Annotated in this window: 43 protein-coding genes; 16 read left to right on the top strand and 27 right to left on the bottom strand. The window is 69.9% G+C overall.

Going from position 1 to position 49,176, the window contains the following annotated elements; all coding sequences use genetic code 11:
- Window positions 1-79 precede the first annotated feature (79 nt).
- A complete protein-coding gene (locus tag AB0J91_RS28255) occupies window positions 80-1,315 on the bottom strand; it encodes a styrene monooxygenase/indole monooxygenase family protein (protein WP_363874723.1) in 1,236 nt (411 codons plus the stop codon).
- A 279-nt stretch (window positions 1,316-1,594) separates the two neighbouring features.
- On the bottom strand, window positions 1,595-2,833 hold the full coding sequence (gene mshC / locus AB0J91_RS28250) for a cysteine--1-D-myo-inosityl 2-amino-2-deoxy-alpha-D-glucopyranoside ligase (protein WP_363874721.1): 1,239 nt from the start codon (window positions 2,831-2,833) through the stop codon (window positions 1,595-1,597).
- Window positions 2,834-3,175: 342 nt separating this feature from the next.
- Between mshC and AB0J91_RS28245 the strand changes: the two genes are divergently transcribed.
- Genes AB0J91_RS28245 through AB0J91_RS28235 form a run of 3 tightly spaced genes read left to right on the top strand, consistent with a single transcriptional unit; the run spans window position 3,176 to window position 6,014 of the window.
- On the top strand, window positions 3,176-4,201 hold the full coding sequence (locus AB0J91_RS28245) for a betaine/proline/choline family ABC transporter ATP-binding protein (protein WP_363874719.1): 1,026 nt from the start codon (window positions 3,176-3,178) through the stop codon (window positions 4,199-4,201).
- 1 nt (window position 4,202) lies between these two features.
- Window positions 4,203-5,093, top strand: a complete 891-nt coding sequence (locus AB0J91_RS28240) for an ABC transporter permease subunit (protein ID WP_363874717.1) — start codon at window positions 4,203-4,205, stop codon at window positions 5,091-5,093.
- A 57-nt stretch (window positions 5,094-5,150) separates the two neighbouring features.
- Window positions 5,151-6,014: a glycine betaine ABC transporter substrate-binding protein gene (locus AB0J91_RS28235; RefSeq protein ID WP_363874715.1), complete on the top strand. Its 864-nt coding sequence runs from the start codon at window positions 5,151-5,153 to the stop codon at window positions 6,012-6,014.
- A gap of 445 nt (window positions 6,015-6,459) precedes the next feature.
- Here the strand turns inward: AB0J91_RS28235 and AB0J91_RS28230 are convergent, their stop codons facing one another.
- Window positions 6,460-8,412 carry a VWA domain-containing protein gene (locus tag AB0J91_RS28230; protein ID WP_363874713.1) on the bottom strand — a complete coding sequence of 651 codons (1,953 nt, stop codon included), beginning with the start codon at window positions 8,410-8,412 and terminating at the stop codon, window positions 6,460-6,462.
- Window positions 8,412-9,812, bottom strand: coding sequence for an ATP-binding protein (locus AB0J91_RS28225; protein ID WP_363874710.1), 1,401 nt, complete (start codon window positions 9,810-9,812; stop codon window positions 8,412-8,414). The genes AB0J91_RS28230 and AB0J91_RS28225 overlap by 1 nt, the downstream gene beginning before the upstream one ends.
- 120 nt (window positions 9,813-9,932) lie before the next feature.
- Here AB0J91_RS28225 and AB0J91_RS28220 point away from each other — a divergent pair, with 120 nt between their 5' ends.
- Complete coding sequence (locus AB0J91_RS28220; RefSeq protein ID WP_363874733.1) at window positions 9,933-11,174, top strand: serine hydrolase domain-containing protein; 1,242 nt, start codon at window positions 9,933-9,935, stop codon at window positions 11,172-11,174.
- 209 nt (window positions 11,175-11,383) lie between these two features.
- Here the strand turns inward: AB0J91_RS28220 and AB0J91_RS28215 are convergent, their stop codons facing one another.
- On the bottom strand, window positions 11,384-12,184 hold the full coding sequence (locus AB0J91_RS28215) for an SCO1664 family protein (protein ID WP_363874707.1): 801 nt from the start codon (window positions 12,182-12,184) through the stop codon (window positions 11,384-11,386).
- 5 nt (window positions 12,185-12,189) lie between these two features.
- Window positions 12,190-12,756 (bottom strand): DUF3090 domain-containing protein, encoded by a 567-nt coding sequence (locus tag AB0J91_RS28210; RefSeq protein WP_363786623.1) that lies wholly within the window; start codon window positions 12,754-12,756, stop codon window positions 12,190-12,192.
- 220 nt (window positions 12,757-12,976) lie between these two features.
- Between AB0J91_RS28210 and AB0J91_RS28205 the strand changes: the two genes are divergently transcribed.
- Together AB0J91_RS28205 and AB0J91_RS28200 are read left to right on the top strand one after the other, a co-directional pair.
- Window positions 12,977-13,909 carry an LD-carboxypeptidase gene (locus AB0J91_RS28205; protein ID WP_363874704.1) on the top strand — a complete coding sequence of 311 codons (933 nt, stop codon included), beginning with the start codon at window positions 12,977-12,979 and terminating at the stop codon, window positions 13,907-13,909.
- A 36-nt stretch (window positions 13,910-13,945) separates the two neighbouring features.
- Window positions 13,946-14,587 (top strand): uridine kinase, encoded by a 642-nt coding sequence (locus tag AB0J91_RS28200; RefSeq protein ID WP_363874701.1) that lies wholly within the window; start codon window positions 13,946-13,948, stop codon window positions 14,585-14,587.
- A 60-nt stretch (window positions 14,588-14,647) separates the two neighbouring features.
- Here the strand turns inward: AB0J91_RS28200 and AB0J91_RS28195 are convergent, their stop codons facing one another.
- The 11 genes from AB0J91_RS28195 to dgt form a co-directional block, all read right to left on the bottom strand.
- Window positions 14,648-16,228, bottom strand: coding sequence for an ABC transporter ATP-binding protein (locus AB0J91_RS28195; RefSeq protein ID WP_363874698.1), 1,581 nt, complete (start codon window positions 16,226-16,228; stop codon window positions 14,648-14,650).
- Complete coding sequence (locus tag AB0J91_RS28190; RefSeq protein ID WP_363874695.1) at window positions 16,225-17,124, bottom strand: ABC transporter permease; 900 nt, start codon at window positions 17,122-17,124, stop codon at window positions 16,225-16,227. Before AB0J91_RS28190 ends, AB0J91_RS28195 begins: the two co-directional genes overlap by 4 nt.
- Window positions 17,121-18,149 carry an ABC transporter permease gene (locus AB0J91_RS28185; RefSeq protein WP_363874730.1) on the bottom strand — a complete coding sequence of 343 codons (1,029 nt, stop codon included), beginning with the start codon at window positions 18,147-18,149 and terminating at the stop codon, window positions 17,121-17,123. Before AB0J91_RS28185 ends, AB0J91_RS28190 begins: the two co-directional genes overlap by 4 nt.
- A gap of 13 nt (window positions 18,150-18,162) precedes the next feature.
- Window positions 18,163-19,956 (bottom strand): ABC transporter substrate-binding protein, encoded by a 1,794-nt coding sequence (locus AB0J91_RS28180; protein WP_363874692.1) that lies wholly within the window; start codon window positions 19,954-19,956, stop codon window positions 18,163-18,165.
- Between the two features lie 234 nt (window positions 19,957-20,190).
- Window positions 20,191-20,913 carry an Imm1 family immunity protein gene (locus tag AB0J91_RS28175; RefSeq protein ID WP_363874689.1) on the bottom strand — a complete coding sequence of 241 codons (723 nt, stop codon included), beginning with the start codon at window positions 20,911-20,913 and terminating at the stop codon, window positions 20,191-20,193.
- Between the two features lie 125 nt (window positions 20,914-21,038).
- Window positions 21,039-21,665, bottom strand: a complete 627-nt coding sequence (locus tag AB0J91_RS28170) for a TetR/AcrR family transcriptional regulator (protein WP_363786609.1) — start codon at window positions 21,663-21,665, stop codon at window positions 21,039-21,041.
- A 125-nt stretch (window positions 21,666-21,790) separates the two neighbouring features.
- On the bottom strand, window positions 21,791-22,603 hold the full coding sequence (locus tag AB0J91_RS28165; protein WP_363874686.1) for an enoyl-CoA hydratase/isomerase family protein: 813 nt from the start codon (window positions 22,601-22,603) through the stop codon (window positions 21,791-21,793).
- A gap of 49 nt (window positions 22,604-22,652) precedes the next feature.
- Window positions 22,653-22,862, bottom strand: a complete 210-nt coding sequence (locus tag AB0J91_RS28160; RefSeq protein WP_093260265.1) for a helix-turn-helix domain-containing protein — start codon at window positions 22,860-22,862, stop codon at window positions 22,653-22,655.
- Between the two features lie 188 nt (window positions 22,863-23,050).
- Window positions 23,051-24,679, bottom strand: a complete 1,629-nt coding sequence (locus AB0J91_RS28155; RefSeq protein ID WP_363786605.1) for an ABC-F family ATP-binding cassette domain-containing protein — start codon at window positions 24,677-24,679, stop codon at window positions 23,051-23,053.
- A gap of 185 nt (window positions 24,680-24,864) precedes the next feature.
- The gene (locus AB0J91_RS28150) at window positions 24,865-25,539 is read right to left on the bottom strand and encodes an acVLRF1 family peptidyl-tRNA hydrolase (RefSeq protein ID WP_363874683.1); all 675 of its coding nucleotides are present in this window, start codon (window positions 25,537-25,539) and stop codon (window positions 24,865-24,867) included.
- A gap of 211 nt (window positions 25,540-25,750) precedes the next feature.
- A complete protein-coding gene (dgt, locus tag AB0J91_RS28145) occupies window positions 25,751-27,262 on the bottom strand; it encodes a dGTP triphosphohydrolase (protein WP_363874681.1) in 1,512 nt (503 codons plus the stop codon).
- Between the two features lie 60 nt (window positions 27,263-27,322).
- Here dgt and AB0J91_RS28140 point away from each other — a divergent pair, with 60 nt between their 5' ends.
- Both AB0J91_RS28140 and AB0J91_RS28135 read left to right on the top strand, forming a co-directional pair.
- Window positions 27,323-28,528: a lycopene cyclase family protein gene (locus AB0J91_RS28140; RefSeq protein WP_363874678.1), complete on the top strand. Its 1,206-nt coding sequence runs from the start codon at window positions 27,323-27,325 to the stop codon at window positions 28,526-28,528.
- Window positions 28,529-28,862: 334 nt separating this feature from the next.
- On the top strand, window positions 28,863-30,695 hold the full coding sequence (locus AB0J91_RS28135; protein WP_363874676.1) for a GGDEF domain-containing protein: 1,833 nt from the start codon (window positions 28,863-28,865) through the stop codon (window positions 30,693-30,695).
- Between the two features lie 255 nt (window positions 30,696-30,950).
- Here the strand turns inward: AB0J91_RS28135 and AB0J91_RS28130 are convergent, their stop codons facing one another.
- From AB0J91_RS28130 to AB0J91_RS28100, 7 genes are read right to left on the bottom strand one after another with little or no spacing between them, the layout of a single operon-like run.
- Complete coding sequence (locus tag AB0J91_RS28130; RefSeq protein ID WP_132685186.1) at window positions 30,951-31,355, bottom strand: metal-sulfur cluster assembly factor; 405 nt, start codon at window positions 31,353-31,355, stop codon at window positions 30,951-30,953.
- A 31-nt stretch (window positions 31,356-31,386) separates the two neighbouring features.
- Complete coding sequence (sufU, locus tag AB0J91_RS28125) at window positions 31,387-31,827, bottom strand: Fe-S cluster assembly sulfur transfer protein SufU (protein ID WP_363786594.1); 441 nt, start codon at window positions 31,825-31,827, stop codon at window positions 31,387-31,389.
- A gap of 21 nt (window positions 31,828-31,848) precedes the next feature.
- Window positions 31,849-33,162: a cysteine desulfurase gene (locus tag AB0J91_RS28120; protein ID WP_363786592.1), complete on the bottom strand. Its 1,314-nt coding sequence runs from the start codon at window positions 33,160-33,162 to the stop codon at window positions 31,849-31,851.
- Complete coding sequence (sufC, locus tag AB0J91_RS28115) at window positions 33,159-33,932, bottom strand: Fe-S cluster assembly ATPase SufC (protein ID WP_363874673.1); 774 nt, start codon at window positions 33,930-33,932, stop codon at window positions 33,159-33,161. Before sufC ends, AB0J91_RS28120 begins: the two co-directional genes overlap by 4 nt.
- Window positions 33,933-33,986: 54 nt before the next feature.
- The gene (sufD, locus tag AB0J91_RS28110) at window positions 33,987-35,171 is read right to left on the bottom strand and encodes a Fe-S cluster assembly protein SufD (RefSeq protein WP_363874670.1); all 1,185 of its coding nucleotides are present in this window, start codon (window positions 35,169-35,171) and stop codon (window positions 33,987-33,989) included.
- A 1-nt stretch (window position 35,172) separates the two neighbouring features.
- On the bottom strand, window positions 35,173-36,630 hold the full coding sequence (sufB, locus tag AB0J91_RS28105; protein WP_132678068.1) for a Fe-S cluster assembly protein SufB: 1,458 nt from the start codon (window positions 36,628-36,630) through the stop codon (window positions 35,173-35,175).
- Complete coding sequence (locus tag AB0J91_RS28100; protein WP_363786586.1) at window positions 36,627-37,445, bottom strand: metalloregulator ArsR/SmtB family transcription factor; 819 nt, start codon at window positions 37,443-37,445, stop codon at window positions 36,627-36,629. Before AB0J91_RS28100 ends, sufB begins: the two co-directional genes overlap by 4 nt.
- 85 nt (window positions 37,446-37,530) lie before the next feature.
- Between AB0J91_RS28100 and mptB the strand changes: the two genes are divergently transcribed.
- The 5 genes from mptB to AB0J91_RS28075 all read left to right on the top strand — a co-directional run bounded on the left by mptB (window position 37,531) and on the right by AB0J91_RS28075 (window position 42,844).
- On the top strand, window positions 37,531-39,108 hold the full coding sequence (mptB, locus tag AB0J91_RS28095; protein ID WP_363874668.1) for a polyprenol phosphomannose-dependent alpha 1,6 mannosyltransferase MptB: 1,578 nt from the start codon (window positions 37,531-37,533) through the stop codon (window positions 39,106-39,108).
- A gap of 11 nt (window positions 39,109-39,119) precedes the next feature.
- Window positions 39,120-40,052, top strand: coding sequence for an ABC transporter ATP-binding protein (locus AB0J91_RS28090; protein ID WP_363786582.1), 933 nt, complete (start codon window positions 39,120-39,122; stop codon window positions 40,050-40,052).
- 74 nt (window positions 40,053-40,126) lie between these two features.
- Window positions 40,127-40,843, top strand: a complete 717-nt coding sequence (locus tag AB0J91_RS28085) for an ABC transporter permease (protein ID WP_363874727.1) — start codon at window positions 40,127-40,129, stop codon at window positions 40,841-40,843.
- Between the two features lie 142 nt (window positions 40,844-40,985).
- Window positions 40,986-41,831 carry a hypothetical protein gene (locus tag AB0J91_RS28080; protein WP_363786580.1) on the top strand — a complete coding sequence of 282 codons (846 nt, stop codon included), beginning with the start codon at window positions 40,986-40,988 and terminating at the stop codon, window positions 41,829-41,831.
- A gap of 62 nt (window positions 41,832-41,893) precedes the next feature.
- Entirely contained in the window at window positions 41,894-42,844 is a 951-nt protein-coding gene (locus tag AB0J91_RS28075) for a COX15/CtaA family protein (RefSeq protein WP_363874666.1), read from the top strand.
- Between the two features lie 215 nt (window positions 42,845-43,059).
- Here the strand turns inward: AB0J91_RS28075 and AB0J91_RS28070 are convergent, their stop codons facing one another.
- On the bottom strand, window positions 43,060-43,563 hold the full coding sequence (locus tag AB0J91_RS28070; RefSeq protein WP_235876999.1) for a transcriptional regulator: 504 nt from the start codon (window positions 43,561-43,563) through the stop codon (window positions 43,060-43,062).
- 99 nt (window positions 43,564-43,662) lie between these two features.
- A complete protein-coding gene (locus AB0J91_RS28065) occupies window positions 43,663-43,980 on the bottom strand; it encodes a hypothetical protein (RefSeq protein ID WP_363874664.1) in 318 nt (105 codons plus the stop codon).
- A 184-nt stretch (window positions 43,981-44,164) separates the two neighbouring features.
- Here AB0J91_RS28065 and AB0J91_RS28060 point away from each other — a divergent pair, with 184 nt between their 5' ends.
- Window positions 44,165-45,133 carry a quinone oxidoreductase gene (locus tag AB0J91_RS28060; protein ID WP_363874662.1) on the top strand — a complete coding sequence of 323 codons (969 nt, stop codon included), beginning with the start codon at window positions 44,165-44,167 and terminating at the stop codon, window positions 45,131-45,133.
- A 94-nt stretch (window positions 45,134-45,227) separates the two neighbouring features.
- Here the strand turns inward: AB0J91_RS28060 and AB0J91_RS28055 are convergent, their stop codons facing one another.
- Window positions 45,228-46,160 (bottom strand): heme o synthase, encoded by a 933-nt coding sequence (locus AB0J91_RS28055; RefSeq protein ID WP_363874725.1) that lies wholly within the window; start codon window positions 46,158-46,160, stop codon window positions 45,228-45,230.
- Window positions 46,161-46,611: 451 nt separating this feature from the next.
- On the opposite strand from AB0J91_RS28055, the gene tkt reads away from it, so the two are divergent.
- Together tkt and AB0J91_RS28045 are read left to right on the top strand one after the other, a co-directional pair.
- Window positions 46,612-48,708, top strand: a complete 2,097-nt coding sequence (gene tkt, locus AB0J91_RS28050) for a transketolase (protein WP_363874660.1) — start codon at window positions 46,612-46,614, stop codon at window positions 48,706-48,708.
- Window positions 48,709-48,722: 14 nt separating this feature from the next.
- Window positions 48,723-49,176: transaldolase family protein (locus tag AB0J91_RS28045; RefSeq protein ID WP_363874658.1), on the top strand; the 454-nt coding region annotated here is incomplete at its 3' end.

The following is a 49,176-nucleotide window of genomic DNA, read 5'->3' as shown; positions in this document are numbered from 1 at the left end:
ACCGCCTTCTGCAGCTCGGAGTCGTCGGAGACGACCTCCAGGCCGCGAGCCGCGACGACCTGCGGTCGACCGTTTCATCTCAGGCGGCGGAGCACTCGGCGATGAAGGCGCCGGCGGCGTTCGGGTCCAGGAACCACGAGGCCATGTCGTCGGGGTTGGCGAAGCCGTCGGCGAAGCGCTCGCCGACCGCGGGCAGCTTCGCGGCCGCCCCGAAGATGTCGAGCACGTGCGGGGGCGGCGGCTGCAGCGCGGCGTTGGCCCAGGACGTGACGTGCTGGGCGAAGTCCCAGTAGCTGTCGAACGTGCGCTGCATCCAGCCCCGGTCGAAAGCGCCGTCACCGCGGGCGAGGATGCTCTCCAGGTAGATCTGCGCACTCTGGCAGGCGGCGTTGGAGCCCTGCCCGGTGACCGGGTCGTTGAGCACCACGCTGTCGCCGAGACCGAGCACCAGGCGGCCCGAGGGAAGCTGCCCGATCGGTTCGCTGACGGTCGGCGTCACCGCGCCGGCCAGCGTCCCGCCCTCGTCGGTGAGTTCGGCGTCGGCGAACCGCTCGTGCTCCCACGGGCAGTGCTCGCGCAGCAGGCCGAGCATCCGCTCCCACTGCCGCTGCGGCTCGGGCCGGTCGCCGAAGGCGTCCAGCGGACCACCGGGAACGCCTTCCAGCAGCAGGATTTCGCAGGCGCCGTCGAGCGTGTGCCCGGGGTAGCTGATGACCTCGCCGATGCCGGCGAGCGCGTTGAAGCGGGCGGCGGAGGAGTCGTCCGGGTCGCTGGGGTTGTGCGCGCCGCGCACGTAGGCGACCGAGAGCTCGCGCTGCGGTGCGGTGTAGGGCGAGCGCCGCGCGTCGCGCTCGAACAGCGAACCGAGCTCGCCCTTGCCGGCCGCGACCACGACGAGGTTGAAGTCGGGCGCCAGCTCGTCCAGTTCTGCCACCGAAAGCCGGCGGTGGTCGATCGTGCCACCGCGCTCGGCGAACAGTTCGAGCCAGGCGGGCATCTTCACGCGCTGGTCGATCGACAGCGCGTAGTCCTTCAGCGGCGCCATCCAGTCGATGACCCGCTCCCCTCCCGGGTTCGCGACCGACACGCGCAGACCGGTGAGCCGGGGCGCGGTGTCGTCCCACAGGCCCAGTCCGTGCCGCCTTTCGATCTCCAGCGTCCGGTAGTACATCGACTGCGTCGACATGACACGTCCGCTCCGGATCTGCTCCGGCGTCCGAGCCGAGATCAACGTGACGTCGTAGCGCTCGGCCTGCAGCGTGAGCGCCAGCTGCAGCCCCGCCTGCCCGGCTCCGACGATCAGCACTCTCCGCATGCTTCCCCGGCCACCTCTCGAGTGTCCCCATCTTCGGAAATCTGGGCCCACGGCGACATTTCGGACGAACGTCGTCGCTCCCCGTGATGACGCGACGATCAAATCAAACCCGTTCAGACCCTGTCCACGGACGGCGGAACCTCGTGTTGATCAAGCGCAGATCAGCGCTCCCGCGCTGTTCAATTTCCGTTTTTGCCAGAGCGGTGCCGGAACGCGAAGAAGGGTGACCGGGAGCCCTCGACGGACTTCCCGATCACCCTTCGCTGATGTCGCAGGAGGTTAGAGCTCGACTCCGAGCAGGGCGTCCACCGCCGTGCGGATCAGGGCCGGTGCGCCCTGGTCGTCACCGCCGGTCACCAGCGCCGACTCCACCCAGGCGTCGACCGCGCGGAGCGCGCCCGAGGTGTCCAGGTCGTCCGACAGCGCGGCGCGCAGCCCCGCGATCGCCTCGGCCGCCGCCGGACCGGAGGTCAGCGCGACCGCCTCCCGCCAGCGGGCCAACCGCGCGGCACCGGCCGTGAGCGCATCCGCGGTCCAGGAGCGGTCCTGGCGGTAGTGGCCGTCCAGCAGCGCCAGCCGGATCGCCATCGGATCCACCCGGTCCCCGCGCAGCCGCGAGACGAACACCAGGTTCCCGCGCGACTTGGACATCTTCTCGCCGTCCAGCCCGATCATGCCGGAGTGCACGTAGTGCTTGGCGAACGGGAAGTCGCCGGAGAGCGCCTCGGCGTGCGCGGCGCTGAACTCGTGGTGCGGGAAGATCAGGTCCGAGCCACCGCCCTGCACGTCGAACCCGAGCCCGAGGCGGTTCAGCGCGATCACCGAGCACTCCAGGTGCCACCCGGGACGGCCCGCGCCAAGCTCGGAGTCCCAGGACGGCTCGCCCGGCCGGGCCATCCGCCACAGCAGCGCGTCCAGCGGGTGCTCCTTGCCCGGCCGGTCCGGGTCTCCGCCGCGCTCGGCGAAGAAGGTGTTCATGGTGGCCTCGTCGTAGTTCGACTCGGAGCCGAACCTGCCGGTGGCCTGGTGCCGGAAGTAGATGTCCGGGTACTCGCCGTCATCGGCCCGGTAGGCGGCACCGGAGGCCAGCAGCTTCCCCACGGCCTCGACGATCTCCGGGATGGACTCCACGGCGCCGATGAAGTCCGCGGGAGGCAGCACCCGCAGCGCCTCCATGTCCTCCCGGAACAGCGCGGTCTCGCGCATCGCCAGGACGACCCAGTCCTCGTTGTCCCGCTCGGCCCGCTCCAGCAGCGGGTCGTCGATGTCGGTGACGTTCTGCACGTAGTGGACCTGGTGACCGTTGTCCAGCCACACCCGGTGGATCAGGTCGAACGCCAGGTAGGTCGCGGCGTGGCCGAGGTGCGTGGCGTCGTACGGGGTGATGCCGCAGACGTACATCCGCGCTTCGGGCCCGGGTTCGGTGGGCCTGACCTCACCGGCGGAGGTGTCGAACAGCTGAAGTGGACGTGGGGTGCCTTCCACCTCGGGGACGGAAACCGATGACCAGGGTTGCATGCATCCGACCTTAAACGTCCCCGTCGACCCGGTGCCGCCATGTGGACCATCGCCCGTATCACATGTTGGGATCCCGCGATGGGCAGATCTTGTCCGGAAATACCCGCATTCGGTTTCATCCTTCCCGACCCGGGCGCCTCGCGGTGCTGTACCGATTTTCGGATTCCCTTCGATAACGAGCCTCCGCAGTCCTGGCCGAAAAGTGGGATTATGCGTTCTGGAACTAGCCGTATATCCAGGTCAAGCGGGCCACACCAGCCACAGGAGAGCACGCGAGAGCAATCGCGGAACAAATGCGAGATCGACGATTTTCGCCGAGCTGAAAAACGCTGGAGGCGATCGGTGAATTCGGTACGCGTGGAACGGCTGTACAAGATTTTCGGGCCGCAACCGGCCGAGAAGGTCCGACGCCTCGAGCAGGGCGCCGATCCGGCGGACCTCGAGGCCGAGGGGACGACCGCCGCCGTCGTGGACGCCTCCTTCTCCGTCGCCGAGGGCGAGACCTTCGTCGTGATGGGCCTGTCCGGCTCGGGCAAGTCGACCCTGATCCGGATGCTCAACGGGCTGCTCACGCCCACCTCCGGGCAGGTGTTCGTCGACGACACCGACATCACCGCGATGTCGCCCCGAGAGGTGCGCACCATGCGCCAGCAGAAGATGAGCATGGTCTTCCAGCACTTCGCGCTGTTCCCGCACCGCACGGTGCTGGACAACGCCGGGTACGGGCTCAAGATCCGCGGAACCGACAAGGACGAGATCGCCGAGCGGGCCCGCGAGGCGCTGAGCATGGTCGGCCTCGAAGGCTGGGAGGAGCGCTACCCCGCGCAGCTCTCCGGCGGCATGCGCCAGCGCGTCGGACTCGCCCGCGCGCTGGCCGCGCACACCGACGTGCTGCTGATGGACGAGGCCTTCAGCGCGCTGGACCCGCTGATCAAGCGCGAGATGCAGGACCAGCTGCTGGACCTCAACGCCCAGCTCAGCAAGACGATCATCTTCATCACCCACGACCTCAACGAGGCGATGCGCCTCGGCGACAGGATCGCGGTGATGCGGGCGGGCCGGATCGTGCAGATCGGCGATTCGGAGCAGATCCTGCGCGAGCCCGCCGACGACTACGTGGCCAAGTTCGTCCAGGACGTCGACCGCAGCCGGGTGCTCACCGCCGGCTCCATCTCCGATCCCACCATCAGCGCCCCGGATGGCGTCCAGCCCGTCGAGGCGAGCACGCCGTTGAAGGACCTGTTCGCCCGGATCGGCGAGAGCGGGACGGTGCCCGTGGTGGACGCGCAGCAACAGGTGATCGGGGCGGTGACACCGCAGGCGGTGTTCGCCGCGCTGAGCCACCGGGCCGAGCTCGAGGAGGCCTGAGATGACCGCGCTGTTCCCGACCCAGTTCGAGCTTCCGCGGGTGCCCGTCGGCGACTGGTTCAGCACCGCCGTCGAGTGGCTCAACGACAACATCGGGCCGCTGTTCGACTTCATCGACCTGCTGGTCAAGTCCGCGGTCGCAGGCCTGAGCTTCGCGCTGACCTGGCTGCCGGACCTGGTGATGGTGCTGGTGTTCACCGCCCTGGCGCTGTGGCTGCGCAGCTGGCGCTTCGCCCTGTTCAGCCTCATCGGGTTCGGGCTGATGGTCAGCATCGAGGAGTTCGAACCGGCGATGGAGACGCTGAGCCTGGTGCTGGTCTCCAGCGTGCTGGCGGTGCTCATCGGCATCCCGGTCGGGATCCTGGCCGCGCGCAACCGGCACGTGAGCAACGTGGTGCGGCCGGTGCTGGACCTGATGCAGACCTTGCCCGCGTTCGTCTACCTGGTCCCGGTGATCGTGTTCTTCAACATCGGCGTGGTGCCCGGCGTGGTCGCCACGGTGATCTTCTCGCTGCCGCCCGGTGTGCGGCTCACCGAGCTGGGCATCCGGCAGGTCGACACCGAGGTGGTCGAGGCGGGCGAAGCGTTCGGCGCTCCCGCTCGGCAGATCCTCACCGGCATCCAGCTTCCGCTGGCCATGCCGTCGATCATGGCCGGCATCAACCAGGTGATCATGCTGTCGCTGTCGATGGTGGTCATCGCCGGCATGGTCGGCGCTCCTGGGCTGGGCACCAACATCTACGAGGCGGTGACCCGGGTCCAGCTCGGCCAGGGCTTCGAGGCCGGGCTGGCGGTGGTGATCCTCGCGGTCTACCTGGACCGGACCACCGCGGTGCTGTCGGACCGCTCGCCGGTCGCGCGGGCGGAACGCAAAGCGGCGAAGACCGGCTGAGGCCGGTCGCCGCGGAAAGGCAGGTTGTCAATGTTGCGCACGAGATCGAGGCGGCTGGTGGCGCTTCTGGCCGCGCTCGCCGCGCTGGTGATGGTCGTCGCCGGGTGCGGCGGCCGGGAGGCGCAGACCGGCCAGGAAGCCAAGCAGATCAACATCGGCTACATCGCGTGGGACGAGGACATCGCCGTCACCTACCTCTACAAGGAGTTGCTGGAGCGGCGCGGTTACACCGTCAACATCACCGAGCTGGAAGCCGGACCGATCTACGCCGGGCTGGCCCAGGGCAACCCGGACCTGTTCCTGGACGGGTGGCTGCCGGCCACGCACGAGGACTACTGGAAGCAGTACGGCCCGCAGCTGGAGGACCTGGGCGTGTGGTACGACCAGGCCACTCTCAACATCGCCGTGCCCAACTACATGACCGACGTCAACTCGATCGCCGATCTCAAGGGCAAGGGCGCCGAGCTCAACGGGACCGTCACCGGGATCGACCCCGGCGCCGGGCTGAGCCGCACCACCAAGGAGGCGCTGCCGGCGTACGGCCTGCAGAACGAGTTCACCCTGCAGACCTCCTCGACGACGGCGATGCTCGCCGCGCTGCAGAAGGCGACCGACGAGAGGCAGCCGATCGTCGTGACGCTGTGGCACCCGCACTGGGCCTACGCCCGCTACCCCATCAAGGACCTGCAGGATCCGATGGGAGCGATGGGCGCTGCCGAGCAGATCCACGCCATCGGGCGCAAGGGGTTCAGCCAGGACTTCCCCGAGGTCACCGACATGGTCAAGAAGTTCAAGCTGACCGATCAGCAGCTGGCCGGGCTGGAGAACGAGATCAACAGCGCGGCCAAGGGCCAGGAGCAGGCGGCGGCGAAGAAGTGGGCCGACGCGAACCCGGACGTGATCAGGTCGTTCGCGGGCTGAGGCACCGCTTTTCGGTGGCCGGTGGGAGCTTCCCGCCGGCCACTTCCGCGTTGCTGTGATCCCCTGCGGCGGGTGCGGGCCGTCGGCGGACGGGCCGGTCGCAGTCGTCAAACCGCTTCCCGACCGCGGCCCCTTGCTCCACGGCCGGTGAATGGCGCTGGATCGCAGCGGCTTTCAGCACGATCACCGGATCGTGCGATGGCGATTCGCTCGCATTTTCGAATCGCCGGGTGCACCATTGACACATGAGTTCGAACATGACGTCCCACCCCAGAAACGCCCGATCGACGATCCGCCGTCTCCTCCCACGACGAAACGACGGAGAACCAAAGCCAGCCTGACCGCTGGTGTTCGACAACCGGTGGCCGATGCCACCTCTCGCCCCGACGCGCCCCAGCAGCGCTTGTTCTTTGAGAACTCCAGAGTGGGAAAACCAGCGGACCGCTCAACGACGGCGCTTGGTTCGGAGGTAGTCACCGACGACCGCCGCACCGAGCCCGTCGGAATCCGGGGCGAGGACCCGGCCTCCGCCGCGCTTGGCGACGACGTCGACGAACGCGGTGAGGCTGGGGTCCTCCCCCAGCATGAACACGCTCAGGGTGGTGCCCAACCGCTGCAACGCGTCCACTTCGGACAACGTGACGCTGAGCGTGTGCGCACTGGGCGGGTACTGGAACACCGCTTCACCATCCGGTTCCAGGTGCGCGGTGGGTTCGCCGTCGGTGATCACCAGCACCACCGGCTGCGCGTCCGAGTTCCTGCGCAGGTGCCGGCCCGCCAGCAGCAGCGCGTGGTGCAGGTTCGTGCCCTGCTCCCACACGCCTTCCAACGCAGCGAGCTCGCCGACGTCCACAGTGGACGCGTAGCGGCCGAAGGTGACCAGCTGCAGGGCGTCCGAGCGGAACCGCGTCGCGACCAGGTGGTGCAGCGCCAGGGCGGTGCGCTTCATCGGCACCCACCGGCCGTCCTGCACCATCGACCACGAGGTGTCCACGCACAGCACCACCGCCGAGCGGGACCGCTGCTCGGTCTCGGAGACCTCCAGGTCGGAGATGTCGAGCATCGGCGAGGTCTCGCCCTCGGCCGCGCGGCGCAGCACCGCGTTGCGGACCGTGCGGACCGCGTCCCAGGGCTCCGCGTCGCCGTAGGTCCACGGCCGGGTCGTGCCGGTCAGCTCACCGGCAGCGCCCGCGCGGTCGGTGTCGCGCTCTCCCCTGCGGGTCCGCAGCTGCGAGACGACCGACCGCAGCGCGTTCTCGCCGAGCCTGCGCATCGCGCGGGGGCTCAACCGCAGGCTGCCGTCCGGTGCGCGCTGCAGCAGCCCCTGGTCGCGCAGCTGACGCTCGATGTCGGACAGGCGCTGGGCGTCGACCACGGCCTGCGGGCCGAGCTGGCGCTGGAGGGCCTCCAGGTCGATGTCCTCCAGGCTCGCGCCCGGGTAGGACTGACCCAGCTGCTCGGCCAGTCGGTCCATCTCGCCCAGTTCGGCCATCGCCGCGGTGGCCTCGGCCATGCCCATCGGCTGGTCGCCGCGGAAGCGCGCCCGGCCGTTCCAGTCCTCACCGGGCCGCAGCCCCTGCAGCTGGCGGTCGATCTGCTGCAACGCCTGCGCGACGCGGGGATCGCCGAAAGCCTGCTGGGACAACGCCATCAACTCGTTGCGCTGCTGCTCGCTCATCGAGTTGAGCATCCGCTGCGCGGCCGCCGACCGGGCCGCCAAGGCGTCGATCAGCTCGTCGACGTCGCGCGGGTTCTCCGGGAAGAACTCGCCGTGCCGGCCCATGAACTCGTCGAACTTCGACTGGATGTCCTCATCACCGCGGGCGTGCGCGGCGAGCAGGTTCGACAGGTCGTCGAGCATCTCGCGCACCCGCTCGACGTCCTCCGGTGAGACCTGCTGCATGGCCTCCTTCATGCCCGCGAAGCGCTGTTCGAGGACTTCGGTGCCCAGCATCTGCCGGATCTCCTCGAACGTCTCGCGGGCTTCGGAGGAACGCCAGTCGTACTCCGACAGCTCGTTGACCTGACCGGCCACGTCGGGCGGCAGGGCGCTCAACTGCAGTTCGCGGAACCGGGCGTCCTCGCTCGCATCTGCCGCAAGCGCCAATCGCTCCTGCTCCAGCGCGCTCTCCAGAAACCTGCGGACTTCGGAGATCGTGCCGTCCAGCCGGTGCCTGCGCTGCATCTCGCTGCGGCGCTGCCACAACCGCCGGGTCAGCTCGTCCAGGCCCGCCGAATCCCGGGTGCCGGTGCGCAGCAGCTCCTCCAGCGCCGAGCGCGGAGAGGCCCCCTCCATCACGTCCCGGCCGATCTGGTCGAGCGCCTCGCGCAGGTCGACCGGTGGCTGCAGCGGGTCCGGCCCGCCGTGCCACGCCGAGTACCGGTAGCGGGGACTCATCAGCTGTACACCGAGCGGTCGTCGTCGGAGTCCTTGCCCAGCCGCTTGGCCAGGTACAGCGACTCCAGGGCCAGCTCCACCGCGCTGGCGATGCGACCCGGCGGATCCTCCGCGCGCACCCCGGCGCGTTCGGCGACCTGGTGCAGCACCGGGAGTTCCGGGAGCGCGGTGAGCACGTCCTTGCCCGCGATCTGCTCGCCGGTGGCAACCGGGTGGCCGTCCACCACGGCATCGGCCAGCGACTGGAGGTCCAGGCCCGCGAACAGGCCCCGCGCGGTGTCGGCGACGGACCGGCGCAGCAGGTAGCCGAGCAGCTCGTCCTCGCGGCCCTCCTCACCGGCCTCGAACTCGATCTTGCCGCGCAGCACGGCGGGCACCGCCGCGAGGTCGACCGGTCGCGCCACGGCCGGTTCCTCCCCGGTCAGCGCCGACCGGTGCAGCGCAGCGGCGGCGACGGTCTCGGCGGCGGCGATGGCGAACCGGGCGGACACGCCCGAGCGCTGGTCCACGGCGCTGGATTCGCGCAGGTGGTCCACGAACCGGGCCAGCACCTCCAGCAGGTGGTCACCGACCTCGGCGGGCAAGTCCGCTTCCTGGCGCATCAACGACACCTCGTCGTCGATCTCCATCGGGTAGTGCGTGCGGATCTCGGCGCCGAAGCGGTCCTTGAGCGGGGTGATGATGCGCCCGCGGTTGGTGTAGTCCTCGGGGTTCGCCGTGGCGACCAGCAGCACGTCCAGCGGCAGCCGCAGGCTGTAGCCGCGGATCTGGATGTCGCGCTCCTCCATCACGTTCAGCAGCGCGACCTGGATCCGCTCCGCCAGGTCAGGGAGCTCGTTGATCGTCACGATGCCGCGGTGCGCGCGCGGAACGAGTCCATAGTGGATGGTCTCGGGGTCGCCCAGCGAACGTCCCTCGGCGACCTTGACCGGATCGACGTCGCCGACCAGGTCACCGACCGAGGTGTCCGGGGTGGCCAGCTTCTCGACGTAGCGATCATCGCGGTGCCGCCAGGTCACCGGCAGATCGTCGCCCAGTTCGGCGGCGCGGCGCAGCGACGCGGGCGTGATCGGCTGCAGCGGGTGCTCGCCCAGTTCGGAACCCTCGATGACCGGGGTCCATTCGTCCAGCAACGCGTGCAGACCGCGCAGCAGCCGGGTCTTGCCCTGCCCGCGCTCACCGAGCAGCACCACGTCGTGCCCTGCGATCAGGGCGCGTTCCAGCTGCGGCAGCACGGTCCGGTCGAAACCGACGATGCCGGACCAAAGCGCTTGCCCGGAGCGCAGCGAGGTCAGCAGGTTCGCGCGCATCTCCGCCTTGATGCTGCGAGGGTCGTGGCCGCTGTTCCGCAGCTCCCCCGCCGTGCGGGGCAGCCCTGGAGGTGGGGTCGGGTTCGTCACGCCTACGACGCTACTCCGCAGGAAACGTGAACGCCGCCACTGCGGCCAGGATTTCCAATGCTGGACCGGAGGAGTAGAAAACTCCAGGTAACGTCATGTCGCACAACGCGGTAGGAGGCCCTGGTGGCTCTGGAAATCGAGGTGGATCCCGGGGAGGTCGGCTTCGACGCGGCCCGGCTGCAGCGGATCGATCAGCACTTCGAGAACTACGTCACGACGGGCAAGCTGCCCGGCTGGCTGGCGCTCGTCGCGCGCCGGGGCAAGATCGCGCACCTGTCCACGCACGGCATGCGGGACGTCGAAAGCGGCAAACCGGTTGAGACGGACACGCTCTTCCGCATCTACTCGATGACCAAGCCGATCACCTCGGTCGCGGCCATGATGCTCTACGAGGAAGGCGCTTTCGAGCTCACCGACCCGGTCAGCGACTTCATCCCGTCGTTCGCCGATCTGAGCGTCTACACCGGAGGCCCGGCGCGCAATCCGCAGACCCGGCCGGCCACCGAGCCGATGCGGATCTGGCACCTGCTCACCCACACCGCAGGGCTCACCTACGCGTTCAACTACCTGCACCCGCTCGACGAGCTGCACCGCCGAGCCGGATTCGAGTTCGGCATGGCGCCGGACCTGGACCTGGCGGCGTGCTGCGACGCCTGGGCCGAGATCCCGCTGCTGTTCGACCCGGGCACCCGCTGGAACTACTCGGTGGCCACGGACGTGCTGGGCCGGGTCGTGGAGGTCGCCTCCGGGCAGCCCCTCGACGAGTTCTTCCGCACCCGCATCCTGGACCCGCTGGGCATGACCGACACCGGCTTCCAGGTCGCCGCTTCCGACGCCGACCGGCTCGCCTCGCTGTACGCGGCGGACCCGCAGGGCAAGGCGCGACTGCACCCCAAGCACGAGCAGATGTACGACACCGCGTTTCAGCCGCCCAAGGCCCCTTCCGGCGGCGGCGGACTGTTCTCCTCGGCCCGGGACTACCACCGCTTCACGCAGATGCTGCTGCGTCGCGGAGAGCTGGACGGCGTGCGACTGCTCGGCGCGCGCACGGTCGACTTCATGACCCGCAACCACCTGCCCGGCGGCGCCGACCTGGAGACCCTGGCCATGGGCGCGTTCTCCGAGGTCGCAAACGCGGGCAAGGGCTTCGGCCTGGGGTTCTCGGTGGTCGACGACCCGCTCGCGGCCAAGGTGCTCAGCTCGAAGGGCGAGTTCGCCTGGGGAGGCCTGGCCAGCACGGCCTTCTGGGTCGACCCCGCCGAAGACCTCACGGTCCTGTTCCTGACCCAGCTGATGCCCTCCAGCACTCACCCGATCAGGCCTTACCTACACCAACTCGTCTACCAGGCATTGGTGGACTGAGGATCATCATTTTCCAGTGATTGCTTTGCCCGGCGGTCCGGGTGGCGGAACCTGACACGCCTTCTGGACTCCGTGCGCCACGACTGATGTATGTCCAATACACGGCGTCGCGGCGTACTCGCCAGAAGACGTGTCAGAACCCGCGGCGGTGCCGGCTGAGTCCCACACTTGGAACAGCGGCTACCGCCACGCAAGACGATCACGGAGCTCTAAAAAGCAGGCCAAGGGATCGCGGGCCAGTCGCCGGAGGGTTCCGGGAAGACTCCGGCGTCGAGCAGCCGGTCGATGCGGGTGCTGACCGCGTGCACTTCCTTGATCGTGAGGTGCTCGGACAGCTGTTCGGCGAGGTCGCCCTCCATGAGCGCCCGGACCTCGCCGAGCCGCTCGAGCTCCGCTTCCGGAACGGCCTCGCCGATCCAGCCCCACAGCACGGTGCGCAGCTTGTCGTCGGTGTTGAGGCTGATGCCGTGGTCGACGCCCAGCACGCGGCCGTCGGGGGCGCGCAGGATGTGCCCGCCCTTGCGGTCGGCGTTGTTGATCACGATGTCGAGCACCGCCAGCCGTCGCAGCTGCTCGTGGTCGGCGTGGGCGAGCACCACCGGATCACCGTCGGGGTCCTGCGCCCGCAGCACCTGCCGCCAGCCATCGCGCACCTCGCTGGGGTGCGTGATGTCGACCAGCTGCGCGTCCTCGTCGGCGACCTCGTCGATCCACAGCTGCACCATGCCCGGCCCGAACGGCCCGTTGCGCAGCAGCGTCGGCGGGATCAGGTTCCAGCCGGTGGCCTCCGACAGCAGGTAGGCCGACACCTCGCGGCCGGCCAGCGTGCCGTCGGGGAAGTCCCACAGCGGGCGCTCGCCGCGCACCGGCTTGTAGACGCACTCACCCGAGACGCCGTCGAGTTCGACCGAGCAGAACAGCGTCGCGTTCGACGCCTCCACGAGGCGGCCCTGGATCTCCAGATGCCCGTGCCGCAGCAGCTCGCAGTTCGCGGGCTCCTCGACGGCCACGTGCCTCAGACCTCTTCCGAGCGGCGGTAGCCGTTCTGGCGGGGGCAGATGTGCCCGGCCGGGTCGAGCGGTTCGCTGCACAGCGGGCAGGGCTTGCGGCCGGCGTTGATGACCCGTTCGGCGCGTTCGGCGAAGGCCCGGGCGTGCACCGGGCTGAGGAACACGCGCAGCGCGTCGGGCCCCTCCTCGGTGTCGTCGAGCACCACGGACTCGTCGATCTCCTCTTCGGTGACCGCGAGCAGCTCGACGACGACGGCCTCGGACTCGGCGTCCCAGCCCAGCCCCATGGTGCCGACGCGGAACTCCTCGTCGACCGGCACCGTGAGCGGTTCGCTGTCGACGAGGTCCTCGGGCGTGTGGCCGGGCAGGTCAGCGTCGAACCGGCGCTGCACCTCGTCCAGGAGCGCGCCGATTCGCTCGGCGAGGACCGAGACCTGTTGCTTTTCCAATTGCACGCTCACCGTGCGGACGTCCTCGGACGCCTGCAGGTAGAAGGTGCGCTCACCGGGTTCCCCGACCGTTCCGGCGACGAATCGGTCGGGTTGGCGGAAGACGTGGATGACACGAGCCATGACCCCTCCGACATTAGGCCACCGAGTGCTCGTCCTGCGCGGCTGGCCCCCGTTTTGTACATCACCTTTCCGCACAACGCGGTGACCTGCGACGAACAGTCCCCTCGGGACGACGTTCGAGCCGTGTTCGCTGTAGGTGAACTGCGGCGCGGTGCGCTGACTGCCGATACCCTCGCGACAAGATCAGGGGTGTTCGAACGGACTCGGATGGAGCACGCCGATGAGCATGCGCGAACTGACCCGGCCGCCGAGGCTGCAGCGAGGCGACACGGTGGCGCTGGTCGCCCCGGCCGGGCCGGTGCCCGAAGAGCTGCTGGAGGCCGGGCTCGCCCAGCTGCGCGCCTGGGAGCTCGACGTCCGCGTCGGCAAGCACGTCCTGGACCGCCACCCCCGCCTGGACTACCTGGCGGGCACCGACGCGGACCGCGCGGCCGACCTGCAGGAGGCGTGGTGCGACCCGCAGGTCTCGGCGGTGTTCTGCGCCCGCGGGGGCTACGGCTGCCTGCGCATGATCGACCACCTGGACTTCGCCGAGCTGGCCGAGGCGGGCCCGAAGATCCTGGTCGGCTCCAGCGACGTCACCGCGCTGCACGAGGTCTTCGCCGCCGAGCTCGGGCTGGCCACGATCTTCGCCCCGATGGTGGCGACCAGGGCGTTCGCCCACGACGAGAAGGCGCGCGGCCACCTGCGACGCACCCTGTTCGAGCCGCAGGGCGTGACCATACTGACCGGTCGCAGCGCGCGGACCATGGTGCCCGGGCGCGCGTTGGGCGTGACCTACGGCGGCAACCTGAGCCTGCTCGCGGGTTCGCTGGGAGCGGGCGTGGCGGCGCGGCCACCGGATCGCGGCATCGCACTGCTGGAGGACGTCACCGAGGAGCCCTACCGCCTGGACCGCTTCCTGATCCAGCTGATCCGGGCCGGGTTCTTCCAAGGCGCCACCGGGATCGCGCTGGGCTCGTGGACCGACTGCGGCCCGGTGGACGAGGTGTACGCGATGCTGGAGAACCTGCTGGGCGGCCTCGGCGTACCGATCCTCTGGGACCTGGGCTTCGGCCACTGCGAAGCCCAGCGCACGGTTCCCCTCGGCGTCGCGGCGGAGCTCGACGCCGACGCCCAACGCCTCTCCATCCTCCAGCCGGCGCTGCGCTGAGCACGAGTGCGGGACCGCGCTTGATAGCTTCGGGAGGTGCGTGTCCGCCCGATCTCCCCGCAAGCCCTGGTCGACGAGGTGGTGGAGCGCGTTGACGCCATCGCGGGACGGTGGGCCCGGGTGGCCGTCGACGGTGCTCCGGCCGCAGGCACCGGGGATCTCGCCGATCGCCTGGTCTCGCCGCTGAGGGAACGCGGTCGCGAAGCGGTCCGGGTGCGTGCGACGGACTACCTGCGCCCGGCCTCGGTGCGCCTGGAGCACGGCCACCACGACCCGGATTCCTACTACCTGTCCTGGTTCGACACCACGGGGCTGGCCCGCGAGGTCCTCACCCCGCTGGCCGCGAACGGCACCGGGCAGGTGCTGCCCGCGCTGTGGGACCCGGAGGCGGACCGCTCCCCTCGCCTGGACCGCGTGGCACTGCCGGAACGAGGTGCGGCCATCGTGGACGGACCGCTGCTGCAGGGCGTCGGACTCGACTTCGACCTCGTCGTGCACCTGTGGCTCTCCGACGCCGCGCTCCACCGCCACACACCGGAGGACCAGCGCTGGACGCTGCCCGCGTTCAAGCGCTACGCCGAGGAGGTCGACCCCACCGCGCTGGCCGACCTCGTGGTCCGCGTCGATCACCCCGACCGGCCCGCGATCATCGACAGCTTCGACCAGGAGCGGCGGTAGCCGCTGCTTCAGGCGCGGACCGCCTCGGGTTCCGCCACGCACAACGAGCCCGGGGAGTTCTCAGGCCACGCGCCGGGTCGTGGTCGGCACCGCCGCCAGGAGCGTCTTGGTGTAGTCGTGCTGCGGATCGAGCAGGACCTGCTCGACGGTGCCGAGCTCGACGATCTCGCCCTGGTACATGACCGCGACGCGGTCGGCGATGTTCCAGGCGAGACCGAGGTCGTGGGTGATGACCAGCGTCGACAGGCCCTTGTCCACGCGCAGCCGGAGCAGCAGCGAGAGGATCTCGCCGCGCACCGTGGCGTCGAGCGAGGCGACCGGCTCGTCGGCGATGAGGACCTCCGGCTCCAGCACCAGGGCACCCGCGATGACGACGCGCTGGCGCTGACCGCCCGAGAGCTCCTGCGGGAAGCGGGAGAAGAACTTCTCCGCCGGTCGCAGTTCCGCGGCCTCCAGGGCGGCGGTCACCCGGCCGACCTCGTCGTCGGTGATGCCGTGGATCCGCAAGCCCTCGGCGACCGCCTCGTAGACGGTGTGCCGCGGGTTGAGGGCACCGGTGGGGTCCTGCAGGACCAGCTGGACCTTGCGGCGGTAGTCGCGCAGCGCCGCAGCTCCGGTGGGCAGCGGAACACCGTCGAACCGGACCGCACCGGAGGTGGGGCGCTGCAGGCCGAGCAGCGTGCGCGCCAGCGTGGTCTTGCCGGAGCCGGACTGCCCGACCAGCGCCACGATCTCGTTGGCGCCGACCGCGAGGTCCACCCCGCGCACCGCGCGCACGGCCTGACCGGATCGGCTGCGGAAGGTCACCGCGACGCCGTCCGCCGACAGCAGCGCCTCACCAGCGGACCCGCCCCCGGTGAGGCGGAAGCTCGGATCGCCCACCGCGGGGAAGGCATCGGCCAAAGCCCTGCTGTGCTCGTGCTGCGGTCGGCTCATGACCTGCTCGGCCGGCCCGTGCTCGACGACCTCGCCCCGGTACATCACCGCCAGCCGGGAGCAGGTCGCGGACAGCACAGACAGGTCGTGGCTGATCATGACCAGCGCGATGCCGCGCTCGGAGACCAGGCGCTTGAGCAGGTCCAGCACCTGCGCCTGCACCACCACGTCCAGCGCCGTGGTGGGTTCGTCGGCGATGACCAGGCGGGGTTCGCAGGCCAGCGCCATGGCGATCATGACGCGCTGCTTCTGCCCGCCGGAGAGCTCGTGCGGGTAGGCCCCGGCGCGGTCGGCGGGCAGCTCGACCTGGGCCAGCAGCTCGCCGACCCGCTCGCTCAGGTCGCCCTTGCCGCCGTGCAGCCGGATCGGCTCGGCGATCTGATCGCCGATGGTGCGCACCGGGTTCAGCGCGTGCATCGCCCCCTGGAACACCACCGAGGCACCGGCCCAGCGGACCGCGCGCAACCGGCCGAAGCTCATCTCGCGGACGTCCTCGCCGTCGAGCAGCACCTCGCCGTCGACGCGCGTGGTGCGCGGCAGCAACCGCAGCACCGACATCGCCAGGCTCGTCTTGCCGCAGCCCGACTCCCCGGCCAGGCCGAGGGTTTCGCCCGGTTCCAGGCTCAGGTTCACCCCGGACACGGCGGGCTCGTCGGCGCCGCCGTAGGTGATCGACACGTCGCGCAGTTGCAGAATCGGACTCAACGTCGCCCCCGCAGCCTCGGGTTGAACACCGCTTCCAGAGCCCGGCCGCACAGCGTGAAACCGAGCACCACCAACACGATTCCCAGGCCGGGCGGCAGCAGGTACCACCAAGCGCCGCCGGTGACCGCGCCGGTGTCCATCGCCGACTTCAGCATCGTGCCCCACGAGACCCGGCTGGGGTCGCCCAGACCGAGGAAGGACAGCGTGGATTCGGAGATGATCGAGCTGGCCACCGACAGGGTGGTGTTCGCGAACACCAGCGGCAGCACGGCGGGCAGCACGTGCTTGAAGATGACGTGCCCGTGCCCGGCTCCGAGCGCGCGGGAGCGCTCGATGTAGGGGCGGGCCTCGATGGTCAGCGTCTGGGCGCGCACGACCCGGGCCGTGTGCGGCCACGAGGTGACGCCGATGGCGAGCACGATCGTCCACAGCCCGCGTTCGAGCACCGTGGACAGCGCGATGGCCAGCACCAGCGAGGGCAGCACCAGGAAGAAGTCGGTGAACCGCAGCAGGATTCGCGAGGTCCAGCCACCGAAGTGCGCTGCGGCCACCCCGACCAGCGCACCGATCAGCACCGACAGGATCGCCGCCGACAACCCGACGACCAGCGAGACGCGAGCGCCCCACCAGGTCAGCAGCAGCACGGAACGGCCGGATTCGTCGGTGCCCAAGGGGTATTCGGCGCTGGGTGCCTGCAGCGCTGCGCCGGTCGCGCGGGTGACGTCCAGCCCGGTGGAGTCGGTGAGCAGCGGCGCCAGCAGTGCCAGCAGCACGATCGCTGCCAGCACCACCAGGCCCACCAGCCCGGCGCGGTCGGCGCGGAAGACCCGCCAGCCCTCGGCGAGGCTCGCCTTCCGCCGGGCGCGCACGACCTGGGACGCGGTGGGGGCGGTCATGATTCACGCACCCGCGGATCGATGACCCGGTAGAGCAGGTCTGCCAGCACGTTCATGACCACCACGCTTCCCGCCAGCACGATGAAGATCCCCTGCAGCAGGGGCAGGTCGGGCACCCGCAGGGCTTCGTAGGTCAGCAGTCCCAGGCCGGGCCAGGAGAACACCGTCTCCACCGTGATGGCACCGGCGACCACCAGCCCCAGCCGCAGGAAGATCAGCGTCACCGTGGGCAGCAGCGCGTTGGGCACGGCGTGCCTGCTGCGGACCAGGTCCTCGCGAAGCCCCTTGGCGCGGGCGGTGGTCAGGTAGTCCTCGCCCATCTCCTCCAGCAGCGAGGAACGCATCACCATCAGGTACTCGGCGTAGATGACCGCGAGCATCGTCAGCACCGGGAGCACCATGTGGTGCGCGACGTCGAGGATCTGCGGCAGGAGTTCCGGGGGCGTGTCGGGGTCGGAGATGCCGCCGACCGGGAACAGTCCGGGGATCGGGCCGACTCCGACGCCGAAGGCCATCAGCACGATCAGGCCGAGCCAGAACGTCGGCACCGACCACAGCGCCAGCGCCACCGAGCTGGTGGCCTTGTCGAAGGCGCCACCGTGCTTCCACGCCGCGCGCGAACCCATCCACAGGCCCAGCACGATGGCCAGCACCGTGGCCGTTCCGACCAGCAGCACGGTCGGCCCGATGCGCTGCAGGATCAGTTCGCCGACCGGTCGGCTGTAGGTGTAGGAGGTGCCGAGGTCACCGCGCAGCAGGTTGCCGAGGAAGTCCAGGAACTGCTTCCACAGCGGCTGATCGAGACCGAGCCGTTCGCGCAGGTCCGCGATCTGCTGCGCCGTCATCGGAGCGCCGCGGGTCATGGTGCGCACCGGGTCTCCGGGCATCACGCGGAACAGGAAGAAGCCGAGGACGGCGACCAGCAGCAGGCTCACCAGCCCACCGCCGATCTTGCCGCCGACGTAGCGCAGGAGCCGGCCACCGTTGCCGGTGGCCGGTTCCTGGTCGTCCACAGTGGTCAGCAGGTCCGACACGCGGTCACTCCCGGTCGTCCGCGGTGGCGCGGCGCCGCACGGCGACCCCCACTCCCACCAGCACGATCACCACGACGAGCCCGCCGAGTCCCCAGGCAACGGCGGTGTAGTTCGTGCCGTCAGAGCCGCTGATCGCCTTGTCGGTGGGCTCGGCGCCGTAGTAGCCCCAGTAGCCCTGCTGACCGGTGATCACGCCTTCTGCCGCCGGCTGCGTCGTGAAGCCGCTGTACCGGTCGGTGCGGTACGCCTCCAGCGAGTTGGCGTAGTACAGCACCAGCCCTGTCGCCTGGTCGTAGAACCGGGACTGCAGCTGCTTGACCAGGTCGACCCGCTTCGCCGGGTCGAACTCGGCGAGCTGCTTGCCGTACAGGTCGTCGTAGGCCGGGTCGCACTGCAGCGTGTCCGGGGTTCCGTTGCCGTCGGGAGTCGGGCGGGCGCCGCAGGTCTGCAGGCGCAGCACGTAGTCCGGGTCGGGGTTGGCCGACCAGCCGCTGATGACCATGTCGAAGTCACCGGCGGTGGTGCGGTCGTTGAGCTGGTTGTCCGACACGGGCTGCAGCTCGACGTTGATGCCCACGTCGGCGAGCCAGCGCTTGACGAACTCGCCGACCTGCGAGTCGGCGGCTTCGTCGCCGTGCAGCACGAAGTCGAAGTTCAGCGGTTCGCCCTGCGGCGTGCGGCGGGTGCCGTCGGGCCCGCGGGTGTACCCGGCCTCGTCGAGCCTCCGGTTGGCGGCGGCCGGGTCGAATCCGCGCGGCTGCGGCGGTGTCCAGTGGTAGTCGCCGAAGATCGGCGGCAGGTATCCCCCGCCCAACTGCCCGTAACCGCCGAGAACCCGGTCGACGAGGGCCTTGCGGTCGATGGCGAGATCGATGGCCTGCCGAACCCGGACGTCCTTGAGCGCGGGGTGCCCGCTGCCGATCGGCTGGTTCTCGCTGTTGGTGGCGCCGGGGTTGAGGATCATCTCGTAGAACCGGCGACCTTGGCCCTTGACCTGCTTGATGTCGGCTTCGCCCTCCAGCGCGTCGAACTGCGCGGGGGTGAGCTTCTGGACGACGTCGAGGTCGCCCTTGCGCAGCGCCTGCACGGCGGCGTCGCTGTTCTTGAACTGGGTGAACTGCACCTCGGCGACCTTCGGCGCGCCCCGCCAGAAGTTCGGGTTGGCGGTGAGCGTGACGTCCTGCTCCGGCCGGTAACCGGTGAGCACGTAGGGGCCGCTGCCGACGACCGGCATCTGGTCGTTGGCGAAGTTCTCCACGTCGGCAACCTTGGACCACACGTGTTCGGGCACGATCGGGGCGTCGATGGCCAGCATCGTGGCCTGCGGCGTCTTGGTGCGGATGACCAGCGTGGAGTCGTCCGGGGCGGAGACCTGGTCGAAGTTCTCCACGAAGTTGCCGTTGGCGGTCGCCGCGGCCGGGTCGGTCATCATCCGGTTGTAGGTGTAGGCGGCGTCCCGCGCCGTCACCGGCCGACCGTCGGACCACGTGACCCCGGGCCGGATGTGGAAGGTCCAGGTGAGCTTGTCCGGTGTGGACTCCCACCGCTCCGCGAGCTCCGGTTCCACGCCGAAGTCGTTGGTGCTGTAAGTGGTCAGCGTCGGGTAGATCGCCCGGAAGATGTCCGTGGCGGCCAACGTGTAACCGAGGAACGGGTTGAGCGAGTCGATCTGCTGCTGCAGTCCGACGCGCAGCGTGGCGCCCTGTGGGCGGTCCCCGTTCTCCTGTGCCGACGCCGGTGCGGGCAGCAACGAGCCGACCAGCAACGCGACCCCCAGCGCGACGAGTCGTCTGCGCACGTGTGGCCCCCTTCGTCCTCGCGCGAATGGAAAGAAGGAACCACCTTTTCCTGCTGTTAGTCAATGCTTAACCGCGGGTTGTCGCGAACCCGCGTCACGCTCGGGCACGAACCAGTCACCCGAACGCCGCGGATCGGGCAGGCGAACCCACGAGGGCGGCACCGCCGCGCGTTCGGACACGTCGCGACGGGCGAGTTCCGCTACGGCGCGCGAAACGCCCCCAGTCGCTCGGTTTTACAGGTCACCCCAGCGGGCCGGTTGCCACTGCACGCATTCGGGCTTGGCTCCGGTTCGGGTGAATTCGTCCAGGGCGGCGCGAAGTTCGCGGAACGACAGCACGGCGTTGCGCGGGAACTTCAGCGTGCTGCCCGCGTCGAAGGGCAGCGCGGGCGCGTCCCCCGACGGCTGCGGGTTGCAGGTGTGCCAGGAGAGCATGTCGCCTTCGACGTCCTCTTCGGTGAAGTTGAGGACGCCGAGCTCGTTCTCGACATCGGTGACGATTCGGATCTGCTCGTACGGACCGGGCGCTTCGGGATCGGCGTGCGGCCTGTCCCAGACGTAGATGTGCCCGGCGCCCTCACCGGGCGAGCGCAGCAGCTTGTCGACGAGTTCGGCCTTGTCGTCCTCGTTCTGGGCGAAGTGCCGTTCACCGTCGATGACCGCGGTGGTGACGGTGACGCCGAGTTCGGTGTTGCGGGCACCGACGGCCTCGGCACGCAGACCTTCCAGGCAGGTCTTGGCCTCGGTCAACGCCCTCATCGCCGCCCCCTGGTGGTACACCAGATCACCCCAGTACGGGTGGCCGAGGACCTTGTTGAGGTCGTCGTAGACGGCGCGGGTGTCTTCGATCAGCTTGTCCAGGGCGTCGACCGGTACATCGGTCAGACGCGCGAAAACCACCGCGGGCGGTTCCAGCGGTGCGTGCGGGTCGGGCTCGTCCTGTGCTGGATTCGACATGCCTTCCCTGCATCCACTTCGATCACGGGTACCAGCGGGGGCACCCCAGGCGCAGCTCGTTCACAGTGAGGCTACCGCGAGTCATCTCTCGGTCCCGCAGCGCATCCGGTTGATCTCCGGACGGATCAACCCGCCCAGTCGCGCAGCACTTCCAGCGCCGGTTCGTCGCGGGTACCACCGAGGGTCAGCAACGCGCGGGTGAGCCCCTCGGTGTCGTCGAGCCCGAGTTCGCCGACGAGTTCGCCGGGCAGGCTGAGGGTCGACAAGGCCACGCCGAGCATGCCCGCGTCGAGCAGACCCGCACCGCGCCTGCCGATCCGGCGCCCGACCGCGGCGTGCAGCTGGACGGCGGTGTCGACGCTGGCCCGGCTGATCTCGCCGAGCACGGTGCGCACCTCGGGGTTGCGGACGGCTTCCAGGTGCAGCTCGAACAGCGCGAGGAACTGGGAACGCGCGTTGCCCGACATGCGGCTCAGCATCGCCGCGTACAGCGCGGTGATGTCGTCGGGGCAGACGTCCTCGGGGATGTGGGCGCAGAGCGCTTCGAGCGCGGCGACGTGCCGTTCGGCGAGGTAGTGCGCAATGGCCTCGAACAGGGCGTTGCGCGTCGGGTAGTAATTCTTGGTGGTGCCCTCCGGGACCCGAGCCTCGCGGTCGATCGCGCGATGGGTCAGCCCGCGGCCGCCGTCACGCGCGAGCACCTCGATGGCGGCGTCGGCGAGCAGTTCCCGACGGTTTCCTCGCTGCGTCATGCATCCCCTAGATCTCGCTCGAGTTGACCAAGATCGTATCCCCGACACCACAGCGGTGGTGCGAGGGCACGCGGGGGTGTTGCAGCGCAGAGCGCTATTACGAGCCGATGGTCAGCAACGGGTGATCATCGGACCACGCCGAGCTGCCGGGCGAGCTCGGTGATGCTGCGCAGCTGCGCAGCGCGCTCGGCCGCGAGCTGCTGCTCGGGATCTACGGCCTCGTCGGCCAGGGCCAGCAGCGACAACGTCTCGCGGACCGCGCCCGCCGGTGGGGCCAACACGGACTCGACCAGGGCGTCGACCGCGGCGTCCAGCCCGTCCGGGTCGACGACCTGGTTGGCCAGGCCGATCCGCATCGCTTCCTCGGCGGTGACCTCACGCCCGGTCACGCAGATCTCCACCGCGCGCGCGTAGCCGACCGCGCGCACCAGCGGCAGCGTTCCGCCGAGGTCGGGCACCAGCCCGAGCCCGGTCTCGGCCATCCGCAGTCGCGCGTCGGTGGCCAGCACCCGCATGTCGCAGGCGAGCGCCAGCTGGAACCCGGCTCCGATCGCGTGACCCCGCACGGCAGCGATCGTGACTCGTTCCGGTTCTCGCAACCAGCTGAACGCCTGCTGGTAGCCGGCCATCTCGGCGTCGGACTGCTCGGTGGGGCGCTCGGCCAACGCCGCCAGGCCCGGAGCGCCGTCCAGCCCTTCGGGGCTGAACATCCTCCGGTCCAGTCCGGCCGAGAAGGCCCGGCCGGCTCCGCGCAGCACGACGACCCGGATCTCCGCGCTCAACGACCGGCCGATTTCCCGCAGCGCCTGCCAGGTGTGCGGGGTTTGCGCGTTGAGCTTGTCCGGGCGGTCCAGCGTGATGGTGGCACGCCGCCCGTGGATCGTGAGCCCCACACCGCCACGATCCAACAGGTCGGCGTCCACTACCGACTCCGCCAAGCGGACCTCCAGGCTTGACGGCACGACCGGGAACGGCCGGCCGACTAGTTCACTTCTTCTTGGACCGCGTCGCGCCCCCACGACCACGCAACTGCACGCCTGATTCGCTCAGAACCCGGTGCACGAAGCCGTAGGACCGTCCGGTCGACTCCGCCAGTGCGCGGATGCTCGCCCCCTTCTCGTACTTCTTTCTCAGATCACTGGCCAGCTTGTCGCGCGCGCTTCCCGTAATGCGCGCGCCCTTCTTCAGCTCAGCCACGGTGTCCCCGCCTTCCCTCTGAGCAGGTCGGGCCTCGCGACCCCTGTCAGCGCAATGATCGAACAGGAAAGGCCCGAACGCCAGGCGATCATGGAAAAAAGATCGGCCATCGGTCGAGATGGGCACGCGGCGATCACCGGAATGCACTAATCCATACGTAGTAGCCCGCCGCCGTGGTATACGGAGCGCTACGCCAACTGGACCAGATCCAGGTATTCGGCTGACCAGTGGTCCTCGGTGCCGTCCGGCAGCAGGATGACCCGTTCGGGCTCGAGCGCTTCCACCGCGCCCGGATCGTGCGTGACCAGCACAACCGCGCCGCTGAAGCTGCGCAGCGCGTCGAGCACCTGCTCGCGGCTGGCGGGGTCGAGGTTGTTCGTCGGCTCGTCGAGCAGAAGCACGTTGGCCTGGCTGGAGACGAGCCCGGCCAGCGCGAGCCGGGTCTTCTCACCGCCGGAGAGGGTGCCCGCTGGCTGCTGCAGCTGCTCGCCCTGGAACAGGAACGTGCCCAGCAGGTTGCGCAGCTGCTGCTCGGGGGCGTCGGGCGCGGCCGAACGCACGTTCTCCCAGACCGTCGCGTCGTGATCGAGGGTTTCGTGCTCCTGGGCGAAGTATCCGATGCGCAGGCCGTGACCTGGGACGACGGCACCGGAGTCGGCTTCTTCCTGGCCGCCGAGCAGCCGCAGCAGCGTGGTCTTGCCCGCACCGTTGAGACCGAGCACCACGACCTTGGACCCGCGGTCCACGGCCAGGTCCACCCCGCTGAAGATCTCCAGCGAGCCGTAGGACTTGGACAGGCCGTCCGCGGTCAGCGGCGTCTTGCCGCACGAGGCGGGATCCGGGAAGCGGATCTTGGCGACCTTCTCCTGGGCCTGCTCTGCCTCGGCGGAGGCCAGCAGCTTCTCGGCGCGCTTGGCCATGTTCTGCGCGGCGACGGCCTTGGTGGCCTTGGCCCGCATCTTGTCGGCCTGGGTCATCAGCGCGGACGCCTTCTTCTCGGCGTTGGCCCGCTCCCGGCGGCGCCGCTTCTCGTCGGCGGCGCGGGCGTCCTGGTAGCGGGTCCAGTCCATGTTGTAGACGTCGGCCTCGCCTCGGATGGCGTCGAGGAACCAGACCTTGTTGACCACGGCCGACAGCAGGTCGATGTCGTGACTGATGACGACCAGTCCGCCGTCGTGGTTCTTCAGGAAGTCGCGCAGCCAGTTGATCGAGTCGGCGTCGAGGTGGTTCGTGGGCTCGTCGAGCAGCAGCGTCGTCGCCGAACGGCCGCCGGGTCCGGCCTCGGACGCGGCGAACAGGATGCGCGCGAGCTCGACGCGGCGGCGCTGACCACCGGAGAGCGTGCTCAGCGGCTGGTTGAGGACCCTGCCGGGAAGCCCCAGGTTGCTGCAGATGCGGCCGGCTTCGCTCTCGGCCGCGTACCCGCCGCGGGCGCCGAAGCGCTCCTCCAGGCGGCCGTACCGGTTGATGGCCTTGTCGCGCTCCTTCTCGTCGACGAGCTCGGCCATCGCGGTCTGCGCCTTCTCCATGTCGCGCAGCAGCTTGTCGAGGCCGCGCGCCGAGAGCACCCGGTCCTGGGCGGTCACGGTCAGATCGCCTTCGCGCGGGTCCTGCGGCAGGTACCCGATCTCGCCCCGGCGGATGAGGTCACCGGCGTGCGGCTGGCCCTCACCGGCGAGGACCTTCAACGTCGTGGTCTTGCCCGCTCCGTTGCGGCCCACCAGGCCGACCCGGTCGCCGGGCTGGACGCGCAGGGTGGCGTCGGAGAGCAGGATGCGGGAACCGGCGCGCAGTTCCAGGCCAGTGGCTGAGATCAAGGAGAACTCCGGGTAATAGGTGGTCTGCGTGGCATGAGTGCGCCCACCGGCGACGAACGGGTGGGCGTGCGGGGCGCGGAGCTAATCGACGCGCGGAGTGGCGCGGGAACGCACCAGGATTCGCTTGCTGACCACGGCGGCGAGTCTACCGGTCGGGCTCCAGCGGATTTCGCCTGCGTTCAACCTCACCGCGGGTCGCGGACCTCGATCTCGACCGCGACCGCCCGCTTGGCGGCGTCGTCGAGGATCGCGCGGCGCGGTTCGGGCACGTCGAGGACGCGCTGCTCAGCGCGGTCGAACAGCGCGCTCAGCCGGGTGTCCTCGCGCAACGCCTGCAGCGCCTGCCGGTCGCCGCCGAGGACGAGCGCGTCGAGCTCGGCGGCCACCGGCAGCAGGGCCTTGGCGACCGCGTCGGCGGCCGAGGCCAGCGAACGAGCCGACTGCCCCTCGCGGCGGCGCGCGAAGCGCTGCTGGGACCAGCCGCCTGCCTTGTTCCGGCCGTGCACCAGGTGCCGGTCGGTGGTGGAGGTCTTCACGACGCCGTCGACGGCGACACCGATGCTGTGCGCGCCGAGCCGCACCAGCACCAGTCCGATCCGGCGGGACACCGACACGTGCTCCACCAGCGACGACACCGCCAAGCCGGGGTGTTCGCCGTGCGGTGCCGGCAGCGGACCGAAGGGCACCCGCACCGTCGCCGTGGCGCCGTCGGTGGCGGTGACCAGCACCGTTCGCGGTTCCAGCAGCGTGCTCGCGGCACCGCCGTGGGAGGCGGCGAAGCGCTTGAACCACCCGGCGACTCGGCCCGGTGCCACCTCCACCGCGCGGCCGCCCCCGGCCAGTTCGCGAACCCTGCTCAACTCAGCTCCGTTCCACATCGACCGCAAGCGGCGCAGCCGCGAGCTGTCCCGACCATCCTCGCAGCCGGCACCGCCGCGGGTTCTGACACGTCGTCCGGCGAGGGCAGCCGTTGCGCCGTGCATTGGACGTACTTCAGCAACGGATCCCGCGGCCAGACGACGTGTCAGGTTCCGCCACCCGCACCGCCAAGCAAACCGAGCCTGGAACTCTCTACAGGACGAAGGTGTCGTTCCACAGCTGCGTGGTGCGTCCCGACAGCGCTTCCAGCAGCGCAGCGGCCTGGTCGTCGGTGAGCGAGGCGATGAAGTCGATCACCGCGCGGCCCCGCGCCAGCGTCGTGAGGTCGGCATCCGCGGGCAGCATCTCGCGCGGCAGCTCGTCGAACTCCTCGCGGGCCAGGCCGAACAGGTCGCGCAGCCGGTGCGGAGCGACCTCGACCTCGTCGATCAGCCACTCGTCGAGGGCTTCGACGAGGTTGCTGATCAGCCTGTCCTGGCCGCGCTGGTGCAGGGCGAGGTCCGGGCGTTGCAGCACGAAGTGCCGGTGCACGAACTTGAGCACCTGCACCTCGTGCCACTGCTCGGGCGCGAGCGCCACGTGGCCGGAGCGGGGCTGGACGGACTGGTCCACGCGGATGCCCTCGACCAGTCGCCGGGTCCAGTCCGCGGAGAACCTGGCCACGGCCTGCTCCGCCTGCTGGGAGCGGTCGAAGGGCACCTCCAGCAGGTCCACCGCCAATTCGGTGCGCACTTTCTTCACCGCGTCGTTGAACGCCTCGTCGTCGGCGATCCAGCCGTCCTTGGCGTGCAGGCGGCGGCGCAGCAGTTCCAGCGAGGCGCCGGGCCGCGAGTCGCCGGAGGCGACGTGCTCCTCGGCCGCGAACTCCACGCTGTGGCCGAGCCATTCCTGCAGCTCGTGGTGCACGGAGGTGAACTGCAGGATGCCGACGCGGTGGAAGTCCTCCAGGTCGTGGATCGCGTAGGCGATGTCGTCGGCCGTGTCCATGATCGACGCCTCGACGGTCTGCTGCCAGTCCGGCACGACCTTCTCGAACGGGAGGCGCGCGTCGAGCAGGTCGTCGAGCTCGGTGCTGTAGGCGGAGAACTTCGCCGCCCCGGTGCCCGGTGCCCCGGCGGGCTCCGACGCACCGCGAGGCAGTTCGGCCGCCTGCCTGGGAACCGGCGAGTTCCTGGTCCACGGGTACTTCAGCAGCGCCGAGCGCACGGCGGCGGTCAGGTCCAGGCCCTTGCCCTCCACGCCGCGCACGTCGATGCGGGTGACCACGCGGTAGGTCTGGGCGTTGCCCTCGAAGCCGTCGGGCAGCGCGAAGCGCTCGCGCGCCAGCCGGTCCAGCACGCTCTCCCCGAGGTGCCCGAACGGCGGGTGCCCGAGGTCGTGGCCGAGCCCGGCGGCCTCGACGACGTCCAGATCGCATCCGCCGAGCTCGTCGAGCTCGGCCCGGGTGACGGGGTCGGCCAGCAGGCGTTCGGCGATGGCGCGGGCGACCTGGGCGACCTTGAGGCTGTGGGTGAGCCGGTTGTGCAGCAGCAGGCCGGAGCCGGACGGGCTGACGACCTGGGTGACGCCGCCGAGCCGCGCGAAGAAGGCAGAGGCGGAGATCCTGTCGCGGTCCGCGCGGAACGGGCTCGCGGCCAGGTCACCCGGCACGGTGTGCCCGGTGCGATCGCTGCGGCGGGCGGCGCGTGGTTGCACTTCCTCCATGCGGTCAAGGTATCGGCGGCCACCACGCACGTCCCAGTGCGGTCGTGATCTGATGATCGGGTGGCGGATGTCGTGGTGGTCGGAGGCGGGCCTGCTGGTCGGGCCGCCGCCTCGGCCTGCAGCGATGCCGGTTTGGCGGTGACGCTGGTCGATCCGGCGCCGCGCAGCGGCTGGGCGAGCACCTTCGGTTCCTGGGCCGATGAGCTGCCGCCCGAGGTCGCCGCGCTGTCGACTGTGATGGATCGCGTTCACCTGCACGGCACGAGCTCCCACGTGTGGCGGCGGCCCTACGCGGTGCTGGACAACACGGCGCTGTGGAAGCACCTGTGGCGCGCCGACGTCACCGAGGTGACCGGCCGCGCGGTCGCCGCCGAGCACGGCCCGACGGGCTCCACGCTGATGCTCAAGGACGGCAGGCGGCTCGCGGCCGGCGTGGTCGTCGACGCCACCGGACCTGCGCGAACGCTGTCCGGCGGACGGCCGGCGCACCCGCCTGCGCAGCAGACCGCGGTGGGCTGGATCGTCGACTCGGCCACGGCCGAGGCGTTCTGCGGCCCCGGCGAGGGCGTGTTCATGGACTGGCGTTCGGCGCCGCGCACCCGGGGCGGCTGGCCGACGTTCCTGTACGCGGTGCGGGTGGGGCCCGACCAGGTGCTGCTGGAGGAGACCTCCCTCGCCCGCCGTCCCGCGCTTCCGCTGGCCCTGTTGCGGCGCAGGCTCGCCGGGCGCCTGGCCGACGCCGGGATCGACCCCGAGTCGCGGTTCACCGAGGAGCGGGTGCGGTTCCCGGTCGACGATCCGCTACCCCGGCCCGGCCGCGTCGTGCCGTTCGGCGCGGCGGCCGGGTTCGTGCACCCGGCCAGCGGTTTCAGCGTCGCGCGGGCGCTGCGCCGCGCCCCGTGGCTGGCGGCGGCGCTCTCCGGCGGCTTGGCGGGCGGGACGCCGGGTCCTGCCACCGCCGCGCGGGCGGGCTGGCAGGTGCTGTGGCCGCCGGACGTGCTGGCCGCGCACGTGCTGCGGCAGCGGTCGCTGCGCGCCCTGCTGTCGTTGCCGCCGGAGCTGGTGCCGGAGTTCTTCGAGGCGTTCTTCGCGCTGCCCGAGGCGCACCGGGTCGAGTTCCTGTCGGGTGAGGGCACCTCGGCGGGCACGGCGCGCGCCATGTCGGCGCTGTTCGCCCGGGTTCCGTGGAGCGTCCGCCGTAGGATCGTGCTGGGCGGGATGTCGTTCGGACACCCCGCTGCCAAACACGGTCTCGGCGGAAGTTGATCTGCGTCAATTCTTCGATGAATAAGCGGTGAAATGACATCCGCTTTTGCGCCGATCGCGGGAAGCGCAAATCACATTGCTGTTTTTCGAGTCACCCTATTCACAGAACGTTCACGCTGCGTGCAGGCCTTTACCCGATAGGCTCTGGCCGTTGTCTACGCAGTGTGATCGGGCAGACTCGGAATGAGGTGCCGGGTGCCACGCACCGTTCGTCCGGCTGATGTTACGTGCTGCTCAAGCACGCTAAGTTGGTCGGCGGGAATGGCGGCGCTCCGCCGACGAGGAGGAGCTGAGATGTCGGTGAACAGATCGTGAACACGGTCGCTGGAGAAGTATGAGTCGAGGCAATATCGACTCCGTGCTCGCGCTGGTGGACGAAGTGCGCTTCGCGTTCCAGCCATTGATCAACATCAAGACCGGTGCCATCGTCGCGATCGAGGCGTTGGCCCGGCCGGCGGGCGCGCACGTCCAGGACCTGTTCCGGGAAGCGGCGCGCCTTCGTCGGCTCACCGAGCTCGATGTGGACTTGGCCGTGAACGCCGTCCAGGCAGCGGCGGAGCACGAATCATTGCTCCCGCTGCATGTGAACCTCTTCGGGGGCACCGTGGTCCACGACCACGACCGGCTGGCCCTGCTGCGCGAGAAGCTGCGCGAGGTCGGCAGGCGCGAGCAGGAGATCACCCTCGAGATCGGACCGCCGTTCGCCCGCATCGACCCCGAGCAGCTGCTGGAGGGCATCGGCAAGCTGCGTTCGGACGGCTTCCAGATCGCCCTCGACGGAGTCGGCGAGGGCGACATCCCGCTGACGCTGATCGGCGACATCGGCCCGGCGACCATCAAGCTCGACCGCGAGGTCGTGCAGGGCCTGCCCGACGATCCGGCCCGGGTCGCCGTCGTCGAGTCGGTGCGGCACCTGTGCGAGGCCACCGAGAGCCAGCTGGTCGCCGAAGGCGTCGAGAGCGACCGCCAGCTCAACGCGCTGCGGCGCAACGGCGTGCGCCTGGTGCAGGGCAACCTGCTCGCACCGGCCGGCCGCAGGCCACCGACGACGAGCACGGTTCCGGGCGTGGCCGCCGAGGTCACCGACCCGCACTCGCCGTCGGTCAGCACGCTCGCCAGCGGCCCGCGCGTCACCGAGTTCCTCTCGCCCGCGACGGTGCTGTCCATGGACGTCACCGCCGACAAGGTGCGCGAGGTGCTGGCCGACCACACCGAGATCAGCGGTGTCGTGCTGGTCGACGAGTACAACCGGCCGAGGCACACCATCGACCGCAACCGCTTCCTGCTGGCGGTGACCGGCCCGTACGGGCACGCGCTGCACGCCAAGCGCCCGGCCTCGCGGCTGGCCGACGAGCCGCGGGTGGTCAACACCGCCACCACCGCGATGGAAGCGCTGAGCATGGTCACCCGCTCCGACCAGTACCGGATGTACGACGACGCGATCGTGGTCGACGAGGCCGGCCGCTGCCTGGGGGCGGTCCGGGCCGGTGACCTGATCCGCGGCATGGCGGAGATGAAGGTCGAGGAGGCCGCCGCGCTCAACCCGCTGACCCGCCTGCCGGGCAGCGACGCGATCGCCCGCGACGTGGCCCGGCGGATCGCCGCCGGAGAGGTCTTCGCGGTGAGCTGGCTGGACATAGACGGCTTCAAGGCAGTCAACGACACGGCCGGCTTCTCCGCCGGTGACGACGTGATCCGCTCGATCGGGCGCAGCCTCACCGACGCGGCGGCATCGCTGACGTCGGTGCAGGTCGGTCACGTGGGCGGCGACGACTTCCTGCTGGTCGCCGACCTGGACGACCTGGTCACGCTGGCCGACTCGGTGCTGGGCACGTCCCGCACCGCAGGGAACGTGGAGATCACCGTTTCGCTGGCCACGCTGGTGTGCACGACGCAGACGGTCTCCGACTACGACGAGGCGTCCAGCAAGCTCGCCCCGCTGAAGCACTACGCCAAGCAGCTCGCCGGATCGAGCTGGGTCATGTCCCGGCCGGGCTCGGAGCGGATCGAGGTCCTCAGGGGTCAGGGCCCCGGAGCACCCCTGGCCCAGGCACCGCCCCTGGCCAGCACCCCTCCCCCGCCGGTGCCACCCGCGCAGGGACCCCCGCCGTCACCGCCCATGGGCTTCCCCACCCAGGACCCCGAGCAGATGCACTACGGATACTGAGCAAGAAGAAGCCCCCGGCACGAAAGCCAGGGGCCTCTCAAATCAGGCAAGCCGCAACGTCAGGCAAGCGGCGAAGCCGCTTTCTCCTTCACCACCCGAGCAACCGGCACCGCCGCCGGTTCTCAGACGTCTTCTGGGGAGGACAGCCGAAGCGCCGTGTATTGGGCCCTCGGATCCCGGAGCCAGACGGCGTCTGAGGTTCCGCCACCCGCACCGCGCCGAGCAGCGGAACCACAGAGTTCCCACATCGAAAAGTCAGACCGTGAAGCCGAGGGCTCGTAGTTGCTCGCGCCCCTCTTCGGTGATCTTCTCCGGTCCCCACGGCGGCATCCAGACCCAGTTGATCCGGAAGTCCGAGACGAGGCCGCCGCCCGGTCCGCCGCAGAGGGCGGCGCGGGCCTGGTCCTCGATGACGTCGGTCAGCGGGCAGGCCGCCGAGGTCAGCGTCATGTCCACGGTCGCGGAGTTGTCCTGCTCGACGCGCACGTCGTAGACCAGCCCGAGGTCGACGACGTTGATGCCCAGCTCGGGGTCGACCACGTCGCGGAGGGCCTCTTCGACGTCCTCCAGCTTGGCGACCTCCGCCGCCGGGGCGGCCTGCTCGGGCAGGGCGTCGGCAGTGCGCGCCACGTCGTCCTGCACTTGGGTCTCGTCGCTCACATTGCCTCCTGAAAGTCTGTTGGCACCGTTCTCACGCGCGGGCGACCGCGTCCTTGAAGGCCATCCAGCCGAGGAGCGCGCACTTCACGCGCATCGGGTACTTGGCCACGCCGGCGAAGGCGATGCCGTCTTCCAGCACGTCCTCGTCCGGTTCGATCTTGCCTCGGCCGTGCATCAGCTCGCTGAACGCGGCCTCGGTTTCCAGGGCTTCCTTCAACGGCCTGCCGACGACCAGGTCGGTCAGCACCGACACCGCCGCCTGGCTGATCGAGCAGCCCTGTCCCGCGTAGGAGACGTCCTCGACGATGGCGTTCTCGTCCTCACCGGTCAACCGCACCCGCAGCGTCACCTCGTCCCCGCAGGTCGGGTTGACCTGGAAGGACTCGGCGTCGAACGGCTCCCGCAGCCCGTGCCGGTGCGGGTTGCGGTAGTGGTCCAGGATGATCTCCTGGTACATCTGCTCAAGCTGCATGTCGCGATCCTCGGTCGAAAGTCAGGCAACCCCGAAGAAGCGCTGCGACTCGCGCACCGCATCCACCAACGCCTTGACCTCATCCAGTTCGTTGTACAGGTAGAACGACGCCCGGACGGTCGCGGGAATTCCCATCCGGCGGTGCAGCGGCCAGGCGCAGTGGTGGCCCACCCGGACCTCCACGCCCTGGTCGTCGAGCACCTGACCGGCGTCGTGCGGGTGCACGCCCTCGATCACGAAGGACACGGCGCCACCGCGGTTCTCGGTGCTGGTGGGGCCGATGATCCGCACGCCCTCGATCGCGCTGAGCTCGCGCAGCGCGGTCTCGGTGAGCGCGTGCTCGTGCGCGGCCACCCGGTCCATGCCCACCGCGTTGAGGTAGTCCACGGCCGCACCGAGCCCGACGACCTGCGAGGTCATCGGCACGCCCGCCTCGAAGCGCTGCGGCGGCGGGGCGAACGTGGAGCGCTCCATGTGGACCAGCTCGATCATCGAGCCGCCGCTGATGAACGGCGGCATCGCGTCGAGCAGCTCGCGGCGCCCGTAGAGCACGCCGACCCCGGAGGGACCGAGCATCTTGTGCCCGGAGAACACCGCGAAGTCCACGCCCATGGCCTTGAAGTCCACGGGCGCGTGCGGCACCGACTGGCACGCGTCGAGCACGACCAGCGCGCCGACCTCGTGGGCTCGGCGGATGATCTCCTCGCCGGTGTTGACGGTGCCCAGCACGTTGGACTGGTGCGTGAAGGCCACGACCTTGGCCCGCTCGGAGATCACCGAGGCGACGTCCGAGGTGTTGAGCCGGCCTTCTTCGGTGACCCCGAACCAGCGCAGCGTGGCGCCGGTGCGCTCGCACAGCTGCTGCCACGGCACCAGGTTGGCGTGGTGCTCCATCTCGGTCACCACGACCTCGTCGCCGGGGCCGAGGCGGAAGCGCTCGGCTTCCGCCCCGGCCGTCGCGGCGTTGCTCATGGCGTAGGCGACGAGGTTCACGCCCTCGGTGGCGTTCTTGGTGAACACCACCTCGTCATCCCCGACGCCGATGAAGTTCGCGATGCGTTCTCGCGCGCCTTCATAGGCGTCCGTGGCCTCCTCGGCCAGCTGGTGCGCGCCACGGTGCACGGCGGCGTTGGAGGTCTCCAGGAAGGAGCGCTCCGCGTCGAGCACCTGGCGCGGACGCTGCGAGGTCGCCCCGGAGTCCAGGTAGACCATGCGCTTGCCGTCGCGGATGGTGCGCCCGAGGATCGGGAAGTCCGCGCGGATCTCCCGGACGTCCAGGGGCACCACGTCCGCTGAAGTACTCACACCAGTGGTGCGAAGAGGCTGTTGGGTCATGACTGGGCGGCCGCCTCCTTCTTGCCGGTGAACCGCACGTAACCGCTGTTCTCCAGCTCGTCGGCGAGCTCGGCGCCGCCGGACTCGACGACCTTGCCGTCGGAGAACACGTGCACGCGGTCCGGGGTGATGTGCTTGAGGATCCGGGTGTAGTGGGTGATCAGCAGAACGCCCTTGTCACCCTTCTCCTTGAAGCGGTTGACGCCGTCGGAGACGACGCGCAGGGCGTCGACGTCCAGACCGGAGTCGGTCTCGTCGAGCACCGCGAACTTCGGGTTGAGCAGGTCCAGCTGCAGGATCTCGTGCCGCTTCTTCTCACCGCCGGAGAAGCCCTCGTTGACGCTGCGCTCGGAGAAGGACGGGTCGATGTCCAGGTCGGACATCGCCTGCTTGACCTCCTTGACCCAGTGCCGGACCTGCGGGGCCTCACCGCGGACGGCGGTGGCGGCGGTGCGCAGGAAGTTCGACATCGACACGCCCGGCACCTCGACCGGGTACTGCATCGCGAGGAACAGGCCCGCGCGGGCGCGCTCGTCGACGGACATCTCCAGGACGTCCTCGCCGTCGAGCAGCACCGTGCCCGAGTCGATCTGGTACTTGGGGTGACCGGCCAGCGCGTAGGCCAGGGTCGACTTGCCGGAGCCGTTGGGCCCCATGATGGCGTGGATCTGACCGGAGTCGATGGTCAGGTTGACGCCCTTGAGGATCGGCTTCGGGCCGTCCTCGGTGAGGACCGAACCGTGCAGGTCCTTGATCTCCAGGGTGGCCATTTCTTCTCGTTCTCCTGGTGTGTGGTGCCGAAAGTCTGAAATCGATCGTGGCGCTCAGGCGCCGACGACTGCGAGCTCTTCCTCGATCTCGGCCTCGAGGCGCTCGCGCACCTCGGGCACGTTGATCTTCTGCAGGAGCTCGCCGAAGAAGCCGCGCACGACCAGGCGGCGGGCCTGGTCCTGCGGGATGCCCCGGGCCTGCAGGTAGAACAGCTGCTCGTCGTCGAACCGGCCGGTGGCGCTGGCGTGGCCGGCTCCCTCGATCTCGCCGGTCTCGATCTCCAGGTTCGGGACCGAGTCGGCCCGCGCACCTTCGGTCAGCACCAGGTTGCGGTTGAGCTCGTAGGTGTCGGTGCCCTCGGCGGCGGCCTGGATGAGCACGTCGCCGATCCACACCGAGTGCGCCGAATTGCCCTGCAGCGCGCCCTTGTAGAGCACGTTGCTGCGGCAGTTGGCCACGCTGTGGTCGACCAGCATGCGGTGTTCCAGGTGCTGGCCCGCGTCGGCGAAGTAGATGCCCAGCAGCTCGGCGTCGCCGCCCTTGTCGGCGTAGTTGACGGTGGTGTTCACGCGCACCAGGTCGCCACCGAGGGTGACGGCGAAGTGGCGGAACACCGAGTCGCGGCCGAGGGTGGCGTGCTCGGAGCTGACCTGCGTGGCGTCGCCGGCGAAGTCGTGGATGGACACGACCCGCAGCTGGGCGCCGTCGGCGACGACGAACTCGACGTTGTCGCCGATGGTGCCCGAGCCCCGGTAGTCGATGACGACCACGGCTTCGGCGAACTGCTCGGCGTGGATCTGCAGGTGGCCGAAGGCGACCTGGTCCGCGCCGGGGCCGTCGATCGTGACGGTGATCGGCCCGTCGGGCTTGGTCTCCTTGGGCACCGTGACCACGGTGGCCTCGGTGAAGGCGCTCCAGGCCTGGGCGGCGACGCGGTCGGCGGGCACGCCGCCCTTGCCGATGCGCGCGTCGTCGCGGTCCACGGTCTCCACGTTCGCCTCACCGGTGACCTCGATCTTGAGGTTGCCGGTGGCGGTGGCGGAGCCGTCGTGCAGGCCCTTGAGCCGCTTCAGCGGGGTGAACCGCCAGTCCTCCTCGCGACCGCCCGGGACCTCGAAGGCCTCGACGTCGTAGGAGCGGAAGCGCTCCCCGCGGGAGGCCTGCGGAACCACAGGCCCCCCGTGGGAGTGCTCGGCGAGGCCGTGCTGAGCGGCGTCGTCGGTCTTGGTGGTGCTCATCTCAGCCGACGGCCCCTTCCATCTGCAGCTCGATCAGTCGGTTCAGTTCCAGCGCGTACTCCATCGGCAGCTCGCGCGCGATGGGCTCGACGAAGCCGCGGACGATCATCGCCATGGCCTCGTCCTCGGTCAGACCGCGCTGCATCAGGTAGAACAGCTGGTCATCGCTGACCTTGGACACCGTCGCCTCGTGACCCATGGTCACGTCGTCGACGCGGACGTCGACGTACGGGTACGTGTCGGAGCGGCTGATGGTGTCGACCAGCAGCGCGTCGCACTTGACGTTCGACGAGGAGTGGTGGGCGCGCTTGGCGACCTTGACCAGACCCCGGTAGGACGTGCGGCCACCACCGCGGGCGATCGACTTGGAGACGATCGTCGAGGAGGTGTGCGGCGCCAGGTGCTCCATCTTCGCGCCGGCGTCCTGGTGCTGGCCCTCGCCCGCGAAGGCGACGGACAGGACCTCGCCCTTGGCGTGCTCGCCCATCAGGAACACCGAGGGGTACTTCATGGTGACCTTGGAGCCGAGGTTGCCGTCGACCCACTCCATGGTCGCGCCCTCTTCGGCCTTGGCGCGCTTGGTCACCAGGTTGTAGACGTTGTTCGACCAGTTCTGGATCGTCGTGTAGCGGCAGCGGCCGCCCTTCTTGACGATGATCTCCACGACCGCCGAGTGCAGCGAGTCGCTGGAGTAGATCGGGGCGGTGCAGCCCTCGACGTAGTGCACGTAGGCGCCCTCGTCGACGATGATCAGCGTCCGCTCGAACTGGCCCATGTTCTCGGTGTTGATCCGGAAGTAGGCCTGCAGCGGGATGTCGACGTGCACGCCCGGCGGCACGTAGATGAAGGAACCACCCGACCACACGGCGGTGTTCAGCGCGGAGAACTTGTTGTCACCGGCCGGGATGACCGAGCCGAAGTACTCCTTGAAGATCTCCGGGTGCTCGCGCAGGGCCGTGTCGGTGTCCAGGAACAGCACGCCCTGGGCCTCCAGGTCCTCGCGGATCTGGTGGTAGACGACCTCGGACTCGTACTGCGCGGCGACACCGGCGACCAGCCGCTGCTTCTCCGCTTCCGGGATGCCGAGCTTGTCGTAGGTGTTCTTGATGTCCTCGGGCAGGTCTTCCCAGGTCTGGGCCTGCTGCTCGGTGGACCTCACGAAGTACTTGATGTTGTCGAAGTCGATGCCCGACAGGTCCGCGCCCCAGTTCGGCATGGGCTTGCGGTCGAACAGCTTCAGGGCCTTCATGCGAGTCTCGAGCATCCACTCGGGCTCGCTCTTCTTGTCCGAGATGTCGCGGACGACGTCCTCGGACAGACCTCGCTTGGCGGTTGCGCCCGCGACGTCGTTGTCGGCCCAGCCGTATTCGTAGCTGCCCAGCGTCGCCAGGGTTTCTTCCTGGGTGAGCTGACCAGAACCGTCGGTGGTGGGATTGCGCTGCTCCGCAGCGGCAGTCATACGGACTCCCCTCCAGCAGGAATCGGGGCGGTGTTCTGCCGGTCCTTCGGGACCGAACCGGCAGAGGTCTGTTCGGCGTCCGGGCTCTGGCCCGGATCCGTCAACCGCGCGGTTGGTACGTGCGTGGTGCAGGCCGCATCACCGTTCGCGATCGTGGCCAGCCGCTGCACGTGGGTGCCGAGTACTTCGGCGAACGCCGCCGTCTCGGCTTCGCACAGCTGCGGGAAGTCCGCAGCCACGTGCGCCACCGGGCAGTGGTGTTGGCAGAGCTGCTCGCCGCTTCCGACGCTGCGCGCCGAGGCAGCGTAGCCCTCCCGGGTGAGCGCGTCGGCCAGTACCTCCGCGCGCTCGGCCGGGGTCCGAGCGGCCACGAGAGCGTCGCGGTGATGGGCAACGAGAGCTGCCATCCTCCGCTCGGCGAACTCGCGCACCGCTTGTTCCCCTTCGTGTTCGGCGATGAACCGCAGTGCCGCCACCGCCAGGTCGTCGTAGGCGTGCCCGAACCTCGCCCTGCCCGACTCGGTGAGCAGGTAGAGCTTGGCGGGCCGGCCACGACCCCGACGGCCGCGCGGAGAGGACTCCCGGGTGTAGGCCTCACCCTCGGCGACCAGCACGTCCAAGTGCCGGCGCACCGCGGTGGGGCTGACCCCGAGTTCTTCGGCCACCGCCGCAGCGGTGATCGGCCCCCGTTCCAGCAGCAACCGCGCAACCGTGTGACGGGTCCGGCCGTCGCCTTGCGCAGCCGTGCCGAGCTGGCCCGCAGGCCCCGTCTCGGTGGCGGCTGCGGTCGGCTTCGACGTCCCGACCTTTTTCACAACACGAATGTTACCTATTTCGATGGCAGGCACCAGGGCGCGGGGCGAGCACGTGACCTGACTCACGCTATTAGGCTTCGTCCTCGTGGCTGCAGGCGAAACGACGAACCAGGTGGCGTTGCTCCCCGGATCGGACTCCTCCGAACGGACCAGCACGCTGCCGATCGACCATGCCGAACGGAGGCAGCTCGACCACATCCGCCGCTTCGGCACCACCGGATCTCTGATCCTGGCCGCCGGAGCGTTCGGCGCAGGCGCCAACCCGGTCATCAACCCGCTCTACGGCGCCCGCCTGCTCGGCCTGCTCACCCGGATGCCCACGGTGGCGATGGCCATCTGCTGGCTCGGGATGCTGATGATCGTCGCCGCCTGGCTGTGGCTGGGACGGCTGTGCCTGCCCGGACGCGAACGCATCCTCACCGTCGGCCAGCTGGCGCGCACCGCCGCGATGTGGGCCCTGCCGCTGGCGCTGTGCCCACCGCTGTTCAGCACCGACATGTACAGCTACCTCGCGCAGAGCGAGGTGGCCGCGCGCGGCCTGAACCCGTACCTGGTCAGCCCGGCCATCGGGCTGGGCGTGGACCACCCGTTCACCAGCAACGTGCCCAACATCTGGCGCGACACCCCGTCGCCCTACGGGCCGCTGTTCCTGATGTTCGGGCAGGTCATCTCGCGGATCATCGGCGACAACGTGATCTTCGGCGTGCTGATCTGGCGCGTGGTGATGCTGTGCGGCCTGGCGCTGGCGATCTGGGCGATCCCCCGGCTGGCCCGCCGCTGCGGCGTGCACCCGGCCGCCGCGCTGTGGCTCAGCGTGGCCAACCCGATCGTGCTGTTCCACGTGATCAGCGGCATGCACAACGAGGCGCTCATGGTCGGCATCATGCTGACCGCCATCGAGCTGGGCCTGCGGTTCCAGTCGCTCCCGGGAACCGTCGCCGCCGGCGTGCTGCTGACCATCGCCGGGGCGATCAAACCGCCGGGCTGGATCGCGCTCGGCTTCTTCGGCATCTGCCTGGTGCTGCTGCAAGGCGGCCGATGGCGCGACCTGTTCCGGATCGGCGGGCTGCTCGGCGCGGTGTTCCTCACGACCATGACCGTGATCACCGTGGGCAGCGGCTGGGGCCTGGGCTGGATCGACACCTTCGACGTGCCCAACCGGGTCAAGACCTTCATGGCCCCGCTGACCGCGTTCGGCATGACCGGCGGCGGGGCGTCCACGCTGCTGGGACTGGGCAACCAGACCGACGCGATGCTGGCCATCACCAAGATCATCGGCTACCTGATCGTGGCCGCCGCGTGCCTGTGGATGCTGTGGCTGTCCTTCCGCGGTCGCATCCAGCCGCTGGTGGCCATGGGCGCGACGTTCCTCACGCTGGCGCTGGCGGTCCCGGTGCTGTGGCCCTGGTACCTGCTGTGGTCGGTGGTGCCGCTGGCGCTGTCGACCAACAGCTCCCGGTTCCGGGTCACCGCGACGGTGATCTGCGCCGCGGTGTCGCTGCTGATCCCGCCCACCGGCGCCGGATTCGTGCTGCGCGCCTACCAGATCCCGCTCGCCGTGATCGCCGCGCTCATCGCCTTCGCGATCACGGTCGTGCTGGTGAGGAAGCGCATGCCCGTTCTCTGGCCCACCCTCGGCCGTGTTCGGCCCGTCACGCAATAGGCTGTGAATCCGTGAGCAACGAGAGTCCGGCCGTCCTGCTGCGCGGGCTGGAGAAGCGCTTCGGGGACACCACCGCGGTCGCCGGGCTCGACCTGTGCCTGCCGCGCGGCAGCGTGCTCGCGCTGCTGGGTCCCAACGGCGCGGGCAAGACCACCACGGTGGAGATCTGCGAGGGCTTCCAGCGTCCCGATCGCGGCGAGGTCCGCGTCCTGGGCCTCGACCCGCGCACCCAGGGCGAGCAGCTGCGACCCCGCATCGGCGTGATGCCGCAGGGCGGCGGCGCCTACCCCGGCGTGCGCACCGAGGAGATGCTGCACCTCGTCGCCGCGTGCACCGCCGACCCGCTCGACCCGGCCTGGCTGCTGGAGGTGCTCGGGCTGGAATCGGTGCGCCGCACCTCCTACAAGCGGCTCTCCGGTGGCCAGCAGCAGCGCCTGTCGCTGGCCTGCGCGCTCATCGGCAGGCCGGAGCTGGTGTTCCTCGACGAGCCCACCGCCGGACTGGACCCGCAGGCCCGTCGCATGGTGTGGGACCTGGTCGCGGCGCTGCGCCGGGACGGCGTGAGCGTGCTGCTGACCACGCACCTGATGGACGAAGCCGAGGCGCTGGCCGACCGGGTGGTGATCGTCGATCACGGTCGCGCGGTCGCCGACGGCACCGCCGAAGAGCTCACCGCGCCCGCTGACGGCAAGCAGGAGCTGCGGTTCCGCTCGCAGTCCGCGCTCGACCTGGAACTGCTGCTGGCCGCGCTGCCCGAGGGCTACAACGCCGAGGAGCTGCGCCCCGGCGACTACGTGGTGCGCGGCGAGATCAACCCGCAGGTGGTCTCCACGGTGACCGCCTGGTGCGCCCGGCACAGCGTGCTGGCCCAGGAACTGCGGGTGACCCGCCGCAGCCTGGAGGACGTCTTCCTGGACCTGACCGGACGGGAGCTTCGATCGTGACCGCCGCCGAGCTCGGTGACCGGTTCCCCGCCGGAACCTTCGCCCCCTCCCCCGGCCGCGGCAGGCCGCTGCGGATGCTGGCCGCCCAGACCCGCATCGAGACCCTGCTGATCGTCCGGCACGGCGAGCAGGCCCTGCTGACGCTGATCATCCCGATCGCCCTGCTCATCGGCATGAGCACGATCCACATCGGCGACCTGCCCGAACCCCGGGTCAACTCGGTGATGCCGAGGATCCTGGCGCTGGCGGTGATGTCCACGGCGTTCACCGGCCAGGCCATCGCGCTGGGCTTCGACCGCCGCTACGGCGTGCTCAAGCGCCTCTCCGCGACGGCGCTGCCGCGCTGGACGCTCATCTCCGGCCGGGTGCTGGCCACCTTGCTGGTCGTGGCGCTGCAGGCCGTGGTGCTGAGCGTGACCGCGCTGCTGCTGGGCTGGTCTCCAGCCCTGACCGGGCTGCTGCCCGGCATCGGGCTGCTGGTGCTGGGCACGCTCGCCTTCGGCGCGGCCGGTGTGCTGGTCGGCGGCGCGCTGCGCCCGGAGATCGTGCTGGCGCTGGCCAACGCGATCTGGTTCGTGCTGCTGCTGGCCGGAGGCCTGGCGCTGCCCGCCGACGACCTGCCCGGTCCGCTCGCCGTCATCGCCGGGTTCCTGCCCTCGGGCGCGCTCGCCGAAGCGCTCGACGCCGTCCTTGTCCACAGCGCCCTGCCGGGCGCGCAGCCGATCCTGGTCCTGCTCGCCTGGGGCCTCGCCTGCGGAGGGACGGCGCTCCGCACGACCCGGCTGACCTGACCGAACCCGCGCGAGCGCCGGAGGCGCTCTCCCCTCCGGCGAGGACGGCGGCACTGGCGATCCCGGAGCCGGAAGGCGTCCGAGGTTCCCCTACCGGCACCGCCGAGCGGAAATACCCGATGTTCCTTCTAAAGTGGCGGGCATGACGAAGATCGCTCGGCATGCCAAGGCATCCCTCGAACTGATCCACGCGATGATCTACTTCGCCCCGGAGGCCGAAGACCGGTTCACCAAGCTCGGTCTCAAGCCCGGCCGGATGAGCTACTACGCGGGACGTTCCGCCGCGATGGGTCCGGTCGGCGCCGGTGTGGTGGCCGCGACCTTCTACAACTTCAACCCGGTCTCGGTCGCCAAGTCGATCCCGGCCGCCTGGGACATCGTCTCTCCCGCCGAGGTGCTCGACGCCCGCCTGGACGCCGTGGACGCGGCGTACCACCGGCTGCTCGGCGACGAGGTGCTGGCCTCCGAGGACGTCGTGGAGTGCGCGGAACTGGCGCGGGTCGCCTCCGAGGCGTGCCTCCCGGACGGCAAGCCGCTCTACGCCGCGCACGCCGACCTCGACTGGCCCGAGACCCCGCACCTGAAGCTGTGGCACGCGATCACGCTGCTGCGCGAGTTCCGCGGCGACGGCCACATCGCGGCCCTGCAGCAGGCCGGCATCTCCGGCATCCAGTCGCTGGTGCTGCACAGCACCATGCGCGGCGGGTTCACCCCGGAGGCCGCCCGCACGCTGCGCGAGTGGTCGGAGCAGGAGTGGGCCGAGGCGGCCGAGCAGCTGCGGGAGCGCGGCCTGATCGACGCCGACGGCGAGCTCACCGAGGAGGGCAAGCAGTTCCGCGAGTCCGTCGAGCTCCGCACCGACGAGATGGCCCTGGCCCCGTGGCAGCACCTCGGCGAGGAGCGCACCGCGACCCTGGTCGAGAAGGGCGGCAAGCTCAGCAAGGCCCTCGCCGAAGCCGGAGCCCTGCCTGCCGGGCTGTTCAAGTGATCGAGCTTTCCCAGGCGTGACCTGCGGGCGGGTTGATCCGAGGCGCCGAATACCATTCGGTTGTGGCGCTACCTACTTGGATCTCCCGCCCGTCACCGCGCACCGTGCGGATCCTCGCGATCGCCGTGCTGGTGACGCAGGCATTGATCTCGGTGACCGGTGCGACCGTCCGCGTGACGGGCTCCGGACTGGGATGTCCGACCTGGCCGCAGTGCTTCCCGGGCAGCATGGTCCCGATGCCGCACGCGGAGGTCGCCGTCCTGCACCAGGTGATCGAGTTCGGCAACCGGCTGCTCACCGGTGTCGTCGGCTTCATCGCGCTGGCCTGCCTGGTGGCCGCCTGGCGCTGCCGCCCCCACCGCAAGCGCCTGGTGCTGCTGGCGCTGATCATGCCGCTGGGCGTGGTCGCGCAGGCGATCATCGGCGGCCTGACGGTGCTGGTGAACCTGGCATGGTGGAGCGTCTCGGTGCACTTCATGGCCTCGGCGGTCCTGATCTGGCTGGCCGCGATGCTGGTCAAGGCCACCACCGAGGGCGACCGGGCCCCGCTGGCCGTGGTCACCAGGCCGATGCGCCGACTGCTGGTGGCGCTGGTCGTGGTCACCGCCGCGGTGCTGGTGGCGGGAACGCTGGTGACCGCCGCAGGCCCGCACGCCGGTGATCCGGACACGCCTCGCCTGGGCTTCGCCGTGGCCACCCTGGTCCAGCTGCACGGCCTGCTGGTGATGGCCTACGTGCTGCTGCTGGCGGTCTTCGGCGTGTGGCTGCGCTCGGCCCGGCCCACCAAGGCGCTGATCAAGGCCTACGTCGCGGCGTGCGCGATGGTCCTCGTCCAGGGCGCGATCGGCTCGGTCCAGTACTTCCTGGGAGTCCCGGAGCTCCTGGTCGTGCTCCACGTCGCCGCCGCCACCTGCGTGATCATCACAACGGCCATCCTCTGGACCGAGTCCCGCAACCGCGGCCCCCTCCCCCACCCCGAAGTCACCGAAACCCAGCACTCCGTGGCGGTGTGACGGCGAGGAACCGTCTTTCGACCTGCCGCAAGCGGGGTAGCCGCGAGATGCGAGACCACCCTCGCAACTCGCACCGCGGCAGGTTCTCAGCGGTTCTCTGGGGAGGACAGCCGTAGCGCCGTGTTTGGCATACATCAGTCTCCGGATCCCGGAGCCAGAGGGCCGCTGAGGTTCCGCCACCCGCACCGCCAAGCAGGAAGACCACCCACGATCTCCTAGAACTTCAGCTTGGGCTTGCCTTCTCTTTCCCAGCGCCTCCAGAGCTCGGGCATCTCCCCGGAGAGCCACTTGTAGAACTCGTTGACGGTGCGCAGGCGGCGGGCTCGTTCGCCCTGGCCGCTGAACATGCGCAGGCCGGTGGCGGTGAGCTCTTCGAGGTCGGTGACCCGCTCCATGCGCTGCCGCACCAGCGCCGGCCATCGGTCCTCCTCCACCTGGTAGAGGGCGGCTTCCCGGCCTTGGCGGGTGGTCTTGGAGATCACGCCGAGGCGCATCAGCAGGCGGACGTTGGTGCTGATCGATCCGGTGCTGGCGGCCAGGGCGTGGGAGAGCTCGTTGGCGGTGCGCTCCGGCGGGTCGCAGATCAGCAGGAACGCCAGGATGCGGCCGGCGATGAGCGGCATGCCCTCGGTCGCTTCGAAGTGGGCCGCCATCTGCTCGATCCACTCCGACATGGCGGGCCGGTCGGTGCGCTGCAGGTATTCCTCGGCCTCGGACACGCCGCCTCCCTCTAGATCGAGTTCAGTACCCGCTGAAAACATAAACCACAGCGAACGACTCGACCAGCCGGTGGCGACGGCGTGTCCGGAAGTGCCAGGTCAGCTGGCGCGCGGACCGGCCATCTTGCGGCGGTGGGCGGCGCCGATCTTCAGGGCCGCGGTGGTCTCGGAGTCCCACTCGTGGGCGGTCAGGCCGTCGACGGCCTCCACCAGGGCCTCGCCCACGGCGGGACTGGTGACCATGACGTCGCCGAGGCGGCCGTCCTCGCCGATCAGCACCACCCGGGCGCCGGCACGGCCGATGTTCTCCACCACCGCGCGGGCCGACCCACCGTGGTCGGCGACGAACGCCTTGGCCACGGCCAGGGCCTTCGGGGTCGGCGCGGTGCTCTGCTCGGTGTCCTTCTCGGCTGTCATGCCGGGATCCTAAACAGGTTCCGCCTCGGGGCAGAACCGGTCGTTGCGCACGACACTCGTTCTCGGGCGCTTCAGCGGCTCGCACCCGAAGATGGGAAGCGGTGGTCGTGGGCGGGATGATCGACGGCGGCCGTCGCGTTGCTCCTGACGGCCATGAAGCTAGCCCCTGCGAAGGAGAAGACAGATGCGCGCGATTCGGGTGGCGACCAACGGCGGTCCGGAGGTCCTCGAACTCGGTGAGGTCGAGGCGCCCGAGCCCGGCCCCGGTCAGCTGCTGGTCGACGTCGCCGCCGCCGGGGTCAACTTCATCGACACCTACCAGCGCAGCGGCCTGTACTCGATGCAGCTGCCGTTCACCCCGGGTTCCGAAGGCGCTGGCGAGATCGTCGCGGTCGGCCCGGACGTCGACGGGTTCGCGGTCGGCGAGCGGGTCGCGTGGGCGATGACACCCGGCAGCTACGCCGAGAAGGCGCTGGTCCCGGCGAGCTCGGCGGTCAAGGTCCCCGACGGCGTGGCCGACGACCTCGCCGCTGCGGCGATGCTGCAGGGCATGACCGCGCACTACCTGATCAACTCGACCCACGAGGTCACGACCGGGGAGACCGTGCTGGTCCACGCCGCTGCCGGCGGCATGGGGCTGCTGCTGACCCAGCTGATCAAGTCCAGGGGCGGGAACGTCATCGGCACCGTGTCCACCGAGGAGAAGGAGCGGCTGGCGCGCGAAGCCGGTGCGGACGAGATCATCCGCTACACCGAAGCCGACGTGGCCGCCGAGGTCAGCGACCTCACCGACGGGCGCGGCGTCGACGTGGTCTACGACGGGGTCGGCAAGTCCACGTTCGAGGCGAGCCTGGCGAGCCTCCGCCCGCGCGGGACGCTGGCGCTCTTCGGCGCCTCCAGCGGCCCGGTGCCGCCGATCGACCCGCAGCGCCTGAACTCCGGTGGCTCGCTGTTCCTGACCCGGCCGTCGCTGGGGCACCACCTCCTCAACCGGGAGGAGCTCGACTGGCGCGCGGGCGACGTCTTCAACTGGATCACCAGCGGCACGATCAACATCCGCATCGGTGGCACCTACCCGCTGGCCGACGCCCGCAAGGCCCACGAGGACCTCGAAGGCCGCCGGACCACCGGCAAGCTCCTCATCCTCCCCTGACCAGCCTTTTTCGAATTTCGCGCGAAATTTGAATCCGAAAGTTCGGGCTCAAATTTCGCGCGAAATTCGAATCCCGCTGCCCGGCTGAGGCGGCCTACCAGGGCCAGCCGAGGACCGGGAGGCTGAGCGCCGAGTCCACCGCGAGGGCCACGAACACGATCATCAAGTACGTGTTGGACATGTGGAACAGGCGCATGGGCTTGGTGGGCACGCCGCGCTTGGTGGCCGAGTGCAGGCGGTGGGCCAGCACGATGAACCACGCGCCGGAGGCCACCGCGAAGGCGGTGTAGAGCCAGCCGGTCGCCGGGACCAGCAGCAGCGTCCAGATCACCATGAGCCAGGTGAACAGCACGATCTGCCGGGACACCGCGGCCGGACGCGCCACCACCGGCAGCATCGGCACACCGGCGCGCTCGTAGTCGTCCTTGTACTTCATCGCCAGCGACCACGTGTGCGGCGGCGTCCAGAAGAACACGACGCCGAACATCACCAGCGCGGGCCAGTCGATGCGGCCGGTCACCCCGGCCCAGCCGATCACCACCGGCATGCAGCCGGCGGCGCCGCCCCACACGATGTTCTGCGCGGTCCGCCGCTTGAGGACCATCGTGTAGATGAAGACGTAGAACAGGATCGTGGCCACGGCGAGCACGCCTGCCAGCAGGTTCGTGGCCGCCCACAGCACCAGGAACGAGCCCGCGCCCAGCGCGACGCCGAAGATCAGCGCGTGCCGGTTGGACACCGTGTGCCGCACCAGCGGCCGGGCCCGCGTGCGCTTCATCACCTGATCGATATCGGCGTCGACCACGCAGTTGAGGGCGTTCGCGCTGCCCGCGGCCATGGTTCCGCCGACGAGCGTGGCCAGCACCAGGAAGGGCGAGGGAATGCCGCGCACGGCCAGCAGCATGGCGGGGATGGTGGTGACCAGCAGCAGCTCGATGACCCGCGGCTTGGTCAGCCCCAGATAGGCTTTGAGCAGGTCAGCGACCTTGCGGACAGGCTGACCGGAGAGTTGCGCGGCGGTGGTCACGACGCTGCGCTCACCGACGACATGACACTCCCCGCACTTGCCGAGCACGCTCTCACCGGTTCCCGAAGAACGGAACCGAACCGTTAAGCAATAGTAGTCGCGCTACTGAAGCCGGTCCCGCGCGGGTGCGAGTGCGCCTGTTCACAGGGGTCACGGGCTAAACTGGGGCCGTTCGGCGATCAGCCGCGTTCCGGCGGTTCATCAGCGCGAAAACCGGTACTCGTGCACGCTGGTCGACGAATCGCCGGCACCCCGTCGTCTGGGCCACGGTCCTCGCAGGTCGAGGCTGGTCAGCCGGGGGACTGCACCGTTTCTCAACGGGCCGCCGGGCGCCTGATCCGGAGAGGCTAGGCTGCCCGACGGACGAGGGATAACTGCGGTTCGAATCGGTCCAGTGGACCGTTCGCCGCGTTGAGGGAAATACCGCCGAAGGAAAACTGGAGCTGCGTCCGTGTCCGTCACCGACGACCTTGCCCGCTTGACGACCAAGCGACTGCCCAACGACTGGACCGAGCTGGATCAGCGCGCCGTCGACACCGCGCGCGTGCTCGCCGCCGACGCGGTGGAGAACTGCGGAAGTGGCCACCCGGGCACGGCGATGAGCCTCGCGCCCGCCGCCTACGCCCTGTTCCAGCGCGTCATGCGGCACGACCCCACCGACCCCGAGTGGATCGGCCGCGACCGCTTCGTGCTGTCGGCCGGGCACTCGAGCCTGACGCTGTACGTGCAGCTGTTCCTCTCCGGCTACGGCCTGGAGCTCGAGGACCTCAAGCAGCTGCGCAAGTGGGGTTCGCTGACCCCGGGTCACCCCGAGTACGGGCACACCAAGGGTGTGGAGACCACCACCGGGCCGCTGGGCCAGGGCCTGTCGACCGCGGTCGGCATGGCGATGGCCGCGCGCCGCGAGCGCGGTCTGTTCGACCCGGAGGCCGGCGCGGGCGAGAGCCCGTTCGACCACCACATCTACGTGATCGCCTCCGACGGCGACATCGAGGAGGGCGTGACCTCCGAGGCGTCCTCGCTGGCCGGCGTGCAGCAGCTGGGCAACCTCACGGTGATCTACGACGCGAACGAGATCTCCATCGAGGACAACACCGGCATCGCGCTGACCGAGGACACCGCCAAGCGCTACGAGTCCTACGGCTGGCAGGTGCTCACCGTTCACGGCGGTGAGGACGTGCAGGGTCTGCTGGAGGCCATCGAGTCCGCCAAGGCCGAGACCGCCCGCCCCACGCTGATCGTGCTGCGCACGGTCATCGGCTACCCGGCGCCGACCAAGATGAACACCGGCAAGGCCCACGGTGCCGCGCTGGGCGGCGACGAGGTCGCCGAGATCAAGAAGGCGCTGAGCTTCGACCCGGAGCAGTCCTTCGAGGTCGCCGGTGAGGTCCTGTCCCACGCCCGCGAGGTCGTCGAGCGCGGCAAGCAGGCGCACGCCGAGTGGCAGATCGCCTTCGACAAGTGGGCCGCGGCCAACCCGGAGCGCAAGGCGCTGCTGGACCGGCTGGCCACCCGCGAGCTGCCGGCCGGCTGGCAGGAGAAGCTCCCGAGCTGGGAGGCCGACGGCAAGGGCGTCGCCACCCGCAAGGCCTCCGGTGAGGTCCTCAACGCGCTGGCCGACGTGCTGCCCGAGCTGTGGGGCGGTTCGGCGGACCTCGCCGAGAGCAACAACACCAGCATGAAGGGCCAGCCCTCGTTCGGTCCGGAGTCGATCTCCACCGACGCGTGGTCGGCCAACCCCTACGGCCGGACGCTGCACTTCGGCATCCGCGAGCACGCCATGGGCGCGATCCTCAACGGCATCGCGCTGCACGGCGGCACCCGCCCGTACGGCGGCACCTTCCTGGTGTTCAGCGACTACATGCGTCCGGCGGTGCGCCTGGCGGCCCTGATGAAGGTCCCGTCGATCTTCGTCTGGACGCACGACTCCATCGGTCTGGGCGAGGACGGCCCGACGCACCAGCCGATCGAGCACGTCGCCTCGCTGCGCGCGATCCCGGGCTTCTCGCTGGTCCGCCCGGCGGACGCCAACGAGACCGCCGCCGCGTGGAAGACGATCCTGGAGAACCCCACCGGCCCGGCCGGCCTGGCGCTGACCCGCCAGGGCGTTCCGACGTTGGAGGGCGTGACGGCCGACGGCGTCGCCAAGGGCGCTTACGTCCTGGCCGACGCGGCCAACGGCAACCCGGAGCTGATCCTGATGGCCACCGGTTCCGAGGTCCAGCTGGCCGTGGAGGCCCGCCAGGCCCTGGAAGCCGAGGGCGTGGCCACCCGCGTCGTGTCGTTCCCGTGCGTCGAGTGGTTCGACGCCCAGGACGAGGCGTACCGCGAGTCGGTGCTGCCGAGCTCGGTGAAGGCCCGCGTCTCGGTCGAGGCCGGCATCGCCATGCCGTGGTACCGGTTCGTCAAGGACGCCGGCGAGTCGGTTTCGCTGGAGCACTTCGGCGCTTCGGCCGACTACAAGACCCTTTACGAGCAGTTCGGCATCACCACCGAAGCCGTTGTCGCAGCTGCTCGACGCAGCCTGAGCAACGCCAAGCAGGCGTGAGCGGAGGAATTCCTGTGACGACCAACGCGAACCTCAAGGCCCTGACCGAGGCCGGAGTTTCGATCTGGCTGGACGACCTGTCCCGCCAGCGCATCAGCTCGGGCAACCTGGCCCAGCTGATCACCGACCAGGCGGTCGTCGGGGTCACGAGCAACCCGACGATCTTCGCCAACGCGCTGTCCAACGCCGCCGACTACGCGGACAAGGTCAAGGACCTGGCCGCGCGCGGTGCCGGCGTCGACGACACCATCCGCGAGCTGACAACGGCGGACGTGCGGGATGCTGCGGACATCTTCCGCAACGTCTACGAGTCCACCGGTGGTGTGGACGGTCGGGTGTCGCTGGAGGTCGATCCGCGGCTGGCGCACGACACCGACAAGACGGTCGCCGAGGCGATCGATCTGTGGAAGGCCGTGGACCGGCCGAACCTGATGGTCAAGATCCCGGCCACGGTGGCGGGTCTGCCGG

The sequence above is a fragment of the Saccharopolyspora sp. NPDC049357 genome, from assembly GCF_040677225.1.
GTDB lineage: Bacteria > Actinomycetota > Actinomycetes > Mycobacteriales > Pseudonocardiaceae > Saccharopolyspora.
Note: the sequence above shows the minus strand (reverse complement) of the source record. Positions and strands in the feature narration are given on the sequence as shown.

What these genes read in the sequence shown, in the direction of transcription:
- mshC (WP_363874721.1), bottom strand. Translation starts at nt 2,833, where the DNA reads ATGCAACCCTGGTCATCGGTTTCCGTCCCCGAGGTGGAAGGCACCCCA.
- AB0J91_RS28205 (WP_363874704.1), top strand. Translation starts at nt 12,977, where the DNA reads ATGAGCATGCGCGAACTGACCCGGCCGCCGAGGCTGCAGCGAGGCGAC.
- sufB (WP_132678068.1), bottom strand. Translation starts at nt 36,630, where the DNA reads ATGACTGCCGCTGCGGAGCAGCGCAATCCCACCACCGACGGTTCTGGT.
- AB0J91_RS28255 (WP_363874723.1), bottom strand. Translation starts at nt 1,315, where the DNA reads ATGCGGAGAGTGCTGATCGTCGGAGCCGGGCAGGCGGGGCTGCAGCTG.
- sufD (WP_363874670.1), bottom strand. Translation starts at nt 35,171, where the DNA reads ATGAGCACCACCAAGACCGACGACGCCGCTCAGCACGGCCTCGCCGAG.
- AB0J91_RS28085 (WP_363874727.1), top strand. Translation starts at nt 40,127, where the DNA reads ATGCTGGCCGCCCAGACCCGCATCGAGACCCTGCTGATCGTCCGGCAC.
- sufC (WP_363874673.1), bottom strand. Translation starts at nt 33,932, where the DNA reads ATGGCCACCCTGGAGATCAAGGACCTGCACGGTTCGGTCCTCACCGAG.
- dgt (WP_363874681.1), bottom strand. Translation starts at nt 27,262, where the DNA reads ATGGAGGAAGTGCAACCACGCGCCGCCCGCCGCAGCGATCGCACCGGG.
- AB0J91_RS28230 (WP_363874713.1), bottom strand. Translation starts at nt 8,412, where the DNA reads ATGAGTCCCCGCTACCGGTACTCGGCGTGGCACGGCGGGCCGGACCCG.
- AB0J91_RS28175 (WP_363874689.1), bottom strand. Translation starts at nt 20,913, where the DNA reads ATGTCGAATCCAGCACAGGACGAGCCCGACCCGCACGCACCGCTGGAA.
- sufU (WP_363786594.1), bottom strand. Translation starts at nt 31,827, where the DNA reads ATGCAGCTTGAGCAGATGTACCAGGAGATCATCCTGGACCACTACCGC.
- AB0J91_RS28170 (WP_363786609.1), bottom strand. Translation starts at nt 21,665, where the DNA reads ATGACGCAGCGAGGAAACCGTCGGGAACTGCTCGCCGACGCCGCCATC.
- AB0J91_RS28240 (WP_363874717.1), top strand. Translation starts at nt 4,203, where the DNA reads ATGACCGCGCTGTTCCCGACCCAGTTCGAGCTTCCGCGGGTGCCCGTC.
- AB0J91_RS28080 (WP_363786580.1), top strand. Translation starts at nt 40,986, where the DNA reads ATGACGAAGATCGCTCGGCATGCCAAGGCATCCCTCGAACTGATCCAC.
- AB0J91_RS28210 (WP_363786623.1), bottom strand. Translation starts at nt 12,756, where the DNA reads ATGGCTCGTGTCATCCACGTCTTCCGCCAACCCGACCGATTCGTCGCC.
- AB0J91_RS28065 (WP_363874664.1), bottom strand. Translation starts at nt 43,980, where the DNA reads ATGACAGCCGAGAAGGACACCGAGCAGAGCACCGCGCCGACCCCGAAG.
- AB0J91_RS28190 (WP_363874695.1), bottom strand. Translation starts at nt 17,124, where the DNA reads ATGACCGCCCCCACCGCGTCCCAGGTCGTGCGCGCCCGGCGGAAGGCG.
- AB0J91_RS28120 (WP_363786592.1), bottom strand. Translation starts at nt 33,162, where the DNA reads ATGACCCAACAGCCTCTTCGCACCACTGGTGTGAGTACTTCAGCGGAC.
- AB0J91_RS28135 (WP_363874676.1), top strand. Translation starts at nt 28,863, where the DNA reads ATGAGTCGAGGCAATATCGACTCCGTGCTCGCGCTGGTGGACGAAGTG.
- AB0J91_RS28060 (WP_363874662.1), top strand. Translation starts at nt 44,165, where the DNA reads ATGCGCGCGATTCGGGTGGCGACCAACGGCGGTCCGGAGGTCCTCGAA.